Raw genomic sequence first — 57,671 nt, forward strand, 5'->3', positions numbered from 1 at the left:
CCAGGCCGGTGCCCTGGTAGCCGCCGTCGGCGATCGTCATTGTGGTGCCGACGGCAGCCTTGGCCCCGGACTCCTCCCAGCCATGGGAGTCGTGGCGGCTTCCCGGCAAGGGCCGGCTGACCACCACGACCAGTCGGGCGTCAGCGTCGATGACGACCTGGTGGGCAGTGGAGTAGCGGTAGCTCTTCGACTGCTTGGCCACCGAGTGATCGCGGGTGGCACTAGGTCCCGTCGACAATGAGCACGGTGTCCTTGCGGAACTGGTTCCGCTGCCGGAGCGCCAGCAACGGCCCAATATGGTCGATGATCCGGTCCGCGGCCGACTTGGAGATCCCGAACAACGGAGCAAGCTGGCGCATCGTTAAGGTCGTGCGCCAGTACGCCGCCACCAGCAGGACACGGTCCTCTAGCGACAGGCTCCAGGGCCGGCCGCGCTGCTGATCCACGCCTTGCTCGCGTCGTACCGAGGCAACCAACTCTTGCCGAACAGCACGAGCTCAGCCCAGTGAAGGGCTCTAGCCAGGACGGCACCGACGCCGATATCGCACCAGCCACGACGTGATCGTTTCACTCGGTGAGAAGCAATCATCGTCCCGTACCCTCTCGGCCTGAGCAGGTTCAGAATGTCGCCATGGCGGACGAAGAGCACAACGAGGCAGCTGCACGCTCATTCCTGTCATGCGCCACCGAGGTGGCGCGGCTGATGGATCTCGGGAACGCGGCCGACGTACCGGAAGCACGCCGCGCACGGCACCTGGCCCATGCGGTGCGCAAGCCACTGCTCCAACGTGCCAACCTGCCCGAAGAGTTCTTCGCCCCGTTGATGGCTGCAGCCGTCTATGACCCGGACCCCAGCTTCTGCCTCTGGTTCGTCGAACCAGCGGTCTATGCCTTCGGGCGCCACCGGGTCATGACCGCCCTGCTCGACTATCGACAGACCGGCACGGACGCCGAGCAGGCAGGCGCTGAGCGGGCCTGGTATTGCGCCCACATACCGCTCCGCGCAGACCGGTCCCCGGCCTATGCACCCGGCGGAAGGCGCGATCCCGCTATGGATGAATCCCGCGAAGTGAGAGACGAATGGAGGGAGACCCTTCGGCGATCAGCCACATGACCGGGCCAGCGCCCAGCTCTCCGGTTGCTGGGGCGAGGCAGCGGGGATGGTTGCCAGCGCCGAGCCGGGGAGCGCGTAGCTTCCCAGCACCCCGATTGTTCCGTGAGCGGCCAGGTGAACGCACCGACCCTGTGGCCGGGGCGACTGGCGATCACGTGCTCACGGCGCGAACCTGGCTACGAGGGCATGAGTGCCTCCAGGGTTCGACAACGATCGAGGAGCAGCCCATGGCAGGCGACCGGATTGCCGGTATCGACCCGACCGCACGACCCAGCGGCACCGGATGTGTCGAGTGCCTGGCGGGTGATGGGCCAGGGTGGTGGATGCACTTGCGACGGTGCGCCGAGTGCGGGCACATAGGCTGCTGCGACTCGTCCCCCTCACGGCATGGGACACGCCACGCGATGGAATCGGGCCACCCATTCCTCACCAGTTTTGAGCCGGGCGAGAGCTGGTTCTGGAACGTGCAGACCGAGCAGTACTACAAGGATGGCCCCGAACTTTCCGAACCCACCGCCCGCCCGCTTGCACAGCCCGCGCCCGGACCTGCTGGGCCTGTACCGGCCGACTGGCAGCAGCAACTGCACTGACACAGCGCTCATGGCAGCCAAGGCTCCGACCGCCAAGTCCGGACCTGCAAAGCAGGCGGCTGCGATGGCGTGTTGGATGCCCTCTGCCCGAGGACGACGGAACGTGCGAACCGGCCTGGTGTCTGCTGCGAAGCAAAGATGGCGGCTTCCTGCCGCTCCTCCAGCTCGACTACGACGTGCCGGATGACGCGCAGAACGCGGTGGGCCGGGATAGTACGCGCGGTGCCGGACTGAGTCCGCACAGGACGATATGGCCGCCCGTGACGTCTCTCAAGATGGAAGCGTTGTGCGACGACGTTCGACCTGGAGCCCAGCCCGGCGCACCACTGAGCCTCCGTCGCGCTGCGGGTCGCCGTGACCGACGCACTCGGCAACAGCGTCCACCGCACAGTGACCGCCCCGTCTCCACCGCGGCACCGCATGAGCCCCGACATCGGTTCCGCGAACTGAACCACCGAGCACAAGGGGTCCGGGGGCGTGGAGCTGCCAGTCTCCCTCTGTGCCCTGCCGTGCCGAGCTTGATGACCCTCCGCGGTGCCGCCGACGGCGGCGCGGAAGGATCCGTTGCACTCGATCTAGCAGCTTCCAGCGAACACAAGGCCTTCCACCAGGCACGTTGGCAAAAGATGGTCGGTCGTCTATTCTCGTGAGAGAGGTACTGGTCAGCATTGGGATGTCACTCGGTGTGATGGGCTGATCGGGCATCCCTTCATTCCGTGCCGGGCGCTGGAAGCCCGCCGCCCCCGCATAGAGGAGATTCCAGATGATGCGTGTCGACATGTGGACCGATGTCGCTTGCCCGTGGTGCTACATAGGTCGGGAGCACTTCAGTAGAGGGCTCGCCGCCTTCGCGCACCGTGACCAGGTCGAGGTCGTGCACCGATCCTTCGAGCTCAATCCCCAGGCCGAGAACGGCACGGTTCCGATCATCGACGCGGTCGCGGCACAGTACGGTCGCACCCGCGAGCAGCAGGTCGCGCGGGAGGAGCAGGCCGCGGCCATGGCGAACGCCGTTGGCCTTGAGTTCCGCGTCGGCGGACGTGTCTTCGGGAACACCTTTGACGTGTACCGTCTCTCGCACTTCGCCGGCACCCGCGGCTTGCAGGGCAAGCTCCTGGACCTCGCCTTCCGGGTCAACTTCGCGGAGGAAGCCTCGATCTACGACCGGGAGACCCTGGTGGGCGTAGGCGTGGAGGCGGGGCTGGGCGAGGCGGAGGTGCGAGAGGTGCTCGACAATCCGGACGCGTTCGCCGAAGAAGTGCGGTCCGACGAGCGACTTGCCGCGGAACTCGGCACGGGCGGCGTGCCTTTCTTCGTGCTGGACCGGAGCTACGGGGTGAGTGGTGTCCAGTCACCCGAGGCGTTTACCCAGGCACTGGAACAGGCTTGGGCGGATCGGCCGGCTGCGTAACGGCTCCGACGACGCCAGTCGGTTGGCGCGGGCCGCCGGGGCACCCTTCCTGCCGAGCTGCGCGTGGTGCGGGAAGGCGGGGCGGACGGCCTCGCGCACGTCATGGTCGATGACGACCGCGGCGAGTGCCTTGTGCCGGTGAACGCTCAGCGCTGGAGGCCTGACGATCCCACCACGGCGGAACGGTTCCGGAAGGCTAACGCCGTGTCCGACGGCACCGCTTCAGTGTTCGGAAAAGCCCCGCTCGCCGCGGAGCTCCAGGCGCGGTCGATTGGATCGTCGACACCTTCCGAAAGGACGGTCTGGGGTGGCGATCACGGCCGTCGATGAGGGCTCCTACCGGTTGCCGGCCACCGGGCAACGAGCCCGCACCGGACATCGAGCAACTCAAGCGGATTGCCCTCGGCATGAGGGGCAGGACAGCCCCTGACCCTGCGACTTGGGCAGCCGGACGAAGGCGGTCCTTCGGCCACAGATCGTCCACTCAGCTGAACCAGCGACGACGCGCACGATCGTGCGCGTCGTCGCTGGTTGGTTGTTCGGCCGGTTCAGAATGCGTGTGGGCCGAAGCGGCCCCAGGCAACGAAGGCGGCCAAGACGAGCAGGATCACGTTTATGACGACGGCCTGGTTCTCCTTGCGGCGGCCGTGCACGGTCATGGCGCCGATCATCATCAGGATCAGCCCGGTGGCGGCCAGGGGGACGAGGAGGGGGGCGACGTTCAGCAGCGCGGGGAGGATCAGGCCGATCGCGGCGAGGACCTCGGCGAGGCCGATCAGCTTGATCATGGCGGGGGAGAACGGCTCGGCCCAGGCCATGTTGGGGCTGGCGGCCAGCTTTTCCTTGGGCTGGAGCAGCTTGGCCGCGCCGCCGCCGAGGAAGAGGACGGCCAGCAAGCTGGCGCTGATCCACAGGACGACGTTCATTTTTCTTTTCCTGACTGTAAGCGCAATGGCGCGTTGGTAGGGGTGGGCGTGGTGGGGGTCAGTGATGGGCGTTGCGGGGTGGTGTGGCGCGGGCCTGGGCGAGCATGCGGCCGGAGTCAGAGGCCGGGAAACGGTCCAGCATCGCCCGCAGGTCCGCGGCGTCGGTGTTGGCGCCGAACAGCTCGGTGCCGGGCTGCATGCGCACACCTTCGGCCAGTGCCCCGGCCACGACCGGGTCGAAGCCGAGGGCGTCGACCAGGGCCGCGGTCACGGTGAGGTCGTCCGGGTCGTCTCCGGCGATCGCGATCGCCTTGCGATCGGGGACGCCGGGCGGGCGGGCGCCTTCCTCGAGATCGTGGTAGCCCATGTGGTTGAAGGCTTTGACGATCCGTGACTGCGGGAGGAAGGCCTGCACGATCTCGCTGGAGGAGGTGCGCGGGTCGGTGAGGTCGTCCCGGACGCCGTCGACCTCCCACCAGTAGTTCATGGCGTCGATCACGAGCTTGCCGGCCAACGCGTCAGCAGGCAGGGCGCGGTGCTTGCCCAGAGGCAGGGCAGACACGACGATGTCGGCGCGCTGGGCGGCCTGGTCCGTGGTCACCGGGAGGGCACCGGGCGTGAGGACGTCCACGATGAGGGCGATCCTGGCCGGGTCGCCGGAGCCGGCGATCAGAACGTCGTAGCCTGCGGCGACGGCGAGCCGGGCCAGGACGGTGCCGACCTTGCCGGCGCCCAGGACGCCGAGGGTGGTCATGGCTCAACCCGCCAGGATGTCGCGGACCATGGGCGCCACCTTCGCACCGAACAGCTCGACCGTGCGCATGCGTGCCGAGGCCGGCTGGTCCCCGGCGCTGTAGATCATGTCGAAGCGGCCCACGCCCAGCGCCGTGATCGTGCGGGCGATCTTGCGGGCGACGGTCTCGGGCGCGCCGATGTACATCGAGCCGTGCTCGACCTCTGCGTCGAATTCGGCGCGGCGCACCGGCGGCCAGCCGCGCAGCGCGCCGATCCGGTCCCGTATCACCTTGTAGGACGGGTAGTACAGCTCCTTGGCCTCTTCGTCGGTGTCGGCCACGAATCCGGGCGAGTGCATACCCACGGGGTGGGGGTGCGTGCCGAACTGTTCGGCGGCCCGCCGGTACAGGTCGATGTGGGGCTCGAAGCGCTCAGGGGAGCCGCCGATGATCGCGAGCATGAGTGGCAGGCCGTGCCGTGCGGTGCGAACCAGAGACTGGGGGGAGCCGCCGACGCCGACCCAGGTGTCCAGGCGGCCGGACTCGGTCTTGGGGAACACCTCGGCGTTGTCCAGGGCGGCGCGGGTGGTGCCGCTCCAGGTGACCGGCTCCTCGTCCAGCAGTTTCACGAACAGTTCGAGCTTCTCCTCGAACAGCAGGTCGTAGTCGCTCAGGTCGTAGCCGAACAGCGGGAAGGACTCGGTGAACGAGCCGCGGCCCAAGATTGTCTGGGCGCGGCCGCGGGAGATCGCGTCCACGGTGGCGAAACGCTGGAAGACGCGCACCGGGTCATCGGAGCTCAGCACGGTCACGCCGGAGGCGAGCTTGATGCGCGAGGTGCGGGAGGCGATGCCGGCCAGGACGGTCTCCGGGGTGGAGATCGAGTACTCCGGGCGGTGGTGCTCACCGACGGCGATGACGTCGACGCCGAGTTCGTCGGCGAGTACGGCCTCTTCCACGACCTGCCGGATGGCAGCGGCGTGGGAGACCGGCATACCGGAGTCGTCCGCCGGGATGTCGCCGAAGGTGTCCAGGCCCAGCACAAGGTCTTCCATGGTGTTCACTTCCGCGATGATTGACATGTCAATGTTGACGCTTCAACTATGACGTCATATGCTTGACGCGTCAAGTAAGAGGGAATGTGACCATGCCGGAACGGAAACTGCCCACCCGCGAGGAACTGCGCACCTGGCGGGACTTCATCGAGACCACCGAAGCGCTGCGAACAATCCTTGCCGCCCGCCTGCAGGACGACACCGATCTGTCCCCAGGCGACTACGCCGTCCTGCTCGCGCTGAGCGAGGCCGAGCACGGCCGACTCCGGTCCTCCGAACTGGCCGTGGTGATCGGCTGGGAACGCAGCCGCCTGTCCCATCACCTGGGCCGCATGGAACGACGCGGGCTGATCCGTCGCGAGAAGTGCTCCACCGACAGCCGCGGCGCGGACATCGCCATGGCGCCCACCGGCGCCAAGGCATTCGAGACGGCCACCTTCCCGCACCTGCGCGCCGTCCGCGAGCTGTTCATCGACGCCCTGTCGCCCGACCAGCTCGCCGCCGCGGGCGAGATCGCTGCTGCCCTGCACACCCACCTCGACCTGCGCCGCCCGAACACGCACACCCCCAAGCGAAACCCGGGCACCGAAGCCAACCGCTGACCCGGATGACCGCCGACCATCCGGAGGGGGCTATCCCACCCGCGGCCACGCCGTCATCGACCGAACCCGGTACCTCCCCAAGGAGCGGACGCCGGTGAGGAGCGCCACGAAACGGTTGGTGTGCCCGAGGCGTTGACGATCGCGACCAAGACCGTCCAGACCCAGGCCATGCCCATCAAGGCCCGCGCCGCCAGGGCCCGCGAGCTTCTTCACCGGGGACGACGCCCCAACTCACAGTTGGCCCGTCGACAGCTCGGCCATCGACGCTGCCGCGCATCAGGCGGCACGCGGCTCCGCTCGGGTGCGCCCCTCCAGGGCTTGAAACCCGCTCCCACACACCCCGCCCGCGTGTCCGCCCCTGCATGGCACGAATGAGTCATGGCGCAAGATCGCCAGAGCCGCCTCTTGAGTGGGAGGACAGCCATCACGATGATTTACGAGTCTTCGACGACTCGTCACGTCTGTCTGTCAGTTCACGCCTACGGGAATTCCGGCCGACAGTCCCTTAACCATGGCCGTATTTAGCAACTAACTCCTGGACGCGGTCATCCGTTGGCATCTGCTACACGCTTGTGCCGCGCTGTCCGCCGCAACCTGATCCAGCCATGCGATCCATGGGTGGACACAAGGTGAACGAGCGAGAGGAAGCCGTGAAACCCACGTCCCCGAAACATGCCCTGGGCGCAATGGTGGGCATCAGTATGCTGTTGGTCGCCCTGACCCCCTCGGTATCCCTGGCACTCGCAGATCCACCCGGCTCGGTCCTGGTGCCGACGCCGACGTCGGCGTTCGGGCCCAGCTCCGCAGTCAAGGGCACCCCAACCGAAACAGCTCAACGGTGGATCCCCCTGATCACAGGTGACCGGATCGGGGTGAACGCAAAGGGCGAAATCCGTTCCGTGCGCCCCGCCAAGGGGCGAGAGCACATACCCATCCGGACAGAGACCATCGGCAAGCACACCTATGCCATGCCGGATGACGCACGGAGCCTGGTACGCAGCGGCTGGCTGGACCGGCGCCTCTTCGACATCACCACATTGAGTACTCCCGCTTACGCACAGCGTCCGGGCCTGGGCCTCATCGTGATGTACGACGAGACACGTCCCAAGTCCAGGAAAGCCATTCGCTCCATCACAGGTGCCGAGGTCGAGCACACCTTGGCGAGCGTCAACGCCGACGCGGTCACCGCCCCTGCGAACGGCTCTACACAACTCTGGTCCACGCTCACGGACGGACCTGCCACCGCGACGAGCCGAACCGCTACACCGGGCGTCGCCTCGGTGTGGCTCGACGGGGTGGTCCAAGCAACTCTCGACCAGAGCGTGCCGCAAATCGGCGCCCCCGAAGCGTGGGCGGCCGGCTTCGACGGCACGGGCACACGCATCGCCATCCTGGACAGCGGCGTTGATGCCACCCACCCCGATCTCGCGGGGCAGGTCATTGCTGAGCGCAACTTCTCCACCTCACTGAACACGCAGGACCTGTACGGCCACGGCACGCACGTAGCGTCCATCGCGGCCGGCACCGGGGCCAAGTCAGAAGGCACATACAAAGGAGTAGCGCCCGGCGCCCGCATCCTGAACGGCAAAGTGCTCAACGACGAGGGCACCGGCAGCCTCTCCGGCGTAATCGTCGGCATGGAATGGGCGGCAGCGCAGAAGGCGGATGTCGCCAACGTCAGCCTGGGCACCTACGACACTCCAGGGATCGACCCGGTGGAGGCGGCCGTCAACAAGCTGTCGGCCGAGAGCGGAACCCTCTTCGTCATCGCGGCCGGAAACAACGGCCAGGAAGGCTCCGGTACGGTCGGCACACCCGGCAGTGCGGAAGCCGCTCTCACCGTCGGAGCTGTGGACAAGCAAGACCGTCTCGCTCCGTTCTCCAGCACAGGCCCCCGCATCGGCGACTCTGGGATCAAACCCGACCTCACGGCACCCGGAGTGGCCATTGCAGCCGCAGCTGCGAAAGGCAGCCTGCTTGCTGACAGGGGTGATCAAGTAGCCGAAGGGTACGTGGGCCTCAGCGGTACCTCCATGGCCACCCCGCACGTCGCCGGTGCCGCTGCGCTTCTCGCCCAGCAGCATCCCGACTGGACTGGCGATGACATCAAGAAGGCGCTGCTCACCTCAACAACGCCGGGCGCGTACACACCGTTTGAGCAGGGCTCGGGCCGGGTCGACCTGCGCAAGGCGATCAAGCAGACGGTGACCACCCGGGAGGCGTCCCTCTCCTTCGGTATTGCACTGTGGCCGCACACCGATGATCAGCCGGTCAGTAAGAACCTCACCTACCGCAACATGGGCAGTGCCGCCATAACCCTCAAGCTGACCATGGATGCCACCGGCCCTGACGGCAGCCCCGTGCCCAACGGAATGTTCACCTTCGACGACCAGGTCACCATCGCGCCGCACGGCGAGGCGACCGTGAAGGTCACCGCCGATACCCGACTCGGCGGCGACACAGTGGGTGCCTTTACCGGGCGGATCACAGCTGAAGGAGACGGGCAGACAGTCGGCACCGCACTCGCAGTGGACCGTGAGGCGGAGAGATTCACTCTCACCGTGAAGCCCCTGGACCGCAAGGGCAAGCCCGCTGCCGCCCCCTCCTGGGATGCATACATGGTGGGCATGGCCGGTCCCGCCGCGGGCGCATCCGTCCTCCTTTTTGGAGACACATACTCGGTGCGGGTCCCCAGGGGGCAGTACTTCCTCAACAGCATGCTCAGAGTCGACCCTGCCGGGTCGACCGCCCAGGGCATTGACTGGATCAACCAGCCCATGCTTGAGATCACCAAGGACACCACGGTCACGTTGGATGCCCGCACCGCCCGGGAGATCGACGTTACGGTCCCAGGCCGCACTGTCAGCCAAATCTTTGGCCACATCAGTGCACACGCCGATCCGGTTGACGGAGTTGGCAGCGGGTTCGGTGTCTTCGTCGCATCCTTCAAAGAATTTCATTCCGCCCACCTGGGCCCGAAGGTGAACCCTGATCTCCGGCTGAGCCAACAGCTCAGTCTCTCGTTCTCCACCGGAGCCAAGGGTCACGATGAATACCATCTGGTGTACGAGCCGAAGGGCGACAAACTACTGACCGGCTTCACGCACCACGTCAGGGACCGCGAACTTTCGAAGGTCAGGGTGAGTCTCGGAGCACCGGCGAGAGGCAAAATCGGGTTCGTCACCCCTGTTACGGAGAACGGTGCTGGTCTCGGCACCGAGCGGCCTCTCCCCGACACAACGACACTCCACTTGTTGTCGGAAAATCCCTCGTGGCTGCTGCTGTTCGACCAGGTGGATACACACAACAACTTCGAGAGCAACTACACCTCACCCGTACGGACGTTCACGCCGGGCCGCTCCTACCGGCACGAATTCAACATGGGCGTCTTCGGCCCCGACCTCCCGGAGGGCGCCGGCTTCGTGCGGGCCGACGAGGCGCTCTTGGGAACCCTGCCGATTCTGTCGGACGGCAGCGGTAACGAAAGCAACAACAACTCGGCGTATGAAAGTGCTCAAACGACCCTATACGGCAACGGAGAGATGCTCCGCACGAGCATCTACCCGATGGACTTCTTCTACATCGCGGCCAACGAGCGAACCGACTACCGACTGACTGCCTCGATCGCCCGCGGCGCAGTCACCGACGTCTCCACGAACGTCACCGCGAGCTGGACATTCTCCTCTGAATACGCACCGGGAATCACCGTACTTCCCGTATCCGTCGTGCGCTTCACCCCCAAGCTGTCCCTGGACAACACCGCCAAGGCAAGGGCGAAGATGGCCGTACCAGTGACTGTGAAGGGCTCTGCAGCGGGACGAAACCTCAAGTCCCTGCGAGTCCAAGTCTCCTACGACCACGGAGCCCACTGGCACGAGCAGCCCGTGCGTAACGGACGGGTCCAAATCACCAACCCCGAAGCCGGCGGCAGCGTCTCCTTCAAGGCCCAAGCAGTCGACAAGCAAGGCAACGCCGTCAACGAAACCATCTACGACGCGTACCTGACCAAGTAGAACCGCCATCGACCGAAACGCAGGCCCCCGCCAGCAGCGGGGGCCTGCGTCATGGACCTTCGAGAGACCTGCAAGTGCCGCAGTGAACCTCCCCAGTCACCCTGCGAGCTGCAACTACTGGTCCCAGCGGCGAAGCACTGGTGGCCGTAGAAACCGCTACGAAGCGGCGATCGACATGCACAGCGCCCGACGGCGGGGCCAGCAGGCGCCGAGCCGGTCATCAGCGTCGATGTTCAATGGTCCGCCGATCCCGCGCCTCGGAGCAGGCGCTCCTGTTCCTGAGCGGCCGTGCGCAGGCGACGGCCTTCCCTTTTGAGTCCTTCGTCATTTAGCGCGTGTCCGTAGGACTCCTCGATCAGGCCGCGGGCTTTGAGCGCCTTCGCTCGCACGAGCCTGCGCAGGTCGTGCATGGTGCCTCCTGTGAATTCGGCGATCAGGTTCGCTTCCCGGTCTGGTTAACGGACCGGCCGAATCACGCCGACGCTTCTCTTACCAGGGTGCCATGCCACCTCCCGTGGCGCTCGATTCCGGCACTGATGAGAATCGGAACGGGGCGGTCTCGCTGGACTGCGATCGTGTGTGCGGATCAGCACGCGTCCCGGGGGCGCAAAAGTGTCCTGTACGGCGAATCGCACGACAAAACCGCCTCTCACTGAAGCAATGAGCAGCCCGGCGTCGGCCGCCAAGGCAGTATTTGTTGGCGCGCGATATCGATCCGGCCGGAGCCACCCAGACCGACCACGTCCTGCCGGCCGCTGGTGGACACTGGACGAGTTGCGCTCCACTGCCGCGACGGTTTATTCCCTTGGGCTCGGAGAGTTGATTTCCCATGTCTTCACCGAAGTCTCGGAGCATCCTGTGGTCCGGGCTGAGTTGTCCCTCTTAAGGCGGCGTCCTGCACGGGGCTCGCTCGTTGAGTTAAGTGGGGAACGGTGTGCGCGTTCGAGTCGTCAAGATCGATTGCGGAGGACAGTGGACCCGCCGATTCCGACGTCGCGGACGGGGCGACAATCCGGGTCGAAATAATGGTGAACGATTAGAGTGGGTGACAGGCCGTGACGACGAACTGGCCGCCCCACCTCCCCTTCGGCCTATTCGGCAAGGGGAATCCGACACCAGTTACCCGGACGCCGATGTATGGGAGCGGGAAAGCGATGACAGCCCTTAAGCAGAATGTCCCGGTGATCGGCGCACCATGCTGGGTGAACTTGATGAGCCATGACCTCGAGGCCGCACATGCGTTCTACCGAGCGGTGCTGAGCTGGGAGTTCAGGAACAGTGGCCTCGGTGATGAGTTCTCGGTCGCCCTGGCCAGTGGTGGCAGCCCTGTCGCTGGGGTCGGCTCCCGCTCGAACTCAATCTGCCTTCCTGCAGTCTGGACGCCATACTTTGCAGTGACGGACGCGGACCAAGCCGGAGCCCGGATCAGAGAACGGGGAGGCATTGTCGCTATCGGCCCGATTGCCATGGGCGGCGGCCGCGCAGGCCTGGCCGCGGATCCAGATGGAGCGGTCTTCGGATTCTGGGAAGGCCCCACTCTGGCCTGGTCGGTTGGAGACGGAGCTGCTCCGGCCCGGCTCGCTCTGCAGACCCGCGACGCACGCAATGCCGCCAGCTTCTACACCCAGGTCTTCAAATGGGCCGAGCCCGACTTCCATCTTGACCACGACCACAACCAGATCGGCGTCCAAGCTGGTGGACAGACCGTCGCTGTGCTGCGTGAAGGAGGCAACGAAGCCGACTTCGGTCTCCAGATCTGGCCTCGGTGGATCGTCGACTTTCACGTGGAGGACCCCCCCGGCACAGCGGCTGCCGCAGTGGATGCCGGAGGCATGTCCTCCCGGGTGGCCGGGGCAGGGGAAGCACACGTGATCCGTGACTCCGAAGGCGGCATCTTCGCCATCTCCAAGGTCTGAAGCGATGTCGCCGGACCTGGACGATAACTAGTCCGCAGGGACGACGGGTTGGCGAATTGGGCACCCCTTGGCCGTGCCGTGTGTTCTTCCCACGGCCTGTCCTGCAGTGCACCTGCGCTCGGCCTGCCGATTGGCGATCTTCGACGGAAATAGAGGGTTCGCGAAGCCAGAAACAGTTCCGATCACGGCTACCGGACCACACCTCCACGCAGCGGGCCGGAGCATGGTGCCCGCTCCGGCCCGCTGTCGCAGAGCTACTTCAGGCCGAAGGCCCTGGTGATGGTCTGGTTCACCGCATTGCCCTGGTCGTCACTGGCCGTCGCGCGGATGGTGACGTACGAGGCCCGCTTCGGGGCGTCCAGGGTGGTGCGCCAGCTGCCGCCGATGTGGGTCAGCGGGGCCTTGTGCCACGTGGCGCCGTCGTCGTAGGAGAGCTCCAGGCTGACCTTGCCGATGGCCGAGGTGGGCGGGAGGTGCTGTCCGGGGTCGGGCGACGTCAGGTGCGAAGCAGTGACACTGACGCGCGCGTCACGGTGGGTTCTGCCCTTGACGTCGGTATCGACGTCGTAGTCGAGCTGGATCAGCGGCAGGGCGACGCCCCGGTTCGGCGCGCCGGGGGCGGAGATGAAGTCCCATGCCGTCTTGGTGGAGGTGGAGTACGGATTGGCCCCGTTGCCGCGGGCAGTGGTGAGGACGTACCGGTACGGCAGCGGCACCGGCTTCAGGCCGTCGGTGTAGGCGTAAGTGCCGTCGAAGGTTTTCAACAGGGTGCTGCCCTGATAGAGCGACGCCGTGGCCTTGGCGTCCGCGGAGCGCGCGTATCCCTCACGGCGGGTGCCGGCGTCGCCCCAGCCTGGGACGTCGACGAACATCATGTCGTCCTGCCGCCAGGTGACTGAGCCGGGGGTCGCGAAGTTGAGGCGGGGCCGGGCGATCGGGGCGAACCATTGATCGCGGGTGGTTCTGTTGGGCGCGTAGGAGCGCTGCGGCGCCACAACCCTGACCTCTTCGAGAACGGTGGCGGCCTGTGCCCACTGAACGCCGGAGCCGGTTGAGACCCAGTCGGTACGGGTGCCCTGCGCGGGGCGCGGGAGTTCCCTGCCCAGCCCCAGCAGTGAGAATCCGGGCCAGATGTCGTACCGGTACTCCTGGGCGTCGGCCGCACGGTAGTTGTTGAACGCCATCTCGACCTTGGCAAGTTCCTTGACGCCAGGACGGTAGGTCATGTCAGCCGGCAGAGCGCCGTCCCAGACATGTGTCAGGTCGTACAAGTACTCGGTGGCCGGGTGGGAGAACACCTGCACGGTGGGGTTGCCAGACGTGGTGAGGCGGCGGATCAAACGCTCACCCTGGTCGACGCCGACGGATACGACCGTAAGCGGCGGGGTGACCTGCGTGCGCGGGTCCAGCCGCCAGTTGACGCCGTTATCGACCACGATCAGCATGGTGGCCCCGGCCGCGGCGGCGGCCGCCGTCTGGTCGGGCAGTGGCACGGTGTCATTGCGCCGCACAACAGCGGCCTTCCCGCGTACCTTGCGGCCGGCGTAGTCGGCGGGTGCACCCTGTCCGAGGTAGACAGCGTCAGGCCGGCTGTTCCCCTTGGGGAGCGGCTTGGCCCCACGGCGAACGAGGATGTCGTCGACGGGACTCTTCTCCGAGGTGAGCTTCAGCGCCGGCTGTTCGTTGCGCCAACGGGCCCGTACGGTGAAGTCACCGTCACTGACCTTCTTACCGGTGGCCGATGCGTAGAAGCTGTCGTAGTCGGGCCAGAAGCCGAAGTTCCACTCGAAGGAGCCGGAGGCCTCGCGCGTACGGCTGTAGTCGACGCGCATCGCGGTGGTGACGGACTCCTTCGGAGTGGCCGCATTCATACGGCGTGCCTTGGAGGCGTCCATGGTGAGAGTGGCGTCGCGGTTCAGAACGAAGTCCGGTTCGGCGACAAGGGCCATGCCACGCGAGCGCGGGCCGTTGGCGCCCTGCACAGGGATGGTTGTGGCGACAGTCCATGAGCCCTTGTCGACCATGAAGGCGACCGGGCCGTTGATGGTGGCCCATCCAGCGAGGCCGGGGTACTGGCCTTGCTGCAAGAACAGCAGCGTGTCCTCCGTGACGATCTGCCCGGAACGATCCTTGGGGATGATCGTCATCTTGAACTGTTCGCTCTGGGTACTGATGCCCACCGCGGTGGCCACCTTCACCGAACCGCCGGCTGCAGCCTCGATGCGGGCGTCATACACCCTGCCCGAGGAAGCCGCGTCCATGTGTGCGGTCACGGTCACGATGCTGGTGCCGTGCGCAGGCACGGTCACCGACGGAGCCGACAGGGTGAACAGACCGGAAGGAGTGCCCGCGGAACCCGTGACCTTCAAAGCAAGGGTGACGGGAGTGCCGGAGGTGTTGGCGTAGGTCACCTCCCGCTCAACAGTCGTGCCCGGGGCGGCAGGCCAGGACTGCAAGCCTGCAGAGACGACACCCGTGGCGGTCACGGTTGCCGACGTGACTGCTGCGGCGTCCACCCGCCCGTTGCCGGCCTGGTAGGCCGTGAACTTCGGGGTGGCCTTGGCGGTGCTGACCAACGCGTCCTTGATCTGGCGGCCGGTCCACCCGGGGTGCGCAGCTGCCACCAGCGCGGCCACGCCTGCCACGTGGGGCGTGGCCATGGACGTGCCGCTCAGCGGCATGTAGGAGCCGGAACCCGGTGAGAACTGCGAGCGGGCGGCCAGGATGTCGACACCGGGCGCGGTGATCTCCGGCTTGACGGCGGCATCAACGACGCGGGGCCCACGGGAGGAGAAATCAGCGAGGGTGTCGGAGGAGTCCACAGCGCCGACGGTCAGCGCCTCGTTCGCGGCCCCAGGGGCACCGATGGCCCCCTTGGGACCGCTGTTACCTGCGGCAACGGCGAACAGTGCCCCCGTCTCGGCGCTGAGGGCGTCGACGGCCAAGCTCATCGGGTCCGAGCCGTCACTGGGATCGTGGCTGCCCAGACTCATGCTGATGACCTTGGCGTGCTCTTGGCGCGCCGCCCACTCCATGCCGGCCAGAATCCAGGAGGTCTGGCCCCCGCCTGTGTCGTCCAGAACCTTGCCGACGTGCAGCCGGGCACCGGGGGCGACCCCCTTCTCCTTGCCGCTGGAAGCCGCGCCGGTACCGGCGATGGTCGATGCCACGTGAGTGCCGTGTCCGTTGCGGTCCACAGCCGTCTCATCGGGAACAAAGCTGTCCGCCGCGGCGATCCGGCTGACCAGGTCGGGATGTCCGGCATCAACACCGGTGTCCAGCACCGCGACATCGACGCCCTGCCCCGTGTTACCGCCCTGCCACACCTGCGGCGCGCCGATCTGGGCGACCGACTCGGCCAGATCAGCCTTCACCTTGCCGTCCAGCCACACGCGCTCGATACCACCGGCCAGCACCGGTGCGGCAGCCTTCGCACCACCCACAGCACGGGCAGCGCCGCCGAGGGCGCCGCCCAGGGTGTTGCGAGTCAGATCGGCGGGCTTCACACCCTTGGTGAGGGAGGACCAGAACTTCGCAGCATCATCGTGCTTCTGCGCCAGAGCTGCACCCCGGATGCTGCTCAGCGAGCGCACGCTCGCGGCGCCGGCGGGTACCGCCCTGGCGCGCGCATGGGCGACGTCGGAATAGCGCACGATCAGCGGCACACCGTCAGTACTGGCATCGTCGTAACCGTAGGCAAGCAGCCGGGTGATGTTGAAGAGGTTCTTGTCCAGGACGCCCGACGAGACGTACGGCATCACCTTGTGCGGATACACGTAGGTCTCGTCATCGATCCGAGTGGTATGAGCCGATACCGGACTGCCGTCGGCGCCTTCCACGGTCGTGACCATGGACGCACCGTTCCCGGTAACGGTCACCTTGTCGCCGCTGAGCAACGTCACGGTACGAGGGGCGGTGCCGGCACTGTGCACTGCTGCCTTCGCTGCGAGTGCCCCGTTGGCCGCGGAACCAACATGTGGTGGGGATGCAGACGCCGAGACAGCGCCGAGGGAAGGGAGTAGCGCCAGGGCGATGCCGAGCGCTACCCCCCGCCGACCAGAAGAAGGCGATGGAGGCATGGGAATTTCCTAGATAGACAAACAAGCATGTCGGACACGTATCCCGACGCATCATCCAGGGGGAATCCGGCTAGGCCAACGCGTGAAGATGTCGCATTGGTGTCACGTCCCAAAGGCGACACGAGAAGGCCCTCGGCGGCGACGAACTGCATCACGGGCGTGGTCTGTGACGCTCCGAGGCGCAGGGGAGGGCGGCGAAGTACCGCCTGGCGGCACGGAACCAGGATGGCTAAGCAGAGTTTCTCTGCCGCCAACGTCGTCCGGGCTTCCACAAGCAGGGCCCCCGGTGCCGCCAGAATTCTGCCTTCCGTGCTTGACACTTCAGGGCATGGTGTCTCCCGGCCCAGAGACACCATGGAACGGGGCTTGAGTACCGTCACTGCCCAAGAGAAGACAGGGGGAACCGACCAGAGGCGCCAGATTTTTTGCGGGATCACGCGGAAGAGCGGGTATTTAGCCTGGCCGACCAGCCGGGTTTCCGCTCTGGCGGAACGAGTCAGCCCCCTCAGCGCGCTGGGAGGTCCGCATTCCTACCGAGGCTGCGCTGACTCAAACCAGGGACACAGCCCACCCAGAAGGGCTGTGCCCTCGCGGGCATTGCTGTCACATCAAGAGCGTCGCACTCCCCATAGCCCAAGGCTTACGAAGGTCAGGCCTGCTGAAATGCTCCTGGGAGCCTCGTGGCTGCTTGGACGCCCCGCGGCAACGGTGGCCGCGTGGACAAAGTAACCGTCAGCCACGCGCCGGGTGTTCGCGCAAGCCGACCACTTGAGCCCCCTGTCTCCCAGTTGCAGAGGGCGAGTTCCCCTCAGTACCCGCACTTACGGTAAGCGAGAGGGACTTGCCGGTCTGTTGGCAAATGTTCCTGGCAGGGCGTCAGGGAAGTCGCCAGACGTTGTCGAACGCTTCATTCTCGATCGTCCGCTTCTGGCGTTCAGCTTCAAGCTCCATCACTGCATTGTGGACGGCGTCCAGCACGGTCGTCACGGCCTCGTTCTCAAGGATTGATCCGTCCACGGACCGCGACCTGTCGATCCCGGCAGCCGCTGCCAGGGCGACGAGAACGGGCTCATCACTGTTCCAGCGGCTCGTGGCTCCGCGGCGATCGGGCGTATCGACCAGTTCCAGGCGTGCGGCCCTCAAGGAAAATCGGCTGTGCCGTGCTTGTTTCAGCTGACCAATTTCCTCAAGGGCACCTTGGTACGCGGCGGAGAGGTCACGTCCTCGCCGCCAAAGCCAGTCCTCGACGTGCTCCGCCTGACCTGTGAGAGCCGATGATGCCTCGCGCAAAAAGTGATCATCGAGTGGGTGCTGCGAGTTCGAAGCGATGAGATTGTCATCCAAGGTGACGGCTTCTGCTTCGATGAGGTCGATCAGCTCTGCTCCAGCGAGCGCGAGCGAAAGGTCGCCTTGCCTCACGGAGGGATTGGGCCCAAGGTCTATGGCGATCATGAACAGGTCTTTCGCTGTAGTCATGAACGACTCCCTCGGTTCGGTGACAGCGAAATACCGCCACTGGCCAGTCCGAAGCCCGAGGTGCGACGGAGGGCAACACCCCCGTGCCCCCGGGGCCGGGAAGCGGTCACCCGCGCCAAGGACACACGGATCTCCGGTACTTTCAGTATCACTGATCACTGTGTCCATAGGTTCTGCGGCTGCGGAACCTATGGGTGTCGGGTTTACCTGCTGTCGCAGCAGTCAGCGGCGATTCCCGCGGACGTAATCGGGGTTAGCTCGTGCGACTGCGAATTACGATTTCTGCCGCAGTGCCAGCGGTCGCTTAATTCCCTGAGGTGGTGTAGAGCATAAGAGATCAGGACTAACCGTATTGGGCAGGGGAAGGTGCAGCCACTCAGAGCCAGCCTGGCAGTTCTCACACCAAGCCTCCTCTTGACGGATTAGCACGCACCCGGCGGAATTACCGGAATGCCCACGACTCGTCGTTGGCGCGGCTTGGATGTGAACTCATGACTACACCCCAGAACCTACTGATGATCACCATGGATGAGACATCCACCCGCCGGGTAGATCCAGCTGACCTATCGGTCGCGCTTGCGGGTGCCGAGCTGATCGACTTGTTGGAGGCCAAGGCAATCGGCTTGGACAACGGATACCTCGTGCCTGGCCGGCAGGCTGTGCCTGATGACCACTGCCTGCAGCAGGCTATGGAGTCGCTGCACCTGACGGAGCCATACCAGCTGGTCAGCGACTGGCTAGGGAACAGGGAAGACATGCTCGTGGAGCGCTATACAGCCGCTCTTGAGACGGAAGACTTGGCCACTCGGAGACGTCCTCGTGGGCACCCCCTCCGAAGCCGTGAGGTCGTTCTTGTTGACTCTCCCGCCCACCGCCAGGCATTGGAGCGCTGGGCTTCAGCCGAGCCCGTCCTTGTGGCCCTGGCAGCCTCTGTCGGGATCCGCACGGAGCAGCCTCATCGCTCCGCCGCCGAAACAGATGAAGCCGTGGCGGCCGTGCTGTCAGCTGTTGAGGAGGCGCTGGCGGGACTGGCAGCCGAGAGGGAGGAAAGCATCATCACGCAGGCCAAGCTGGATGGTCTATGGGATAGCTATGTCGGCTAACAACCCATGACATCACGGTGCCTGAGGCATCGTCAGTTTGGTCGGCGAGGCGACAGCGGCACTGTGGGCCTACTGGACATGGATTAGCGGCAGTGCGCTCACATGTCGAGCCCTCAAGGGGGCTCACTTCGAACCTACGCCTCGGCCGCGCGAACCCGTCAGGGGCGCCACCTGCTTGTAGACCGGCCCGACCCGCTGACCAGCGGGGATCCATGACAACGTCACGCGACTGATGCCCTTGCTGGACGCGATACCCGGATCCGCAGTATGCGCGGGAGACTGAGGAACCGGCCCGGCTCGCTGTTCGCCGACCGAGGTACCGGTATGCACCGCCACCTTCTGTGAGCCCGCGTTCATTACACCGCGATCGCCAGCGAAGACACCACAACCCACCGCTCCGGCGGGAGCGACCCAACGGGACGCCGAACGGACCTTCCGATGTTCCGCGACTGCAGCGACTGGGGAACTGCTACGAGATACGAAACAACCTCTTCCTTGCCGTGTCCGCAACTCCCGCTCTTGATCGTGCTTCTGCCGTTTGTCCCCCTGCCCCCGGGGGGCAGGGGGAGTGGTCACCCTAGTTCTCGTGGCGGGGTGTTGGGGTGGTGACCGTTAGCCGATGGTGATGAGGGTTCCGGCTCCTTGGGGGTAGCTGATGTATCCGGTGGCCGGGCGGTCGGTGGGGATGTTGTTCCAGGTCGCTGTCAGGTTGAAGGGCGTTCCGGGCTGGGTGTGGGTGGGTGGGGTGGTGACCCGGAAAGTATGCGGTGGTGCCGGCGAGGTGTGCGGGCCGACGAAGTTGGCCTGGAAGGTGAAGGGAATGTCCTTGTCGGACAGGGACACGACGTAGGCGGTATAGGTTCCGGGCTGCAGATTCGTCACGCTGACGACAGGGCGGTGTTCGGGCAGCCAGGCGGTGTTGCCAACGATCTCGGCTGGTTCGCCGTTTTCACGCTCTCTGACGACGAGGAGCGCCACCTCGTCATCGGGGTTGCTGCAGGTGGCGAAGAACTGGACGGCTTCGTCCTTCTCGGTGACGGTGAACCGGAACCCCTGGTCGGTCTTTTGCGATGTGAGTGTGTCCTTGAGGGGAGTGCCGGTGACGGGTCCGAGGGCGGTCGCAGTAATGGGACCGGCGCCTGGGGTGACCTGGAAGGAGGTACTGCCCGTGCCTGCCGGTCCTGCTGCGACGGGCGCGGCGAGGACGCTCCACGGTGTGATGACGATGGTGCTTTGCACGGCAGCCCGGTGGCTGCTCCAGGTCAGGGCGCCGGTCACGGTGCGGCCTGTCTTCGCCTTCGTCTGGCGGAAGGTGACGGTGAAGGTGGCCTTCTGGCCGGCCTTGGAGAAGTGCAGCACAGCGGGCTTGACCGTGGCGGTGATGCCGGGCAGGTCGGTGGAGGCCCGGTAGGTGCCCGGGGTGGTCGCGGTGACGGTGCGGGTGATGGTCTGTGTGCCGACCATTTTCCCGATCGCGATCGTGGGGTAGTTCAGGTCACTGGCGGCGATGGGCGGTGTATCGGTGCCGGTGTCGGTGCCCAGGCCTTCGAGGTAGCCCAGCCAGTCGTGTTCCGCGGAGTCGTAGATGAGGCCGGGAGTGAGCATCCGGGTGGGCCGCACGTGACCGGCGCCCTGTGCGAAGGCGTCGGTGCTGGGTGTGCCGGCGGCGGTCTTGGTGGGGGTGGTCGTGGTCATCATGGCTGACTTCACAGCCATCGGGGACCAGCGGGGATGCCGGGCGAGGTGCAGGGCTGCCAGCCCGGCGATGTGCGGGGCTGCCATGGAGGTGCCGGACAGGAAGTCGAACTTCATGCTGTGGTTGGACCCGGGTGCGACAGCGGCGAGGATACCCACGCCCGGGGCAGCGATGTCGGGCTTGAGGAGGTCACCGTGGTTGCGTGCCGAGGGGCCTCTCGACGAAAAGGAAGCGACCTGGGGATAAGGTCGGTTCGATGATCCTCCCGGCAGCAGGGTGACTGTCGCGTTCAAGGTCCGGGCGTAGGTGCGGATGGCAGCGGCTGCGGCGTGCTCGACGTGGACGGTGGGGACCGGATGCAGGTCCCAGTCGGTGGAATCCTGGGAGAAGTTCGCCAGGATCATCCCGGCGCCGCCCGCACGCAGGACTTCCTGGGACTTGTCCATGCGGCCGTTGACACCCCTGTCGCAGACGACGACCAATCCCTTGGCCTTCGAAGGATCCAGAGTGCCGGCGATGCAAGCCGATGCTTGGCCCTGGGAAGCGTCGGCACGTTTCACGTCCTCGGCCAGGACGAGAGGCTTCGGCCCTAGGGGTGCGTTGACCGAGACGCTGCCCCCGACGTGGATGCGTCCGTTGCCGAGCCGCAGCGAGGACTCATAGGGTGCCGCGCTGCTCGCGGCCACGGTGGTCAGCCACGGCGTGGAGTTGTCGATCGAGGATGACGCCGGTCCCTGGTTGCCGGCCGATGCGGCAATGAAGATCCCCGAAGCGGCGGCGTTACGGAACGCCTGCTGGACCACGTTGTCGGGGTGGCTCTCCGCGAAGGTGCCCACCGAGTAGTTGAGGACGTCGACCCCATCGGCCACGGCCTGGTCGATCGCCGCGACGATGTCGGAGGACATCCCCACACCTCCCCACAGTGCCTTGTAGGAGGCGACGGCGGCGCCGGGCGCCACTCCCGAGATCTCACCGAAGTTGCGTCCCTGAAGGCGGACGTCGACGCCGCTTCGGCCCGCTGCGGTGGAAGCGGTGTGCGTGCCGTGCCCGACGAGGTCGCGCGGGGAGAGGTACTCCGCCTCCCGCTCCTGATCCGTCGCCGCCATGAGCCAGCTGTCGCCGAAGGAGCGGGCGCTGACCAGCTTGGTGTTGCAGAGATCGGCGGTGAATTCTTCACCGCTCTGGCAGGTACCGGTGAAGGTGCCGCCGTCCGCCTTCCGCATCACGATGCTTTCGCCCTTGCGGTAGGGCCGGAAGGGGTCCTTGACCGGGGGTGGCGTCGCACCGAGGCGGGTTCCGGTGAACGAGCGGCTCTCAGGCCAGATCCCGGTGTCGATCACCCCGACGACGACACCTTTGCCGGCAGCGCGCGTGCCGCCCAGTTCGGACCACACCCCACCGCGCCCCGACAGGCCGAGGAAGTCCACGGAGTTACGGTCATCCGTCGTGCGGTGCTCGGCGTCCGGCTCGACCGAAAGGACACGCCGGTCCTGGTGCAGCCGGGCCACCTGTGTGATGGACAGATCGGCGACGAACCCGTTGGTCGCAGCCGTGTACTGCTGCTCGATCTCCGCCCCTACCGAAGCGGCCGTGGCCCGGTGCGCGGCCACGAGGTGCTTGCGGTATCGGGCGGTGCTCTCGTTGGTGAGGTCCAGCGCACCGCCCCCGCCCGAGGCCCGGGCAGGTATGCCTGCGACCTCGCCCCGGTAGACGGATATTGCAGGGTCGGCGAGGGTGACGATATAGCGGCCGGGCCCCGGTGAGCCGTTCACCGCGACCGGTGTGGGCGCAGTGTCCGGACCAGGGGCGGCGTGGACGGGGGAGAGGGGTACCAAGGCGAGAGCGGCCACTACCGCAACCGCGCCTGCGGCGGCTGATCTTCTGCGTGACATCAAGGCCACGTTCGTCCTCCAGAAGGAGATGAGGTGCAACAGGGCAGCACAACGTGCGAGACCGAACACCGGGTGGCCGAGGGGCGGTGCCCAACTGCTTTTCCCGTCATGATCTTCACGACTCGAAAGTGAAGGCCTTGGCGCCGACTAGGTCCAGATGCAGATGTGACGCCTTTGGCCATGGCCCAAACACGACAACTCGCCACGGCTGCCCGCCCCAACCGGTATCCCACCAAGTCCGGACACGCGTGCACCCCGGAGCAACCGGCCGCCGGCCGCGCCGCGAGGACTGACGTCGCTTCCGCACACGTCAGAGGGGGGAACACCAGCGAACCCCGGCGGCCAGACCATGCGGAGTACTCCGCAACGAACTGTCACCGGTGACGTGGTCGCGGTAGTGCCCAATGTGGGCCACTGCCGACTGGGTCAGGCTTGCCGGACATCACCGCGAAGGAAGCGTCGCGCACCTTGCTCTCGATCATCCCGATCCGGTCTCCGCAGGTGGTATCGATCGACCACGTGCCCCGACCGAGCACCTGTCTCGCCTCACAGTCGAGTTCGCCAGGCAGCCATGGCACAGGTCCTACTCCGCCCGGACCTTCCGGACTTCGAACTCCATCGCATCCCCTGGGCTGGGTGTTGCGACGACCACTAGAACGGAAGCTGTCCGGTACCGCGAGCAGTGACACAGGCAGCATCAACCGCCCCCCTGGTACCTACTGGCCTCGGCCCCTCTACCGCTCCCAAGCCCTGTATCTCTTTATCCCGTCCCCCAGCCCGCACCGTCCCCCCAGGAGGAACTGTGGGCTCTGTCAGAGATCACGTAGTTGCTCAAGGGTGGGGTAGGACAGTTGTGTTCCACGTCGGGTGACGGCGTAGGCGGCGACGCGGACAGCGAAGCGTGCGGCTGTGGCCAGGCTGTCGTTCTGGGCGAGCCGCCATGAGAGCGCTCCGGTGAACGCGTCTCCGGCGCCGGTGGTGTCCACTGCTTGGACGGGCAGACCCGGTACCCGGACGGTGCCCTTGGCATCGGCCACCAGGGCGCCGGCGGAGCCGAGGGTGATGACGACGGAGCGCGGTCCCATGGCGAGCAGTTGGGCTGCCCATTGTTCGGGACCGCTGTCGCCTCGGCCGATGTCGCCCAGCAGGTGGACCGCCTCGTGTTCATTGACGACCAGGGGGTCGCACAGAGCGAGTGTGCTAGGCGGAAGAGGTTGGGGTGGTGAGGGGTTCATTACGATCCGAGCCCCGGACGCCGACGCGGCTGCTGCGGTGGCGATCACTGTTTCCACGGGGATTTCCAACTGCAGCGAGACGACCCGGGCCCGGCCCGACAGGGCCAGGATCCGTGTTGCGTCGGCTGGCCCGAACCGGCCGTTGGCCCCGGGGGAGACCACGATGCTGTTGTCGCCGGTCGGGTCTGTGGTGATCAGGGCAACGCCGGTGGGGGCGCTGTCGGTCCGGATTGCGGGAGTGACGACACCGGCAGTGGCCAGGGAGTCGATGAGTAGACGTCCGTGTGCGTCGTTGCCTACGCGGGCGAGGAGAGCTGTGCGGGCGCCGAGGCGGGCGGCGGCGACGGCCTGGTTGGCCCCCTTGCCACCGGGGAGGGTAACCAGATCGGAGCCGAGGACGGTCTCGCCGGCGGCTGGCCGGCGGTCGACGCTGATCATCAGGTCGGCGTTCGCCGAGCCGATGACCAGCACGTCGTAGCGATACACCGTGGTGCTCCCTTCCAGGGGCAGTGAGGGTGGTCAGGAGGTGAAAGCGGCGACGTTCTGCTTCGTGACGACCTTCACGGGCACCTTGACGGTGTTGTCGAGCTTGTCGCCCGCAGCGGCTTTGACTGCGTTGCGGACGGCGAGTTTGCCCAGTTCCTTGGGCTGCTGGGCGATGGAGGCGTGCAGGGTGCCGGCCTTGACGGCGGTGAGGCCGTCGGGCGTGCCGTCGAAGCCGACAACCTTCACCTGGGCACCGGCCTTGCTGCTCAGGGCCTTGACCGCGCCGAGTGCCATTTCGTCGTTCTGAGCGAAGACACCGTTCACGTTCCTGTGTGCCTGGAGCAGGTTGGTGGTGACATCGAGCGCTTTGGCACGGTCGAAGTCGGCGCTCTGCTGGGCGACGACATCAATGCCGGGGTAGGCCTTGATGCCTTCGGCGAAGCCCTGGCCGCGTTCTCGTGCGGCGGAGGTGCCGGCGGTGCCCTGGAGGACCAGGACGGTGCCCTTGCCGCCCAGCGAGTCGGCCAGTGTCTTCGCGGCGAGCCTGCCGCCTCCGACGTTGTCGGAGGCGACGGTGGTGGCCAGTTCGGCCTTGTTCACGCCGCGGTCGGCAGCGACGACCGGGATATCTGCCCGGTTGGCGGCCTTGACCGAGGGGCCCGAGGCGTCGGAGTCCACCGGGTTGACGATGATCGACTCGTTGTTCTGGCTGACGAAGTTCTGCAGCTGGTTGGCCTGCTGGGAAGCGTCGTTCTGGGCGTCCGTCACGGTCAGCTTGATGCTCTGGGTCTTCGCTTCGGCCTGGGCGCCTTCCTTCAGCTGGACGAAGAAGGGGTTGTTGAGGGTGGAGATCGACAGGCCCACGTTCACGTCGGAGGAGGAAGAGGAGGAGCCGGGGCCACAGGCGGTGACGACGAGCCCTGCCACCGCGACCGAGACGACCACAGCACTGACGGTTTTGATGCGCATGAGAGTTCCTTGCAGGTTCGGAAAAAGGGTGGGCCGATTAGGGATGGGGGAGCCGGAGCAGACGGTTCGCTCCGGCCGGAACGAACCGATGGCAGGCGCCGGGCGGAGCGTGTCCGCGGGGATATCAGGTCCGGCGGCGCAGAGTGTCGAGCAGGACGGCGAGGGCGATGACGACGCCGATGACGACTTGCTGCCAGAACGCGGAGACGGACAGGAGATTGAGACCGTTGCGTAGGACCGCGAGGATCAGCGCGCCGATGAGGGTGCCGGTGGCTTTGCCGACGCCTCCGGCCAGGCTGGCGCCGCCGATGACGACTGCCGCGATGGCGTCGAGTTCGTAGCCGATGGCTCCCTGCGGCTGGGCGGAGGAGAGCCGTGAGGCCAGGACGATTCCCGCGACAGCGGCGAACAGTCCCGACAGCGCGTAGATGATGATCTTCTTGCGCTGGACGCGGATCCCGGAGAGGCGGGCTGCTTCCTCGTTCCCTCCAATCGCGTACATGGAGCGGCCGATGTAAGTGCGCCTGAGAACCACGGCCGTGATGACGACGGCTGCGATCATCACGAGGACGGGTACCGGCAGCCAACCTCCGATGGTGTCACCGAGGTGGGAGAGGGAGTCGGGGAAGGCGATGGGACTGCCCTGGGAAATGACCAGGGTCAGACCCCGGGCGATGGAGAGCATCGCAAGGGTGGCGATGAAGGGCGGCAATTTTCCGTAGGCGATCAGCATGCCGCTGATCAGGCCGCTGGCTATGCCTGTGGCTACGGCGATGAGGAGTGCGAGCCAGATGGGCAGGCCCGCGGACGTCGCGGTCCAGGCCAGGACGGTTGCGGACAGGGCGGCGACCGAGCCGACGGACAGGTCGATGCCGGCGGAGACGATGACGAAGGTGACACCGAGGGCCAGGATCGCGACGACGGCAGCCTGGACGCCCACGTTGAGGAGGTTCGTCGTGGTCAAAAAGTCCCCGGACAGCAGGGACAGGGCCACGGTCAGGCCGATCAGCGCGGTCAGGGCACCGTTGTTGAGGAGCAGTTGACGCACTGTGGCCGCGCCGCGGCCGGCCTTCCTGCTGGGTTTGAGGGTGTCAGTGGCCACGGGAGTGCTCCGTATCGGTAAAGGGCCTGGTGCCGACGGCGAGTGCCATGACGGCGTCCTGAGTGGCTTCGTGGGCGGGCAGTTCACCGGCGATGCGGCCCTGGGCCATGACCAGGACGCGGTCGCTCATGCCCAGGACCTCGGGCAGGTCGCTGGAGATCATCAGCACGGCGTGCCCGGAGGCCGTCAGTTCGTTGATGAGCTGATAGATCTCGACTTTCGCGCCAACGTCGATGCCGCGGGTCGGCTCGTCGAGGATCAGGACCTTGGTGTCGGCAAGCAGCCATTTGCCGATGACGACCTTTTGCTGGTTGCCGCCGGAGAGGGTGCCCACGTGCTGGTGCAGGCCGGCCATCCGGACCTTGAGCTGTTCGGCGATCTGCTGGGCGGCCCCGTGCTGGCCTGCCCGGTCGATGAACCCGAACCGGGTGGAGCGGTGCAAGGTGACGAGTCCGAGGTTCTCCTGGACGCTGGCCTCCAGGAGAAGGCCCTGTCCTTTGCGGTCCTCGGGGACCAGGCCGAGGCCGGCGTCCATGGCTGCATTGATGTCGTGGCCCGGCAGGCGCTTGCCCTGGACCTCGACAAGTCCGAAGTCGTAGGGGTCGGCTCCGAAGACGGCCCGGACGAGCTCGGTGCGCCCGGCCCCCACGAGGCCGGCCAGCCCGACGACCTCACCGGCCCGCACGTCGAAGTCGATCTCCTGAAAGATGCCGCTGCGGGAAAGCCCGCGCACGCGCAGCAGCGGCGGGCCGGCCTCGCTGCGGGCGCGCGGGTACTGCTGCTCGATGCTGCGTCCCACCATCAGCCGGACCAGTTCGTCCTCGGGTGTGTCTGCCGGGACCCGGTCCACACTCGCCCCATCGCGCAGAATCGTCACGCGGTCGCCGACCGCTGCGATTTCCTCGAGGTGGTGGGTGATGAAGATGATGCCGACACCGTCCGCCCGCAGGCTGCGCACGATGCGGAAAAGCTTGGCGACCTCGTCGCTGGTGAGCACCGCGGTCGGCTCGTCCATGATCAGGATGCGGGCGTCCAGGCTCAGGGCCTTGGCTATCTCCACCATCTGCATGCGGGCGATGCCCAGCTCACCGACGGGCGTGCGGGGATCGACGTCCACCCCCACGCGCGCCAGCAGCAGAGCTGCGTCGGCGTTCATCTTCTTGCGGTCGAGCAGCCCGAAGCGGCGGGGCTGACGGCCCAGGAAGATGTTCTCCGCGACGCTCAGTGCGGGGACGAGGTTGAACTCCTGGTAGATCGTGGCGATCTTGAGCTTCTCGGCATCCTGCGCACCGTGGATGCGGACCTCCCGGTCCTCGAGCAGGACACGCCCGGCGTCAGGGCGGTAGGCGCCGGAAAGCATCTTGATCAAGGTGCTCTTGCCCGCGCCGTTCTCGCCCAGCAGGACGTGGACCTCGCCACGGCGGAGCTCGAAGTCGACCTTGTCCAGTGCCACAACGCCAGGGAAGACCTTGCGTACACCCTCCATGCGCAGGAGCACGGGGCTACTGCTGTTCACCGGGGGCCCCCTTCGCTTCCGCAGAGGCGCCCGCCCACGGAGTACGGACGTAAAGGGAAAGGGCCTGCACCGGCCGGCCCCGGAGCCCGAAGGCGGGCACGCGGACCCGCTGCCCGGCAGGCGTGATGCTGTCGGTGAACCGGCGCCCGCTGCCGGCACGGAAGCCGGCCGGACCGGTGCACATGCCCGGCCGCGCATGGTTCGCATACGCGAGTGCACCACGGAGTGTTCCGGCCTGCCCGCTGCCGGGTGCGGCTGCGGGCGGACTGAGCACCGTCAGTCGGCTCTCCATGATTCACCTCCTATGGAATCGATTACATGAAGGGGTCGAAAGGGCTCCGGCCAAGAAGTGAGATCCCAACGCCGCACTGGTGCGGTGCCTCTAACGGCCGGTCATGCAGTGCAGCCCGTTGCCGTCCGGAGTCGATAACCTGTTAAGGAGGTAACGGCTATTTCCGTCAAACCAATCCATCGGGGACAGTGAGCTGCATCTCACGACCTCCGCAGCCAAAGACACTGGGTCCCGCCGGGCCACCTTGGTGACCGAGGCTGGTCCGGCAGGCGCCGACCCAGTCGTGCGGGCGACGCGCACCCGGGCGCCGGGGGCCAGCGAGCGGGACGGCAGTCGACCGCGACGTGCCGAAGATCAGCTCGGGCGCGCATTGCTCGACGTGCAGCGGCCGGGTACCGGCTCACCGGGCGTCCAATACCTCGACGCACACCGGCCTGCATTCGGCCGCTGCGGTTGCCGACGGTGCCCCAGTCCCGGCCGTTTCGCGTTTCGGCCCGGCCGTACTCACCCTGTATGCGGCCCTCCGGGGCCGGACTCCCCACGCCATTCCGCCCGGGCCCACGGTCCTGCGGTACCCGGACTCGGGAAAGCCGGAGCAGCTGGTCGAATCCGGACCCGCAAGCGACGTCTCCTGCTCGCCTCCGCAGCAAGTGACGCCCCGGCAGAGCGACTGTCCGCCCCGCTGCCTGACGCATCACGGCGCGAACGGCCTAAACCCTCAAACAGCTCTCCCGGACCGACTGCCGTGTGACAAGCGCGGTGGCGGCGCCGACAGCCTGGTATCGCCGAGTCGTGAGAGGGCTGGGGGCGTGGCACGCTCGCACCGGGAGTCTGTTGTGTTGCCGGGCCGGGCACGGGACGCCTCCTGGAGGACTCGGCGATCGTGCTCTTACGGTGAAGCGCTTCTGCACCGATGATTCAGCATCTTTCGAGACAATCGCCTCTGCATTGCTGAAGCAGGAGCGAAGGAGGCGCTTTGTTCACCGTGTTCGTCAAGGCCTTCACGACCCCTGACCTGCGTAAGAAGATACTTTTCACGCTCGGCATGATCATCATTTTCCGTTTCGGGGCACATGTCCCGATCCCCGGTGTCAGCTACCCGAATGTGCAGACCTGTATCGACGCAGTGGAGGCCGACAACAGCAAGCTCCTGGGCCTCCTGAATCTGTTCAGTGGAGGCGCACTGCTGCAGATCACCATCTTTGCGCTGGGAATTTTGCCGTATATCACGGCAAGTATCATTATTCAGCTGCTCACCGCTGTAATTCCGCGGCTGGAAGCACTGAAAAAAGAGGGTCAGGCCGGGCAGGCCAAGACAACGCAGTACACCCGCTACCTCACGATCGGGCTCGCGCTTCTCCAGGGCGCAGGACTCGTGACCACAGCACGCAGTGGAGCCCTGTTCACTGGCTGCCCCGTTGCAGCGGACATCGTGCCGAACAAATCAGTTTTCACTACGGCCATGATGGTGCTCGCCATTACTGCCGGCACGGCATGCGTCATGTGGATCGGCGAGCTGATCACCGACCGTGGTGTCGGCAACGGTATGTCGATCCTCGTGTTCATCTCCACCGCCGCCACGCTGCCGGGCGCTCTGTGGGCCATCAAGCAGAACGGGAAGATCGCCGATGGCTGGGTGAACTTCGCCAGCGTGCTGGCCATCGGCTTCGTCCTGGTAGGTCTGGTGGTGTTCGTCGAGCAGGCCCAGCGCCGTATCCCGGTGCAATACACCAAGAGAGTAATCGGGCGAAAATCCTACAGCCACTCGTCCACCTACATTCCCCTGAAAGTCAATCAGGCGGGCGTGATCCCCGTCATCTTCGCGTCCTCGCTGCTCTACATTCCCGCCCTCCTTGCGCAGTTCTCCAGTTCCGACTCCGGATGGAAGGCGTGGATCGAATCCAATTTCGTCACGGGCAGCGATCCCTACTATGTCATCACCTTTTTCCTCCTCACCGTCTTCTTCGCATTCTTCTACGTCTCCATCACATTCAATCCGGATGAGATCGCGGAGAATATGCAAAAACATGGCGGCTTCATCCCGGGCTACCGGGCCGGTAAGTCGACTGCGCGATACCTGGGGTATGTAATCAACAGGATGACGTGGCCAGGTGCGCTCTACCTTGGAATTATTTCCCTCCTTCCGACAGTGGCGTTCGCGAGTTACGGCGGAGCCAGCCAGCTCAGCGGCATCAGCATTCTGATCATCGTGGGTGTCGGTCTGGAGACCGTCAAACAGATCACCAGCCAGCTCCAGCAGCACGACTACTCCGGCTTTCTCCGCTGACCGGGAGTTCACCCGGATCGGGCAACGTACCCGAGGAAGAATGCGACCTGTGGCGAACGCGCACAGCCCTGCTGGGCGGGGAGGCCACAGGCGTCGGCCAACGGGGTGACCGCTCGCGGTCGAACTGCCCCATCACCGCAGGCGAGCATTGGCAGTACCCCGAACCGTTCAGGGTCCATCGTTCATCGGTCGCCGGCATTCGAGGGGGCTGTGAATATGCGTGTATGGATGAGGAAATGAAGCAGCGTCGGGTCTACCGTGCTGACCCCGACGACTCCCGCGCCGCCCCGCACACCGGTCGTGCGTACCGGGAGCTGGTCGGTGGCCCGCTCGACGGACTGCTCATCGACATCACCGCCCTCTCCGCAGCGGAAATCGCCAACGGGCTCGATCTGGCCACCGACGACGGAACCTACGGACCAGGCGGTTGCTCCGAGTACGGGCCTCGCGCCACTGATCCGCAGTGGTGGGACTGGCGTGGGGACAGGCGCTGACGCCGTCAAAGGCGGCGCCCGGCCCTTGCGCGGCAGCGGCAACCCGTTCAGCCCAGCCCGGTTCCCCGTATGACACCTGACCAGGCGTCCGCGAAGTGGCGCACTGCCTGGGAAACGACCCGAGCCGCTCCCTTTCAGCGGATCAGCGGCCGGCTGCGCACCTCGCCTGGTGAACGAGTCGGAGAGCCGCAGCCTGCTTGGCCGACCCGCCGACACATCCCGCTGACTTCCTGCCCTGCTGAGCGAGCGGCACGGATCGCCGCAGAGGTGTGTACCCGTAACCCCGGCCCCACGGGGACACGAGAGGGGCGACCGCATCGGCCGCACCAACCGCAGGCCAGGCCGGCCGGGGCCGTGCGAAGGCAGTCAGCAGACGGGCCGGGCCCTGGCCGCCGGCTCCGGCACAAAAGAAGCAGGCCCCACGTCCGGGCGCCGGGAGCTGCTGCTCTGATCACCCGTGGGACCGGTCAGCCCTCTCGGGTACGTGCCGCCCGCTGGCGTGCTCGTTCAGCCCGGGATGAGGCCGTCGTCGTTCAGCATCCCCTTGACGCTGTCCATCGAGGCGTCGAGGCACGGAAGAATCAGCTCGCTGGGCTCCAGGAAGTCGTCGGGGAGCGGAACCCCCAGCCGACGCACCGCATCGAGCAGGGCCACGAGGGTGCGCCGGAAGCCGTCCTCGTTACCGCTCTCCAGCTCGGCCAGCAACTCGTCGTCCAGCTTGTTGAGCTCGGGGAAATGGGCGTCTGCCAGCCTCCACTGCCCTTCCCCCATGATCCTCGTGATCATTCTGCCTCCCTGGTGCGCTGCCGACCCCTGGACGCTCACAGTCCCAGAAACGCCAAGCGCCCGCATGCCGCGGCACTCCTTTCATGCCCACTCCTCGACGGGGGGAATTAGAACTACGCCTCCGGCGTCTATCGTTCATTGCCCTAAATTACACGAATGAAATCAGGGGTGGCAGTATCCGGCGAATATTTTGGGCAGTTCCCCTATTCCGGCGAGTGTTGTGCGCCAGGTTGTGGGCGTATCCTGACAGACTGCGGCACATCGTCCGGTGAGGTTGAGCGGCATGAAATCCAGCGGAGAAAACAGTGAACAATCCGGTGCCACCGGGCATCTGAGCCCGTCCATGTCCGAGGCTCTGCAAAACGGTTCTCCCCAGACCGGTCTGGATACACAAGAGAATGCGCGAGACAGGGCCCTGGGATCCCGGGCTCCCTCCTTCATCAAGCGCTCCGGCGTGCTGCACACAAGCTGGAAGATCGGAGTCTTCATCGCCGGTCTCGCCGTGGTCGGTGCCGGGATCGTGCTGCTGCCCCTGCCCGGCCCCGGCTGGGTGGTCATCTTCCTTGGTGTGGGTATCTGGGGAACCGAGTTCGTCTGGGCCCAGCTCTTGCTGCGGTGGGTCAAACGTAAGGTCACCGATGCCGCCCAAAAGGCCTGGGATCCCGCAGTCCGGCGCAGGAACCTGATCATCCTGACGGTGGCGCTGGTGCTCATTGCTGCCGCCGTCTATCTCTCCGTATGGGAATACGGATTCGTGATGCTGCGGTGAGCGATGAGGTCCGCGCGCACTCCTTTTAGATTCAGTGAGGCTGGACAACAAACGCGTAGTGCGCTCGCAGGACCGTTTAATATCAAAGCCGGTTGGTGCCGCCGGATCGGTCTCTCTGTATCTCCTTCTGGTGCTGGACGCGTCCGGTGGGGACGGTTTTCCCTAAGGGGGTTGGGCAGGTGCACAAGATATTTGATTTCCTGCGAAATGCCAGGGACGCCTACCTGCGAAGCCGCGACGTGTGGGGCTATCTGGCCGAACCCTATTCGTTTGCCTGGTGCGGTATGGCCCTCGCTCCGCCTCTCGCTCCAAACCCTGATCGCCCGGTTCAGTCCCGCCCGAGCAGTGACTGCCTGGAGCGCCACGGGGTTGTGCTTCCCCAGCCACGGCGACCCGGCGCCTGACTCCCCGGGAATCATGTGCGGCCCATCGTCCTGGATCCGCCACCGCAATTCCTTCGCGCGCCCGGAGCAGGCGCTTCACAGGAGCGCCGCCAACTCAGCGGCCCGGAGCTCCCGCCGACTCAAGAGCCGACTGGAGCCGGCCCTGTTCACTTCGGATCGACCCGCTGGAGCAGTGTCCGGACCAACCACAGATACGCGCCCAGCCGGCGCAGTGCGGCGGTCACGGTTGGCAGGGAGCCCAGATGGACCGGGGCCGGCGAACAGTGCCCGCCCCACACGGGCGGGTGCAAACTGCGCGCATCGGACGCCGGACGCAGTCGTGTCCGGTCGGCAGAGTCCGTCTCGCGCGCCGCCTCATGCCCGGAAGATGGCCGGCTAGGTGGTCTCCGGGCCCCCGCTGGCTGCTGCGAGGGCTTTGTTGCGCCGCACCGAGGACCAGAAGGACCAGCCGATCAGCACGACGCCGACGAGACCGGTGATGATCTCGTTGATCTCGTACTGGATGGTGACGAGCAGGATGATGGACAGCGCGCCGATCGCGTAGTGCGCGCCGTGCTCCAGGTAGACGTAGTCGTCCAGCGTGCCCTGGCGGACCAGGTACACGGTGAGCGAACGGACGTACATGGCACCGATACCGAGGCCGAGGGCCATCAGCACGATCTCGTTGGTGATGGCGAAGGCGCCGATGACACCGTCGAACGAGAAGGACGCGTCGAGCACCTCGAGGTAGAGGAACATGAAGAACGCGGCTTTGCCCACGACAACCGTCACGGAGGCAGAGCCCCCGGCCCTTTTTGCTTCTTGCTCTTCCTCCTCCTCGAGCTTGCTCTCGAAGAACCCGGAGAGGCCACCGACCACGAGATACGTGATCAGACCTGCGATACCGGCCAGAAGGACGGTCTCACCCTTGTCCGCGTGCCCGCCACCGTGCTGATGCGCATGGGTAGCCACGGTGATCGAGGCGATCAGAAGCACGATCAGCGCGACGCAGATCGACAGCATGTCGACCTTGCCGAGCTTCGCGAGCGGACGCTCGATCCAGTGCAGCCACTGGATGTCCCGGTCCTCGAAAATGAAGTCGAGGAAGATCATCAACAGGAACATGCCACCGAAGGCGGCGATGGACGGATGCGCGTCCGTCACCAGTTCCTTGTACCGGTCAGGGTCGTTGAACGAAAGATCAATTGCCTCGATCGGCCCCAACTGAGCACTGATGGCCACGATCACGACGGGGAAGACCAGCCGCATACCGAAGACCGCGATGAGCACACCGACGGTGAGGAAGATCTTCTGCCAGAAGGCACTCATCTTCTTCAGGATTCCGGCGTTGATCACCGCATTGTCGAAGGACAGCGAGATCTCGAGGACCGACAGGATCGCGACGATCCCGAATGCCATCCACCCACCGTAGAACACCGCCGCAACCAAGCCAGCCGCGGTAATCGCGAACGACCAGCCGAAGGTTTTCAGAAGCACTGGCTACCTCTTCGTGTGTGTAACGGATTCTTCGCAGCTGAGCGGTATCCCGCGCCTGACGCAGCTTCATGATGCGAACTTCGGGCGGATTTCGGCAGTTTAGATGCTTGCCCTCTGTACTTTCGTTTTTGCGTCGGTGCGACCGTCAGTGGCGGCATGCGCATGGTGGGAATTCACTCTTCCTGACCCCGCTCAGCCACCCCGCGAACCCGTGCTTGCAATCGAACGCCGCGCCGGATGTGCTTCCCGTGGCCCATCCAGCCCCGCAACGATGCTGAAGGCGATGCAACGTCGCCGCTCGAGACGGCCGAAGCTTCACGGGGCTTCGGCAGCATGAACCGATCCCACGCATACCCTCGGCCTGTGACCCCAGTGCCCCAAGGGCGTGACAGTGTGGCGCCCACTTGAGGAACTGGTGCAAGTGCAGTCGGGCGTAGCGGGCATTGCCGGTCAGGGCCCTGACCGGGCAGCACTTCGGCCAGATCACAGATTTGGAAGGCGGAGAGGCTCAGCGCATCCCGGCGCAACACCATGGCAGCACCGTCAGCGAGTCTCGGACGGACCGGCATTACGGGCACGCATGCGGTGACTCGAAGCGAGTTGCCCCTGCCCTTCAGCCAGCGGTGAGCCCCCGGACCTCTTGCGGCGGCAATCTGTCCAGACCGTCCTGCTCAGGTCCAGTCGTCACCTTGGATCAAACTCAGCAACTGCAGGATCTCAAGGTAGATCCAGACCAGGGACAAAGTGAGGCCGAAAGCGGAGAGCCAGGACTGCTCCCGTGGTGCGCCCTCGTTGATGCCGTCCTCGACCTGCCGGAAGTCCAGCGCCAAAAACGCTGCCCCGAGGAGCACTCCGACGACACCGAACAGCAGGCCGAGCCAGCCACTGCGGAAACCGAGCCCGTCGCCGCGGCTGAACGCGGAGAACAGCAGGTTGGCGAGCATCAGGATCAAAAATCCCACTGCCGCTGCCATGACGAATCCGTAGAAGCGCCTGGTGACGCGGATCCAACGAAGCTTGTAGGCGATGAGTACGCCGGCGAAGACAGCCATCGTGCCCAGCACCGTCTGCACGACGACGCCAGGGCTGATGTAGGTGGACACGGCGCTGGAGATCACTCCGAGGAAGACACCTTCGAACGCCGCATAGGAGAGGATCAGCGCAGGCACCGGCTTGGGCGTGAACACCTGGATGAGGGCGAGGATGAAAGCCACCAGGGCGGCACCCACCGCGATGCCGTACGACGTATTCAGGTTCTCCTCGTCGACCGGCAGGAGCACCCATGACAAGACCGCCCCGAGCACGACCATACCGAGTGTCATTGTCGTACGGACCACGACGTCGTCCATGGTCATCGCTACGCCGGCGGTGCCGGACGGGGCGGTGTCGTTGCCCCATGCGCCCTTGGTCAGGCTGACAGTTTTGGCGTACGGATTGGACCGTCCTGGCGCACCGTTCGTCCCGGAGGCCCGCTCTTGAAGGTCCAACGAGCCGCTGCGGCGATTTGCCGCTTGTGGCTTCAGGAGGGGATTCCAGCTCTTCATCTCACTCAGCTCTTTCGAGGGGGTGCCTTGGGCCGGGCAACCCACACAAGGCGGGTGGTGCCGGCTTCTGGGGAGAACCCTCTCCACTACGAAGACTGTCCGGGACTTCGCCTCGTATTTCTTTGCAGACGGTGAAGCTTCGTTACCGGCGCACCCTCTCGGAAGCCCGGTGAGCACATCCGTGAGCCGCTACGAAGAGACGCTGTCTCCAGACCGCATCTTTCGGGGTTACCCGCCCAGTCTCTACTCTTTCGCGCAGTCCCGCAGAGGCGGATTCCCGGGTGGTGGGTGCAGCCGGACTGCTCTGTCCGCCGAGGCAGACCACGTCGGCCTCACCCTGCTCAAGAGGTACATGGTGAGCCCTTTTTCCGGCACGACGCCTGCGCCCTAGGGAGCGAGGCGATCACCCTCCTGCTGCACACCGGGGCCAGGACTGTTTCGGCGCTTGCACATCGGCCTGGGCGAACCTTTCTGCAGCGGCCGGTGCCGAACACCGCAGAAAAGGGCCAACCGCGCCCAGGCCAGAGCCACCCCGAGCACCATGGGGCCACTGCTCTCTGCGGGTGTCCGCCCGATCGGGTGCGCCGGCTCTTGAGCGGCGACGACGAGGCGACGATGGGAGACTGGGCGCAACGGACGAAAGTGCCTCCGTGCCGTGAGTGCGCGCCCGGAACGACCGAACCGCCCACCAGGGAGGGTCTGCAGGACGAGGTCCCGGACGCCTGCAGCCCTCATGGGCCGGGCCCATGTGCGCAACCCGAAGAGTAGAGATGCGCCCTCACTGCACCTACGGAGGCGTTTTTGAACTCCCACCGCAGCAGTGCCGGCTCTGCCGGGAGCGCCGGGTCCGACGCGCCCGCCACGGCGGAAAGAAGCCGGGTACCGACAAAAGCGTGGTTGCAGCCGGCGCTGATCGGCCTGGCCATTCTGGCTGGCTTCATCGGCGCCTACATCGGCCTCCAAAGAAATCCACAGCCCCACGAGCTTCCGATAGCGGTGACAGGGGAGCAATTGGCCCATGAGGTAGGTGACGCGCTGGGCACCAGCGCGCACATTGTCCACACAGCTACCCCCGCCGCGGCACGGCAGGCGCTCGAGAGCCGCGACGTGGTGGCGTCCTTGACCCAGAACCCCGGTGCCGGTGCGCTGCACCTCGAAGTCGCCGGAGCAAATGGGCAGTCCACCACCGGCATCGTCACGGGCCTCGTGCGCACGTACGCACAGGAGACCGACCAGCGACTGACGGTCGACGATGTCATCCCCCTGGTCAAATACGACGCCCGGGGATTGGCGGGGTTCTACCTCTCCTTCGGTGTCACACTCGCAGGATTTGTTCTCGCGCAGAGCGTGCTGGGGCTCAGAGCGGTGCTGCCCCAGCGCTACCGCTTCGTGCTCATCACCGCCTTCTCCGCTGCTGCAGGCATCCTTGCTGCGGTTCTGGCGGGCCCCGCCCTCGGCGCAGTGCCAGCACCCGTGATTCCTCTGGCCATCACCCTGGCACTGCTGGCAGCTGCTGCGGCCTTCACCACCCAACTGTTCGGTATCTACATGGGCCCCATTGGTGTCCCCGTCGCCACACTCCTCCTGCTGACCTTGGGCAATGCCACCAGCGGTGCGGTCATAGGGGCCAATTTGCTGCCCGGTCCCGCCCACTTCATCTCGCCCCTGCTGCCCCCAGGGGCAGCCGTCCGCGCGATCGGCAACCTCAGCTACTTCCAGAACACCTCGATGCTCATGCCCATGATCACGTTGGCCATCTGGGCTGTCGGGGCTGCCCTGCTCGTCGCGGCCCGGCCGAAGCTCTCGAGAACGAAGGCCACAGGCCGGCCATGACCGGAGGCGGCCCGTGGGCGCAGAGCAGCAACGCGGCCTGCAGCTGCCGCGGCAGGTCGCCACATGCCCCGGGCCGGTCCGGTGATGTGGCAATGCGGGGATCAAATAGAAGGGGAATCCGCACAGTACCGAAGAAGATATGCCACCAACGCCGCATAGCAGCGGCGAGGGAAGTCGCTCCCGGGCTTACCCGTCGTGTAGACCGAGAGCATCAATAACGAGCGGCTGGAGTGGGCATGAGTGACAGTTCTCGGACTTACGATGTCGTTGTTCTCGGTGCCGGTCCTGCAGGAGAAAACCTGGCTGAACGAACGAGCGCTGCTGGCCTCACCTCAGTGATCGTGGAAAACGAACTGCTCGGCGGCGAGTGTTCCTTTTGGGCATGCGAACCCAGCAAAGCGCTGCTACGTCCGGTAGTTGCACGTGCCGACGCACGTCGCATCCCAGGCCTCAGGCGCGCCGTCGAGGGACCTTTGGACATTCCCGCAGTCTTTGCCTACCGCGACAAAATGTCCGCCAACTGGCAGGACGAGAACCAGGTCGACTGGCTGAATTCAGTGTCCGTGGACCTGGTGCGGGGCCATGGGCGTCTGGACGGCCCCCGGCAGGTCGTAGTCCAGACCCCCGACGGCGACACGGTCCGCCTCACCGCACGGCACGTCGTCGGGGTGTGCACGGGCACCGTCACCGCGTTCCCGAACCTTCCGGGACTCGAATCGGTCCGCCCCTGGACGAACCGTGAAGCGACCGCCGCCCGCAGTGTGCCCGACCGACTGGCCGTAGTAGGCGGCGGAGTGGTCGCGGTCGAGATGGCAACGGCGTGGCAGGCGCTCGGCTCCCAAGTCACTCTGCTGGTGCGGGGGAGCGGGCTGCTCCACCGTATGGAACCCTTCGCCGGAGAAATGGTGGCTGCTTCCCTGGAGGAGGCTGGAGTCGACCTGCGCTTCGGGGTCACGGTGAGCGAGGTGGCACGCCAGAACGGCCCGGACAGCCCAGTACAGATCACTCTGTCAACCGGCGACTCGCTGACCGCAGACGAAATCCTGATCGCAACCGGCCGCTCTCCCCATACCGCGGACATCGGCCTGGAGACGGTCGGCCTCACACCGGGGGACTGGCTGGTGGTGGACGACACCTATCGCGTGAGCGCGATCACCGAAGGCTGGCTCTATTCGGTCGGCGACGTCAACCACCGGGCACTGATGACCCATCAGGGCAAGTACCAGGCACGGATCGCAGGCGCGATTATCGGGGCACGCGCCCAGGGTAAGCCGCTTGACATCGGAAAGTGGGGCGCGCATGCCTCGACGGCCGACATCAAGGCCGTCCCCCAGGTGATCTTCACCGACCCGGATGTCGTGAGTGTGGGCCTGACGACTCCGGAAGCCGAGCACACCGGGCGACCAGTTGACGTGGTGGACTACGACCTTGCCCATCTTGCGGGATCCGCCCAGTACGCCGAGGGCTACCGTGGAAAGGCACGCATGTTGATCGACGCCGACCACGGCACGGTTCTCGGCGTCACCTTCGTCGGTCCGGGAGTCCAGGAACTGCTGTACTCGGCGACTGTCGCGGTCACCACCGAGGCAACCGTGGAACAACTGTGGCACGCAGTCCCCGCCTTCCCGACGATCAGTGAGGTCTGGCTCCGCCTCCTGGAGACCTACCGCGACCGCGCCAAGTGAGGCGACCGGGATGACATGAAAACCCTCACCAGGGTGAGGTGGTGCGCGAGGCCGTCCGGCAGGCCCATGTCCACGGAATCCAGGCGACGGCTCGCCTGCACCAGGGCCGGATCGGGCACCCGCCGCGCTCGAAACCGTTGCTACAACCAGCCACGTCGGGCAGCCTGCCAGGCCAGTTGCATACGGGTGGTGGCGCCCGCGAGAGTCATCATCTGGTGGATGTGGCGCTGAACCGTGCGCCGGCTCAATCCCATATGACTGGCAATGGCCTTGTCCGTCACGCCTGCGACCAGGAGCGAGAGCAGCCGGCGGTCGGTCTCGCGCAGGGTGCCCGTGCCGTGGGCCTCCTTGGTGACGTCAACCGCACCGACGCCGCTGACGTGCAGCGGCACAGCGTCCTCCCAGTAGCGTTCGAACAGCGCCGTCAGCGCCTCCAGGAGACTGCTGTCGCGAAGCAGCGCCGCGGTGGGTTCGATGGGGCTCCCGGAAGGCCCGCCCGGTACCAGCGGGCAGATGGCGATGGACCGGTCGGCGACGGCGAGCCGCAGGGGGAGGTGGGGAACCGACCGCGCGACTTCGCCGGCGCCGACAGCCTCAACAACGTTGTCAACCGCGCCGTCGTCATCGAAGAATGCCCGCTCGTACAGGACGCGGTAGCGGACCCCGCGATCCAGAGCTTCGTACTCGGAACGATTGCTGCCGGAAGGCATGGCGACATACTCGGCCTTGCAGAACCACAACATCTCGTGACGTGCGTTCTCCTGCAACTGCCGCAAGTTCTGACGCAGAGCCTCGGCGCCGGTAATGACCTCGATGAGCTGGTCGGCGTCCCCGCGGCGCCTGGTGCCGCGGTAGCTCTCCAGCAGGTCGGTGACTGCGGCCCGGGCCTGATCGAGAGCGTCCGCGTTGCGTTGCAGACGCGGCAGCAACGCAACATCGGGAGGGGACGCGGTGAAGTGGCTCGGCTGCCGGTCGGTGGGACTCGCGAGCCCCATAGTGGCGAGCGCCGCCAAGACACCCTCGGCCTGCCCGGACGTGAGACCGGTCTGCGAGGCGACTTCGTCGGCCGACGCCGTTGAATTCGTGATCAGAAGCCGGTAGACAGCCTCTTCGACTGCCGTGAGGCCCGCTGCCTCAAGCATGCCGCCTCCCTGGTGGCGCGGGCGAGTGCCGGCAGGTGTACCTGCCGAACATGTCGTTGAATATTGGACTATACCTGATGGTGGGTGTGTCTCCGCCGAGTCGATGTGCCTGTGCGACGCCACCACCCATCGACACGAGAAGGTGTGTCGTGCCGATGTCATGGATCCGGCGGGACGCAACGCGCTGCAGCACAGGATCCGCCGATGCCACATGACATGTCATCGGAATCGCGGTGTCACAGATATGACATGTCCCAACCGCGCCATGAGTGAGGGTACGCATAACCGGGCCACACGGCCGCCGACCGGCTCCGCTGCTTAGACACATCCCCCCTTGCCCACCGGGTCACGACGCCGGTGAACCGGGCAGAGCGCGCGGAAGACGGAGGGGGCGGTGGGACCGGCCGCCGCCAAAGCTCCTGGCCCCGGCAGCGCCTGTTGCAGCACCGGGCAACACGCAACGAAATACTGGGTGATGCCGTGCGGTGAATTCCGCGAATTCTCCACACGGGTAAAGGAAACCGCGAGAGGGAGAGTGCGGTCGGCATGCGTTCCGACCGCACCCCCTCCTTTCGGGCGGCCCTTGCGATCCCACCCCCCACGGGGGGATCGCGCCCACACGCCACCCGGAGCCGTCGACTGCCGCACCTTTGAATGCGGACCAGCTCGTCGCCCGCTCGGGAACACAATGGCGGCACCGGAAGCGGATAGTCACCCTCATACCTTGTCCAGAAAGCGCCAAGTCGCCTTTGCGCCATGCTCCGACTCCGGCCGCACATGGTCCTGCCCAGCCCGGCAGTGGCACCGATGCAGCAGCACAGAGGCCACGCACGGCACCTGACGAAGTGCCGGGACCCGGTTGACGCCAACGCCGAGGGACCCCACGATGGCGAACGGCGCATCACGGAAACGAACAACATCCCCACGACAGCCATCGCGGCACACCGGAAGAGCCGTCGTAGGCATTCCCGCACCGCATGCAAAGCCCCCATCACCTCCCTTCCCCCTCGACTTAGATCCTGCTCAACCGCGACTGACAAAACAGCCACCGGATTACTCCTTGAACGAAGCTGACGATGTGTGATCACATTCCGCCCGTCAGCAATTCAGGGAGGAAAATGTGCAGCAAAACGCTGCTCGCAAAATAGGTGCAATAGCGCTCGGCGCTGCGATCACAATGCTGGGCGGCGCCGTTTCGCCCATGGCCCAGGCGACGCCCGCAGCCCATCAGCCGACCGCCGCGCCCCCGGCGCCGAGTCAGGCCGCCCGGACCGTCACCCTCATCACCGGCGACAAGGTGACTCTCACTCCCAGGCCCAAGGGCGGGCCCACACTCAGCGTGCAACGCCCTGCGGATGCCACAGGATCACTGCGCACCGTCACCGACGCCACCGGCACCTACGTGTACCCCGGCGATGCCGACACATATGTTGCCGAAGGGCTGCTCGACAAGCGGCTCTTCAACGTCACCGGCCTCATTGCCCAGGGATACGACGACACGCACACCACCGGTCTGCCCCTCATCATCACCCGCGATGCAGCAGCAGCACGGATGACTGGCGCACACCTGCCAGGAGTCGTAGTCAAGGGCCAACTGGCGTCCGCCCGCGCCGTGGCGGCAACCGCGGACCGGGCCAGGGCAGGGCTCCTGTGGAAGTCACTTCTTCCCGCGACGCAGCGCACCCCCGCCCCGAAATCCTCCACTGGGCGATCCCTGCCCGGCGTCATCGACAGGATCTGGCTGGACGGCAAAGTCAGGGCAACTCTCGCCGAATCAACGGCCCAGATCGGTGCACCCCAGGTCTGGGAACAAGGAGCCATCGGGACCGGAGTCAAAGTCGCCGTCCTGGACACAGGAGTTGACGCCGCTCACCAGGACCTGCACGACAGGATCGTCAGCACCCGAAGCTTCGTGCCCGGTGAGGACGTCACCGACCGCCGCGGGCACGGCACCCACGTGGCCTCGATCATTGCTGGCACCGGCGCCGCCTCAGCAGGCAAGGAGAGAGGAGTCGCCCCAGGAGCAGACCTGGCCATCGGCAAGGTCCTCTCCGACAGCGGCAGCGGAACCGAATCCGGGATCATCGCCGGCATGGAGTGGGCGGCCAGGACCGAACACGCCAAGATCATCAGCATGAGCCTGGGCAATTCCTCCACCCACACTCAGGCCGACCCCATGAGCCAGAGCGTCAACGCGCTCAGTCAGGAGACGGGGGCGCTCTTCGTCATTGCAGCAGGCAATTCCGGGCCAGGCGAATACACCGTCAACGCACCCGGCACGGCAGAGACCGCGCTCACCGTGGGAGCCGTGGACGTCACCGACCAGATGGCCGGCTTCTCCAGCAGCGGACCAAGAGAAGGGGACCAAGGCCTCAAGCCCGACCTCACCGCACCCGGCGTCAACATACTGGCAGCCCGCTCACAGCACCTGCCCGGAGAGGGCGCCTACACCTCCAAGAGCGGCACCTCGATGGCCACACCACATGTCGCCGGCACTGCCGCGCTCCTCCTGGAAAAGCACCCCGACTGGACAGGGCAGCAACTCAAGAACGCCCTGATGAGCACCAGCAAGGTCACCTCCGGCATATCCGCCTACCGTGGCGGCTCCGGACGCGCCGACATCTCCGCAGCCTTCCGCACCCAGGTCGTCGCCTCCGGCGCAGTCGACACCGGACTGATCAAATGGGCACGCGACCCAAAACCGATAGAACGCCGCATCACCTACACGAACAGCGGCAGCACCCCGATCGAGCTGCGGCTCTCGCTGGAGCGGGGAACAAGCCCACCCTCCCTGTTCGCGATGGGCACCGACCAAGTCACCGTCCCGGCACACGGAAGCACCTCCGTCCCCCTCGTCATCGACCCGCGTGAGGTGGCAGCCGGCGCCCACACCGGCCAGGTGATCGCACACGACCATGCCGGAACGGCCCTCGTCCACACCATGCTGAGCGCCAGAACGGAAACTGAGCGCCACGACCTGGTGCTCCAGGCGAAAGACCGCCAGGGCCGGCCCACCACCGGCACCGCCCAGCTCGTATCCGCCCAGGACCCGCTGCGGCCGCAGTTCCTCCAAATCCCCGAGTCCGGGCTGACCCTGCACCTACCCCGCGGCTCCTACGCCGCCACGATGTTCAAGGACGTGCAAGGGGCACACGGCGCACACTCCAAAGGCCTGGCACTGCTGGGCGACCCCGAGATCGAACTGACCGAGCAGCGGACCGTCATCTTCGACGCCTCCCGCGCACACCAGATCCGGGCCCTGACCCCCAAGCCGAACATGCCCGCCCACACCAGACTCGAATACTGGCGCTCGTTCACCACCACGCACCCGCAGTACGGGACACCCGGGGACGTGCTCGACAACAGAACGGTCGGCCCGGAGTACGACAGCGTCTGGGCCCAGCCCTCCACCGGCAAGGTGAAGCACGGCGGATTCATACTCACCACCAGATGGCGAGCCCCGCAGACCCCGCTCACCGTCTCCTACGACGGACACGACATAGACGTCCTGACCCAGAACGGCTCCAAGCCGCTGCCCGAGGGCACCACCACGATGGCGGACGCCGTCTTCGCGGGCACCGGGACCCCGGCCGACTACGCCCGCCTGTCCGCCGCGGGCAAGGCCGCCGTCGTGCGTCGCAGCACCACCGTCACCCCCTACGAGCAGTCCCAGGCCGCCCACGCCGCAGGAGTGAAGATGCTTCTTGTGGTCAATGACGCCGTAGGACGGCTCAACACCTGGTACGGCCTTGACGACTACGAGTCCGCCGGACCGGTGGCTGTCGCCTCGGTGACAGGAGACGACGGTGAGGCACTGATCGCCGACATAGCGGAATCACATGGCGCCAAGGTGCGCCTGCGGGCCACCGCGCACCCCGACCCCTCCTACCTGTACGACCTGGTCAGCCAACACACGGCAGGCATCCCGGAGGACCTCGACTACCGGGCCGCACCGCAGAACCTGGCGCGGATCGACCTCACCTTCGGACAGGATGCGAAGACCCGGGCGACGGAGACCAGGATGGACTTCCCGCCCTATGTCTTCGGCGGCGGCTCGAGCTTCCCGTCCTCGCCCGTGGCACGCGGACCACGCACCGACTGGGTCTCCACAGGAAACGACATCAGGTGGCAGCAGAAGGTGAGCGCCAGGGAGGTGCTCGACCAGTCAACCGACGTGGTCTCCTACCGCCCGGCGCACACCTACCAGGACCGATGGCTCACACCGATCATGCGACCACGCATGATCAGTGAACACCTCCCCGTACGGCAGTACGGCGCAAAACTCGTCTTCACGACGCCGGCATGGGGGGACAACGGAACGGCGCACGCCGGCCAGGGGTACAACAGCGGCGGTCTGTCCCAGCGCACCTTGCTCTACCGGGGCGAGGAACTGCTCGCCGAGTCCGACTACGACAGCGGATACGCCTGGGACCTACCCCCCGAAGCGGCGCGGTACAGGCTCGTGGTCGAGGGCGTCAACGCCAACCCCGCCTTCAGCCCCTACTCGACCTCGACCCGCACCGAGTGGTCGTTCGTCTCGGGTGAAGCGGAACAGCAGATTCTTCCACTCGTCCAGCTCGACTACGAAGTGAATCTGGATGCCGAGGGCAGGGCCCGCCGGAATGCGGCTCTGGAAGTCACACCCTCAGTGCTCGGAGACCCGGGCACCAACGTCTCGTCCCTGGGACTGGAGGTCTCCTACGACGACGGGGCCACGTGGCACCGGCCCAGAACCACGCACCACAAGGGCACCTGGAAGACATCGCTCGCGGCTCCGAAAGCAGCATCATTCGTGACCCTGCGGGCCACGGCGAGAGACGAGAAGGGAGGATCAATCACCCAGACCCTCACCCGAGCCTACGGCTTGAAGTAAGCAACGCACGGGGAGCGGTGCAGCCGCTCGAACCGCTCCCCTTCGCCCCGGTGCGTGCCCACCCCACCGGGACCTGCGCCGAGGTCCCTGCCGCCGGGTGCTGCACATGACAGTGCCGCCCAGACCGGGGGAGTCTGGACGGCACTGTGGCAGAGAGGTCCAGTCTCTGCCCAAGCTCCTGAGGCGCCGAGCAGATCAGAGGGGTACTGATTCTGCGCGCGTCCTGCAGGAGCGGATCGGGGGCCCGACTCAGCGTGATCTGCGTCGGCCTTCTGCTCTCCAGCCCGGTCTGCAATGTGTCATTGCAGGCCGGGAGCCGGGGCGCACACGCCGAGCGGTCAGGCGGCGGCCTTGAGCTTGCCAGCGATCTTCACCACGCGCTCCGCCTGGTGGCGGGCCGCGGCACGGGTGGTGTCACCCACCGGGTTGTTGCCCTGCGCGTCCACGTGCGAGGTGCCGTAAGGGTTGCCGTCCTCGAACTTGACCGGGTCGGTGAAGCCGGGAGCCACCAAAATGCCGCCGAAGTGGTGGACGGAGGTGTAGAGCGCCTGCAGCGTGGTCTCCTGGCCGGCGTGAGCGGTGGCCGAGGATGTGAAGCCGCTGTAGACCTTGTCGGTCAGTTTGCCCTGGGCCCACAGGCCACCGAGGGTGTCCATGAACTGCTTCAGCTGGGCGGAGACGTTGCCGAATCGAGTCGGCGTCCCGAACAGGACCGCGTCGGCCCACGCGATGTCCTCCACCGTCGCCTCGGGTATGTCCGTCGTGGCGATGTGATTGGCGGCCCAGGCCGGGTTCGACTCGATGGCCTCCCAAGGAGCCAGCTCCGGTGCCTTCACCAGACGAACTTCCGCTCCCGCCTTGACCGCTGCGTCGCGCAGTTCCTTGGCGATCTCGGTAATGGTGCCGGTGGAGGAGTAGTACACGACAGCGACGTTCACAGCGGTGGTCATGGGGGTCATCTCATTTCTGGATTCGACTTCACCGGCTATATGACCGGTCGTCTATAAAGTAGGCGGGTTGGCGATCCCTGTCAAAGGAATGCCGAGTGACTTAAGAGACACAGGTTGGCGCCTCGTCCGGGAATTCGCCGGCGCACACCGCAGTGCCTCGATCGCCTCTACCTAGCGGCGCTCGGCCTGGCTGCCGGTTTCGACACCTGCCCAGGCGCCTTTGACGCTGATGCGAAAGCTCGCCGAATCCCACGGGGAGGCGCCATGGGCTGTGGTCGGCGCCGGCAGTCCGCCCGTCGATCAGGCTCTGGGTCTGTCGGCAGCGGCCTGCCCGGTGCTGGATGCCCCCGCGGACCGTTACCGGCCCGCGGGGGCATCCAGCCCTCGAAGGGATGCTCGGAGTTTCTCAGCTCTGAGTGGCCACCCGGGAAACGTGGTACTGGCGGATCCTCCAGCGGTCGTCCCCGTGCTGCAAGACCAGTGACATGTGCACCTTGGCCTCCCAGCCGGACGGGTCGCTGAATGTGACGTCTGCGAAACCTCCGGCAATGTCCTTGCCGAGCGAGTAGGTGTGGAGCACCGTCACGTCTGCGCTTCGGTCCGCTGCGACCGCCTCGTAGTAGTCGCGTACCGCGCTTCTGCCGGAGAGCACCACCGGCCCGAAGCCCTGGAAGAGGGTGTCCGGAGTGAACAAGTCGGCCATGACGTCCGGCTGGTGGCCGTCGAACGCGGCCTTCCACTGGTTCAGTACGGCATTCATCGGGTGGCTCATCGCGTCAACTCTCATTCCGGTGTGCGGGACACCATCGGGACCGCGTCCAGGGGCGCCATCTTGGCAGTGGCATAGTAGACCGGTCGTATAAAAATTGCCCACACAGTCCTGGTGCGCAGAAGAGCGTGGGTGGCTGGAGGGGGAGCTGCAGGCGCTCGCCGCGGGAAGCCTTGGTTCCCGGTGGCCGGCCGAGCTGTCGCGGAGGCAGTTGGCTTGGGGCACGGTAGAACAAATCCACCGACAGGAGCGGCTCATGTCGAACCACACCTACCGCGTCACCGAGATTGTCGGCACCTCCACGGAGAGCGTCGACCAAGCCGTGCGCAACGGCATCCAGCGTGCGGCGCAGACGCTGCGGGGGCTGGACTGGTTCGAGGTGACACAGGTCCGTGGTCACATCGTCGACGGGGCGATCGGGCATTTCCAGGTTGGCATGAAGGTCGGCTTCAGGCTCGAGGGCGGCGCCTGAGGCCCCGCCCGTCCGGACCTGTCCCGTGACGATGCCTGAGACCGCGAACGTGCCATTTGCCCGGTTGGGCGAGCCGAGCCAGGTCTGCGTCTGCCGCGGCGCCTGATGCCGCCTGCGGTGCTGCCCGTCCCTGGCCCGCCGACAATCCGGCGTCCGGCAGGGCGGGTCAGTGTCCTGCGTTCTGGCCACCGTCAACGTGCAGGATCGAGCCGGTGACGAACGGCGCGTTCTCGAGGTAGAGCACCGCGTCGACAATGTCGCGCACATCGCCCATACGGCCGACCGGGTGCATGGCGGCGAGTGTGTCGTGGTGCTGCTCGTCGTGCATGGGGGTTTTGATCGTTCCCAGGGAGACAGCGTTGGAGCGGATCCCGTTGGCGGCGTACTCGATGGCCAGGGCCTTGGTGGCGGACTGCAAGCCTCCCTTGGTCAGGGAAGCGAGGATCGAGGGAACCTTCGAGCTGGGCTGGTCGACAAGACTGGTCGTGATCTGCACGATGTGGCCGCCGCCCTGTTCGAGCATCCTGGCGACTGCGAGCTGGCTGATGCGGAAGAAGCCCGCCACGTTGACCCCGAGCGCCGTGTCGTAGTCCTCCTGGGTGAACTCGGTGAACGGCTTGGAGATGAAGACTCCTGCGTTGTTGACCAGAGTGTCGATGCGGCCGAAGCGCTCGATGCCCGCGGCGATGACGCGTTCCGCGGTGGCCGGGTCTGAGATGTCACCCCGGACGGTGACGACGTCAGGGTCCTGCGACGCGGTGATGCTGCGTGACGTGGCCACGACGCCGTAGCCGAGCTCACGGTAGGCCGCGACGATGCCGGCGCCGATGCCCTGGGATGCGCCTGTGATGACCGCTACCTTCTGTCCCTGCGTGCTCATGATGACCTCCTGGATGAGAGAAATAGTCGACTGGTCGTCTATAAGGTAACCGACCGGCTCGACGGAGTCAAAGAGGCTGGTGTTGACCGTCCGGCGCCTCGGTCGCCTGCGCCCTGGGGGTGCGGCTCGCACCTTGGAACCTCCATGGCTCAGGGTAATAGACGACCGATCTACTACTTGTAGTCGGATGGTCGTATACTTGCGCTATGGGACGCACCAGTGACGCCAGGAACAAGATCCTCACCGCCGCGCAATCGCTCATCGAGCTGCGCGGGTACTCGGCCCTGGGCGTGGCGGAGATCTGCAAGAAGGCCGAGGTTCCAAAGGGGAGCTTCTACTACTTCTTCGACTCCAAAGAGGCCCTGGCCCTGGCAGTAATCGATGAGCACTGGGCTCTCCAGCAGCAGGGGTGGGCCCGGGCCCTGGGCGGCAACGAAGAGCCTCTGAAGCGGCTCCGGCAGTTGTTTGAGGAGACGCAAGCCGCTCAAAGTGCAGGTCAAGCCACGTGCGGCTCCGTCGCCGGATGCATGTTCGGCAATCTCTCCCTGGAGCTGAGCAACCAGACCGAAGCCATCCGGGAACGCTTGCAGCAAATCTTCGACGCACAGGTGGGCATGGTCGAAGAAGTGATCGCCGCAGCATTGGAGCGAGAAGACATCACTGTCGCCGACACCCGCCAGGCCGCCCGTTCGGTTGTCGCGCAACTGGAGGGCCAGGTGCTGTTCGCGAAGCTCTACAACAACACCGACCAGCTCGACACGCTGTGGGCGAACTGCCTGGCGTTGTTGCGCGCGAGTGCACCTGCGGAAACCGCAGCGACGGTGTGACAGGCGTAGTCAGACGCAGGCAACGGCTGCTGTTGTGCCACCGGTATCTTTCCTGGGTTTTTCAGGAAACAGCACCAAACGGAGGTAGTGATGAAGGAGTTCCTCGTCGAGCTCATTACGACTGTTCCCGAGGGCACCGACTCGGCTGAAGTCGAACGGATCCGTGCCGCAGAAGGCCTGCGCGCGAAGACACTTGCGGCCGACGGGCACCTCGTGCGGCTGTGGCGCCCTGTTGGAGAACTGCGCAGTATCGGCGTGTGGTGTGCCGATGACGAAAATGAGTTGCGAGAAAAGGTCCTGGGTAGCTTGCCTCTGTGGCCGTGGATGACAGCAACGATCACGGCACTGCAATCTCATCCCAACGACCCGGGCAAAGCCAGCTCCGCCACCTGACCCCGACAGGCCACTTGTTTCCCCGGCATCCGCTGCCCCGTGCCATGGCCCTCGGATGCTGCCCCGAAGACCCAGACACCAGCTCGAAACGGCTGGTGAGTACGATCCAGACATGCGGGAACCACGGGAGGCAAGCACTGGAGACCTGGCCGCCGCGTACTTCTGCTCGGGAGTCGTCATCGTCGCCTCTGTGACCGTGGGGATGCTGGTGGACCCACTCGTAGCTGCCCTCGTGGCCGGACCCTTTGCCGCTCTGTTTTTCATTGGCCTCGTGGTCACGCACTTTCACCACAAGCGAGGTATGGACGCGGTACGCCAGGCCTACGTAGCCACCTTCGTGTGGACCAAGTGGTTCTAGGGCGAGCACGTGCTTCATCAGGACGTGTTCAGCCTGCGCACGCGGAGACTCGGATGACGAAAGCTGCCGCGGTAGCTGTACCGAGGGAGTGGTAGTCGTGCCGCCGCAGTGTCGAGGGCTGTTGCGAAAGCGCTGCGGTGCCCGCCACTGATCCTCAAGGCCGACTGGCCTTGCCATGCGGGCCCGTGCGTCGGCGGCAGCCGAGTTCGGGTGGCGTGACTCATCGGTCAACAGCGCGTTGAGTTTGGCAACACGTGCAGGTGTCACGCCGCCCCACGGCCGTGACACCTGCACGTGTTGCCGGCCTCCGGTTCAAACCCATGCCACACCCTCAGATCACTTCTGTTGTCCGTCGCTGTAGCGTCGAAAGTCTCGCGGGGAGACGGAACGGCTCAAGCGGCGCTGGAGCCACACCAGAAGTACCCGCATCGGGCGTTGCTCTGTGATGGGAAGAGATTCACCATGTAGCGTCACCGCCAGATGTCGTGGTCCGCACTACCCGCCCGCGCTCCGGTGCGGGCGTTTCGCTGCAAAGAGCGGGCCACAAGCCCCGGAGCCGCATGATGCGGAACCGGATGTCAACGTGAAAGGCACCAGCATGGCCAGCGGATCCGTTAAGTGGTTCAACGCCGAAAAGGGTTTTGGTTTCATCCAGCAGGACGGCGGCGGGCCGGACGTCTTCGCGCACTACTCTGCCATCAACGCCACCGGTTTCCGGGAGCTCCGGGAAGGCCAGGCCGTCACCTTCGACATCACCCAGGGTCAGAAGGGCCCTCAGGCGGAGAACATCACCCTCGCCTGACGAGCAGGTGAGCTCACCCAGGCCCACGAGCCCGCTCCCGGGGGCCTGGTTCCCCGCACACCGCCCTCCTCGCGCGCTTGGAGACGGGGGAGGCGCGGACGAGGAAGATCCCGGCACACACGGCCAGGATCCACGCAGGAAGCACGCCCGCCTTGGCGCCGATCTCCGGCCCGCACCCCCGTGAGAACCCGTAGTGTTTTTTCCGAACTCGCCTCGACGGGCTGACTCGCGGGCCACGAGCACGGCTAAGCCTGCCGGTGTGTCCGATGGCGGAGGCCGGAGTTCGCTGAACTCAGTGGCTCCTGCCGTCGCGGCCCAGCATCACCTACGGAGTCCAATGCCTGCACGCACGAACGAGTGGGGTCAGTCCATCGGGGACCCGGTTCCGGAATGGAGCCCCCGCCCGTTGCCGGTCCGCCGTACGCTGAGCGGCCGACACTGCCGGCTGGAGGCCCTGGACCCCGAACGTCACGCCAAGGACGTGTTCAGCGCGCTTCGGTCGGCGCCGGACGATCGTGACTGGACTTACATGGCTGTCGGTCCCTTCTCCGACGCAGAGGAGTACCGCCTCTGGGCAGCCGACGCCGCGGCCGGCACGGACCCCCTGCACTATGCGGTGGTCGACAACAGGTCCGAAAGGGCAGTGGGCACCCTCTCGCTCATGCGCCAGGACCCGGCCGGCGGGGTGATCGAGGTGGGCAACGTCATGTTCTCGCCACTGCTGAAGCGCACCGTCATCTCGACGGAGGCACAGTTCCTCCTGATGACCTATGTCTTCGACGACCTCGGCTACCGGCGTTACGAGTGGAAGTGCGACAGTCTCAACGCCCCCTCACGCAGGGCCGCAGAGCGACTCGGCTTCAGCTACGAAGGCACCTTCCGCCAAGCAGTCGTCTACAAGGGGCGCAACCGCGACACAGCCTGGTTCTCGATCGTCAGCAGCGAGTGGCCGGCGCTCCGCGATGCGTTCGGTGCCTGGTTGGCGCCCGCCAACTTCGACACCGACGGCATCCAGCGCCGAACACTCGCGCAGACTCGTGCCTGCACCGCCGCCGAGTGACTCTGCCAAGCCTCTTGCATCAGAACGCGTTCGACACCGTGCTGCTACCGCCGATGTCATGACACCCCACCGGCACGGGCGGGCTCGCTACGCCCGGGAGGAGGTGACCTCCTTCAGGTCGTCGACGACCTGCCGGGCGGTGATGGCCGAGGTGAACAGGATGGTGCCGGGCTCGATCTTGCCCGAGTCACCGCCGTGAGGACGGACTTGTATGGTGCGCTCGCCGAGGTAGGTGTAGGTCTCGGCGTTGAAGATCATCTCGGTGCGGGCGCCGCTGGTTTCGTCGAGCCGCGCGACAGCCACGCCGTGGCGGCCGGCCGCGTCCACAGCGTCCTGGACCTGGACTACTCCAGGGACCTTGGCGGCTGCCTTGAAAAGTGCGGTGTTGAGGTCGGCGGGAGCTAGGGATTCGTTGAGCAGGTCTCCGATGGTGGTGAACGCCTGCTGGTCAGGGTTGTTGCCCATCCCCTTGGTTTCCTTGTAGATCTTCGCCAGCAGGGTGTCGGCGTCGGTGGGCAGGGTGGCGAGGTAGTCATGAGTGGGGGCGTTGAGACGTCCGGGCTCGGACGCACCCTTCTCGTTGATCCGGTCGATGCTCTCACCGTCAGCCGGGGTGTTGGTGGGGTCGATGAGCCAGCCCTTCGTGCCGTCCCCGGAGAGCCAGATCTGTCGGCGGTTGATGCCGTCACTGGCCACGGTGGTTTTGTCGTCGACCGTGCGCTCGTAGGTTCCGCCGAACTTGCTCTCGATGTAGATGTACTGACCCTCGCCGACGGAGGCGACCGGCTTCTTCGTTGCCGCCAGCGCGATCCGGTTCAGCAGCTGCGGCACACCCTGACTGGTGCTCGTGCCGACCTGCGCGATAAGCGCCGGCTGTGCGGTGGGGGAGTTGCTGCTGGAGCCAGTGAGAGTGACGAGGCCGGCGGCGACAACGGCCAGCGAACAGGCGGCGGCCGGAAGGACGAACATGGGCCGCAGGAACCTGCGCCGCTTGTCGGGAGTGGGTGTGTTCGCCGCGGCGTCCGACTGGTGGATGAAAGTCATCAGGGCTTCCTTGTGGAAGGTGTGGCGGCCCGCGGGGAGGTCGGCTTCCTCGAGGCTGACCAGACGAGCGGTCTCCTGCCACTCATCAGGCATAAGACGATGCTGGCTCATGAAATCCGGGTTCCTTCCTGGACGGGCCGGACCGCAGTGGTGCGGTCGCTCTTTACCTGTCGATTCGCCGACTGGGGTTCCCGGATTTCTTCCGACAGTTCCGCATCCGCAAGCTTGCGCAGCTTCGAGCGGGCGCGGGAGAGACGGGAGCGAACCGTCCCGACGGGAATCTGCAGGAGCTGGGCTGTGGTGGCGTAGTCCAAGTTCTGCCAGAGGCACAGACTCAGCACCTCGCGCTCGCTGCGGCGTAGCTTGGCGAGTACGGCAGCGGTTGCAGTGAGCCGCCGACGGTCGTCGACCCGGCCGGCGACCTCGTCAGCGTGGTCGGCCACCGAGGTGTCTGTCCGTGCCGCAGCGAGTGCTGCCGCACGGAAGCGGCGGTTGCTGCGCGCTTGGGCGCGCACGAGATTGGTGGCGATACCCAGAAGCCAGGGACGCAGGGAGCCTCCGGTGGCATCGAGACGCTGGTGGCACCGCCAGGCTTCCATGAACGTCGCGGACACCACGTCCTCGGCTGCGGCCCAGTCCGAGGTCAGTCGGAAAGCATGGTTGTAGAGAGTCCGGGCGTACTCGTCGAAAAGGTCTGCGAAAGCCTGCGGATCCCCCGCACGTATGCGCGCACGCAAATTTGTTGTCACATCAATCAGCTGTCGATTCAGAGGCCAGAGTTCCTGTGATGTGAACCACACCCGATGGGTGGGCAGGCTCTGGCAGTTCGGCGCGCAGTGCCACCCTGGGAGCTTCTTCCGTGATGCGCCGTCCGAGCACGTGGCGAGCCTTTCCCGCCACCCTCTGCCGCTGGTGCTGTCTACCGTCCAGTAGTCGTCGGGACCGTGCGGCCAGTTGGGCGGCAGAGGGCAGAAGCGTCCCCGTGGTTGATGGGCCGGCGCCCGGCCGTCCGCCCCTTCCGCGAAAACTCCATGCCTGGCGGGCCGGGCGGGGGGCCGGCGCCCGAGTGTTCTGGCTCGACGGCCAAGGCGAACCGGCGCCCGGCACCGCGGGCTTCGGGGGCAGAAGCCCTGCAGAGTCTTGCGTGGCCGGAGTGAAGGCTCGTCGCGTTGTCTTTGGCATCGAACCGGCATATCATGTTGATGCGTCAAGCAGTTTGTGGTCTGCTTGCGTAGACAAGCGTATGGTTGGAGCCTCGCCCAGGCCAGGGAAGAAGCATCTGGGCAATTGATTGTTCAGCCTGTGGCATCCATTTAAGGGAAGCCCTATATTCCGTTCCGATTCGGTGAAGTGTCGGCGGCCCGTCCGCGAGCACACTCGCTTTCCGCCGAGACGGATGTGGAGGAGGGGCAGGCACAGCCCGCCTCACGCACCGATGATGAACAGGTGGGCCCACGTACTGTTGCGCAGGTTGTGACCGCTGTCGACCAGCGCACTCACCTCTGCACCGGCCCGTGCCAGGCGAGCACTGACGGCGCCGAGCGGAGTGCATCACCCCACAACCGACTTGCGTACTTCCAACTCTGGCTAAGCCTTTTCGGTCTGGTCGGTAGGCTCAGCCGAAGCCACGGGCTGCGACACACCGGGAGGGGTGTAGTAGACCGAGGAGCCCTGCTTGGTGCGCTGCGCCCGATGCTTGGCAACGAGCCCTTCGAGTGTGTTGCGCACCACTGTGGTCTGGACGAGGCGTTCGGGGTGGGCCTGGGTCAGTGCGGCGGAGACCTCGGCGGCGGAGCGCGGTTCGCTCTGCTCGAGGAGGTGACGGCGTACGAGTTCCACCAGCGTGGGTGTGGTGCCCTTCGCCGCTGCGGCCTTGGCTGCCTGTGCGGCAGCGGCTTTCTTGACGGGCGTGTTCTTGCCGCCTGCGGCCTGGGCTGCCGTGTTCGTGCGGGCTACAGGCACGGTGGCCTCGGCGGTCGGCACGACACCGCCCAACGCCTGCTGGATGCTGACCAGCACACTCTGATCATGCTGCAGGGCGGTGAGCTGCTCCTGGAGGGCGGCGACCTGACTGCTGAGGCTCTCTTGTTCCTTGGCGTTGCGCTCGAGGTCGTCGTTCACCTGGGCCGAGTACTGCGCAGCTACTTTGGTAGTGGAGGTCAAGCTTTCGGACATGATGGTGCTTCTCCTTGGCTGGCTGCTGGAGGGCGGGCGCAGGGGTGAGTAGCTATCGGCCAGGGATTGCGCTGCCACCGCTGTGCATGCCCGGGAGCAGAGATAGTACGGATACGGGGGTGACGATGTCTCCTCCCGCATTCCATCCCTGGCTGGTCACCGGGACGGGGGCGGTGTAAGTGAAGGCTGGGGTGCTGCACGAGACGCGCCGGCGCTGTCCTGGAAGGGGGCGCTGTTCAGCGCCGTCATTCCGCCGAAGGCTCTCTACTGCCGTCGGTGCCTGCGAGCCTGCAACGTAGTGCGACCGCGCGTGGAGCGCTGGCTCACATGGGCGGTAACTGCACTGGATGCTACGTGCTTCATGCGGCTGGATGGAATGCGACCGGCCGCTGCGGTCGTGGCGTCAGCGCAAGACACATCCCCTACCGCCCGCTCGTCCTCGTGCCTGAATGGCGGCAACCTGCACCTGAAGAAGGGCCCGGACGGTCGCCCTGACCACGGCTGCAACCGTGCCGAGTGCTGCACCCTGTGCGGCTTCGGTATCTCCTCGGCGAACTTCGGCTGAGGGGCGAAGCCCTAGATGATCCGTCCCAGACCTTCCCGCGCGAGCGGCTTGAGGGTGGAAGCGAGCGTCGTCCGGCCCATGGTGACTGTTGGCGACAAGGGAGACCAGCGTCTTGTCGTAGGCCGCCCCGGGGTACCGGGCGGCTTTTGCGCAGAGCGAGGCTGTTGCATGGATGTCCTGAAGATTCACGTCGAAGGGGCGGTACGTGCCGAAAGGCTCCATGCCCGGCACCTGCAGCCTCTTGGGGCGCCCGGCAGCAGAGTCTCGGGCAGCCGTCGAGGGCCAGCCTGCACCGATGTCCCCGAAAGACCGGCCTCACTTCCCAGTTGGCGCCTCGCTGTGCCCACCGGCCTGACCGGTAGGCGCGCGTGCGGCCATCATCCGGGGGAGTGTCGAGTGCGGTGGTACGAGGCCGCCAATCCTGGCCCCAACGGAGCCACGACGGCGACTGCGGCGGTCGGCGGAGCGCCAACGGGTTTGCGCCGAGCGTTATTCTCCTGATCTACTTACTTGACCGAGCAACAACTTTCGGGACTCTTGCTGTATTTGCCTGCAATCCGGTAGACGCGGCATGGGAAGGAGTGAGTGCCTGCTTGCGTGCCAGGTAGCTGGGCTTCCTTAAGAACGATCTGCCAAGGCGGCACAGTCTTAGCAAGTCCCAAGGACCGATGCCCGCGTGACTTTCCGTCGCCCGGTCCTTGTTCACTGCAGGAGACAGGATCCACCTGGAATCCACTGCATCCTGGCTGTCGACCCTGCACTTCGCCCCCGCTGCATCCTTGAGGCCACACCGGCCAGGTCTAGAGTGCAGCGGCCCCTCCCTCAGGAGCCTCGCAGCACGTCGTGTTCCGACTTGACGCGAAGGCACCGACAGTTGACGAGCTCGTAATCCTGGGAACTTCGCAGCGCTGTGAAGTCCCAATCTGTACGTCAGAGAACCTCCCCCCTCAGAACCAGGATTTTCATGACCGACAGTCAACATGCCCGTCCACGCAAGTCCCGTCTGATCCTGTTGGCTGCGATCGGTGCACTCGCCGTCGGCGGCTCGGTGGTTGTGCCGCTGGCGGCCCAGGCCACCGATGAGAATGCTTCCGACGCCACCGTCAGGCAGCAGGAGTTCGTCGCCGCAGCTGCCGAGCACCACGTGCCGCAGGAAGTACTGCTGGCCGTGGCCTACCAGGAGTCGACCTGGAACGCTCATTCCGGGCACAGCGCGAGCGGCGGCTATGGGCCCATGCACTTGACGGACGTCACCCCCACCATGCTGGCCGCAGGCCCCGCAGGAGCCGCCGGACGAGGCGATCTTCAGGAGCTGGCAGCCGACCCGGCACTGCACACTCTCAAGGCAGCGGCCAAACTGACCGGGCTGTCCGTCGAAAAGCTCCGCAAGGACCCCGCAGCGAACATTCGCGGCGGCGCGGCACTACTCGCCTCGCACCAGAAGTCCCTGACCGGAACGACCTCGGCCGACATAGCCGACTGGTACGGAGCTGTCGCCCGCTACAGCCAGGCAACGCAGCAGGAGAGTGCCAAGGCATTCGCCGACCGGGTATTCGCCACGGTCAAGCGCGGTGCCAAGCGGACGACATCCGACGGACAGCGAGTGGAACTGACCGCCGCGTCGCAGGTCCGGCCTGCGACAGGACAGTTGGCCAAGCTAGGCCTGGCCTCCCGGGCGGACGCGACCACGACCGAGTGCCCAGCCACGGTGGACTGCACCTTCGTTCCCGCAGCGCCTTCCAACGGCCAAGTCTCCAACCGCCCGGGCAACGGCGTCAGGATCGATTCCATCGTCATCCACGACACCGAATCCTCCTACGAGTCCGCCATCGCCACCTTCCAGAAGCCGGGCGGAGGCGCAGCCCACTACGTAATG

General features: G+C 65.9%; 39 protein-coding genes and 2 pseudogenes (2 of these 41 only partly in view). 20 read left to right on the top strand and 21 right to left on the bottom strand.

Annotated elements, in window-relative coordinates; all coding sequences use genetic code 11:
- Positions 1-555, bottom strand: a pseudogene (locus tag OG844_RS44330) (transposase) (it extends 320 nt beyond the left edge of the window).
- Positions 556-631: 76 nt separating this feature from the next.
- Here OG844_RS44330 and OG844_RS44335 point away from each other — a divergent pair.
- The 3 genes from OG844_RS44335 to OG844_RS44345 all read left to right on the top strand — a co-directional run bounded on the left by OG844_RS44335 (position 632) and on the right by OG844_RS44345 (position 3,115).
- The gene (locus OG844_RS44335; RefSeq protein WP_406387510.1) at positions 632-1,114 is read left to right on the top strand and encodes a hypothetical protein; all 483 of its coding nucleotides are present in this window, start codon (positions 632-634) and stop codon (positions 1,112-1,114) included.
- Between the two features lie 227 nt (positions 1,115-1,341).
- On the top strand, positions 1,342-1,704 hold the full coding sequence (locus OG844_RS44340) for a UBP-type zinc finger domain-containing protein (RefSeq protein ID WP_406387508.1): 363 nt from the start codon (positions 1,342-1,344) through the stop codon (positions 1,702-1,704).
- Between the two features lie 763 nt (positions 1,705-2,467).
- Entirely contained in the window at positions 2,468-3,115 is a 648-nt protein-coding gene (locus OG844_RS44345) for a DsbA family oxidoreductase (RefSeq protein WP_406387507.1), read from the top strand.
- Between the two features lie 548 nt (positions 3,116-3,663).
- On the opposite strand, the gene OG844_RS44350 is transcribed toward OG844_RS44345, so the two are convergent.
- The 3 genes from OG844_RS44350 to OG844_RS44360 are packed head-to-tail and all read right to left on the bottom strand — an operon-like array spanning position 3,664 to position 5,830.
- Entirely contained in the window at positions 3,664-4,041 is a 378-nt protein-coding gene (locus OG844_RS44350) for a DoxX family protein (protein WP_406387506.1), read from the bottom strand.
- A gap of 58 nt (positions 4,042-4,099) precedes the next feature.
- The gene (locus tag OG844_RS44355) at positions 4,100-4,795 is read right to left on the bottom strand and encodes an NADPH-dependent F420 reductase (protein ID WP_406387505.1); all 696 of its coding nucleotides are present in this window, start codon (positions 4,793-4,795) and stop codon (positions 4,100-4,102) included.
- Positions 4,796-4,798: 3 nt separating this feature from the next.
- On the bottom strand, positions 4,799-5,830 hold the full coding sequence (locus tag OG844_RS44360) for an LLM class flavin-dependent oxidoreductase (RefSeq protein ID WP_406395956.1): 1,032 nt from the start codon (positions 5,828-5,830) through the stop codon (positions 4,799-4,801).
- Positions 5,831-5,922: 92 nt separating this feature from the next.
- Between OG844_RS44360 and OG844_RS44365 the strand changes: the two genes are divergently transcribed.
- Positions 5,923-6,432: a MarR family winged helix-turn-helix transcriptional regulator gene (locus OG844_RS44365; RefSeq protein ID WP_406387504.1), complete on the top strand. Its 510-nt coding sequence runs from the start codon at positions 5,923-5,925 to the stop codon at positions 6,430-6,432.
- A 686-nt stretch (positions 6,433-7,118) separates the two neighbouring features.
- A complete protein-coding gene (locus OG844_RS44370) occupies positions 7,119-10,445 on the top strand; it encodes a S8 family peptidase (protein ID WP_406387503.1) in 3,327 nt (1,108 codons plus the stop codon).
- Positions 10,446-10,678: 233 nt separating this feature from the next.
- Here the strand turns inward: OG844_RS44370 and OG844_RS44375 are convergent, their stop codons facing one another.
- Positions 10,679-10,855, bottom strand: coding sequence for a hypothetical protein (locus tag OG844_RS44375; protein WP_406387502.1), 177 nt, complete (start codon positions 10,853-10,855; stop codon positions 10,679-10,681).
- 744 nt (positions 10,856-11,599) lie between these two features.
- On the opposite strand from OG844_RS44375, the gene OG844_RS44380 reads away from it, so the two are divergent.
- Positions 11,600-12,361, top strand: coding sequence for a VOC family protein (locus tag OG844_RS44380; protein ID WP_406387500.1), 762 nt, complete (start codon positions 11,600-11,602; stop codon positions 12,359-12,361).
- 254 nt (positions 12,362-12,615) lie between these two features.
- Here the strand turns inward: OG844_RS44380 and OG844_RS44385 are convergent, their stop codons facing one another.
- Both OG844_RS44385 and OG844_RS44390 read right to left on the bottom strand, forming a co-directional pair.
- Positions 12,616-16,263 (bottom strand): S8 family serine peptidase, encoded by a 3,648-nt coding sequence (locus tag OG844_RS44385; RefSeq protein WP_406387498.1) that lies wholly within the window; start codon positions 16,261-16,263, stop codon positions 12,616-12,618.
- 1,053 nt (positions 16,264-17,316) lie between these two features.
- Complete coding sequence (locus tag OG844_RS44390) at positions 17,317-17,916, bottom strand: GPP34 family phosphoprotein (RefSeq protein ID WP_406387496.1); 600 nt, start codon at positions 17,914-17,916, stop codon at positions 17,317-17,319.
- Positions 17,917-18,407: 491 nt separating this feature from the next.
- Between OG844_RS44390 and OG844_RS44395 the strand changes: the two genes are divergently transcribed.
- A complete protein-coding gene (locus OG844_RS44395) occupies positions 18,408-19,019 on the top strand; it encodes a GPP34 family phosphoprotein (RefSeq protein ID WP_406387495.1) in 612 nt (203 codons plus the stop codon).
- Between the two features lie 612 nt (positions 19,020-19,631).
- Here OG844_RS44395 and OG844_RS44400 read toward each other — a convergent pair.
- The 4 genes and pseudogenes from OG844_RS44400 to OG844_RS44415 all read right to left on the bottom strand — a co-directional run bounded on the left by OG844_RS44400 (position 19,632) and on the right by OG844_RS44415 (position 27,885).
- Positions 19,632-22,487 (bottom strand): S8 family serine peptidase, encoded by a 2,856-nt coding sequence (locus OG844_RS44400; protein ID WP_406387494.1) that lies wholly within the window; start codon positions 22,485-22,487, stop codon positions 19,632-19,634.
- A gap of 932 nt (positions 22,488-23,419) precedes the next feature.
- Positions 23,420-24,328 carry a ribokinase gene (locus tag OG844_RS44405; protein ID WP_406387493.1) on the bottom strand — a complete coding sequence of 303 codons (909 nt, stop codon included), beginning with the start codon at positions 24,326-24,328 and terminating at the stop codon, positions 23,420-23,422.
- A 33-nt stretch (positions 24,329-24,361) separates the two neighbouring features.
- Positions 24,362-26,399 (bottom strand): annotated as a pseudogene (locus OG844_RS44410) (substrate-binding domain-containing protein).
- On the bottom strand, positions 26,389-27,885 hold the full coding sequence (locus OG844_RS44415; RefSeq protein ID WP_406395955.1) for a sugar ABC transporter ATP-binding protein: 1,497 nt from the start codon (positions 27,883-27,885) through the stop codon (positions 26,389-26,391). Before OG844_RS44415 ends, OG844_RS44410 begins: the two are co-directional and overlap by 11 nt.
- Positions 27,886-29,183: 1,298 nt before the next feature.
- Between OG844_RS44415 and secY the strand changes: the two genes are divergently transcribed.
- Together secY and OG844_RS44425 are read left to right on the top strand one after the other, a co-directional pair.
- A complete protein-coding gene (secY, locus tag OG844_RS44420; RefSeq protein ID WP_406387492.1) occupies positions 29,184-30,494 on the top strand; it encodes a preprotein translocase subunit SecY in 1,311 nt (436 codons plus the stop codon).
- Positions 30,495-30,718: 224 nt separating this feature from the next.
- Entirely contained in the window at positions 30,719-30,988 is a 270-nt protein-coding gene (locus tag OG844_RS44425) for a hypothetical protein (RefSeq protein ID WP_406387490.1), read from the top strand.
- 507 nt (positions 30,989-31,495) lie between these two features.
- Here the strand turns inward: OG844_RS44425 and pspAA are convergent.
- Complete coding sequence (pspAA, locus tag OG844_RS44430) at positions 31,496-31,774, bottom strand: PspA-associated protein PspAA (protein ID WP_406387489.1); 279 nt, start codon at positions 31,772-31,774, stop codon at positions 31,496-31,498.
- Between the two features lie 343 nt (positions 31,775-32,117).
- Here pspAA and OG844_RS44435 point away from each other — a divergent pair, with 343 nt between their 5' ends.
- Positions 32,118-32,543: a TIGR02611 family protein gene (locus OG844_RS44435; protein WP_406395954.1), complete on the top strand. Its 426-nt coding sequence runs from the start codon at positions 32,118-32,120 to the stop codon at positions 32,541-32,543.
- Positions 32,544-33,322: 779 nt separating this feature from the next.
- Here the strand turns inward: OG844_RS44435 and OG844_RS44440 are convergent.
- Positions 33,323-34,423 (bottom strand): DUF475 domain-containing protein, encoded by a 1,101-nt coding sequence (locus OG844_RS44440; protein WP_406387487.1) that lies wholly within the window; start codon positions 34,421-34,423, stop codon positions 33,323-33,325.
- Positions 34,424-35,094: 671 nt separating this feature from the next.
- Positions 35,095-35,967, bottom strand: a complete 873-nt coding sequence (locus OG844_RS44445) for a Bax inhibitor-1/YccA family protein (RefSeq protein WP_406387486.1) — start codon at positions 35,965-35,967, stop codon at positions 35,095-35,097.
- Between the two features lie 801 nt (positions 35,968-36,768).
- Here OG844_RS44445 and OG844_RS44450 point away from each other — a divergent pair.
- Both OG844_RS44450 and OG844_RS44455 read left to right on the top strand, forming a co-directional pair.
- Entirely contained in the window at positions 36,769-37,800 is a 1,032-nt protein-coding gene (locus OG844_RS44450; protein WP_406387485.1) for a hypothetical protein, read from the top strand.
- 236 nt (positions 37,801-38,036) lie between these two features.
- Positions 38,037-39,485: a dihydrolipoyl dehydrogenase family protein gene (locus OG844_RS44455; protein WP_406395953.1), complete on the top strand. Its 1,449-nt coding sequence runs from the start codon at positions 38,037-38,039 to the stop codon at positions 39,483-39,485.
- 140 nt (positions 39,486-39,625) lie between these two features.
- Here the strand turns inward: OG844_RS44455 and OG844_RS44460 are convergent, their stop codons facing one another.
- On the bottom strand, positions 39,626-40,627 hold the full coding sequence (locus OG844_RS44460) for a helix-turn-helix domain-containing protein (protein WP_406387484.1): 1,002 nt from the start codon (positions 40,625-40,627) through the stop codon (positions 39,626-39,628).
- A 1,201-nt stretch (positions 40,628-41,828) separates the two neighbouring features.
- Between OG844_RS44460 and OG844_RS44465 the strand changes: the two genes are divergently transcribed.
- Positions 41,829-45,500 carry a S8 family serine peptidase gene (locus OG844_RS44465; protein ID WP_406387483.1) on the top strand — a complete coding sequence of 1,224 codons (3,672 nt, stop codon included), beginning with the start codon at positions 41,829-41,831 and terminating at the stop codon, positions 45,498-45,500.
- A gap of 338 nt (positions 45,501-45,838) precedes the next feature.
- Here the strand turns inward: OG844_RS44465 and wrbA are convergent, their stop codons facing one another.
- Together wrbA and OG844_RS44475 are read right to left on the bottom strand one after the other, a co-directional pair.
- Positions 45,839-46,450: an NAD(P)H:quinone oxidoreductase gene (gene wrbA, locus OG844_RS44470; RefSeq protein WP_406387482.1), complete on the bottom strand. Its 612-nt coding sequence runs from the start codon at positions 46,448-46,450 to the stop codon at positions 45,839-45,841.
- Between the two features lie 406 nt (positions 46,451-46,856).
- Positions 46,857-47,222 carry an SgcJ/EcaC family oxidoreductase gene (locus tag OG844_RS44475; protein WP_406387481.1) on the bottom strand — a complete coding sequence of 122 codons (366 nt, stop codon included), beginning with the start codon at positions 47,220-47,222 and terminating at the stop codon, positions 46,857-46,859.
- A 253-nt stretch (positions 47,223-47,475) separates the two neighbouring features.
- Between OG844_RS44475 and OG844_RS44480 the strand changes: the two genes are divergently transcribed.
- Positions 47,476-47,691, top strand: coding sequence for a dodecin (locus OG844_RS44480; RefSeq protein WP_406387480.1), 216 nt, complete (start codon positions 47,476-47,478; stop codon positions 47,689-47,691).
- 166 nt (positions 47,692-47,857) lie between these two features.
- Here the strand turns inward: OG844_RS44480 and OG844_RS44485 are convergent, their stop codons facing one another.
- Positions 47,858-48,571 (bottom strand): SDR family NAD(P)-dependent oxidoreductase, encoded by a 714-nt coding sequence (locus tag OG844_RS44485; protein ID WP_406387479.1) that lies wholly within the window; start codon positions 48,569-48,571, stop codon positions 47,858-47,860.
- A gap of 206 nt (positions 48,572-48,777) precedes the next feature.
- Here OG844_RS44485 and OG844_RS44490 point away from each other — a divergent pair, with 206 nt between their 5' ends.
- The 5 genes from OG844_RS44490 to OG844_RS44510 all read left to right on the top strand — a co-directional run bounded on the left by OG844_RS44490 (position 48,778) and on the right by OG844_RS44510 (position 52,011).
- Positions 48,778-49,398, top strand: coding sequence for a TetR/AcrR family transcriptional regulator (locus OG844_RS44490; protein WP_406387478.1), 621 nt, complete (start codon positions 48,778-48,780; stop codon positions 49,396-49,398).
- Between the two features lie 90 nt (positions 49,399-49,488).
- Entirely contained in the window at positions 49,489-49,791 is a 303-nt protein-coding gene (locus OG844_RS44495; protein WP_406387477.1) for a muconolactone Delta-isomerase family protein, read from the top strand.
- Between the two features lie 112 nt (positions 49,792-49,903).
- The gene (locus tag OG844_RS44500) at positions 49,904-50,149 is read left to right on the top strand and encodes a hypothetical protein (RefSeq protein ID WP_406387476.1); all 246 of its coding nucleotides are present in this window, start codon (positions 49,904-49,906) and stop codon (positions 50,147-50,149) included.
- 598 nt (positions 50,150-50,747) lie between these two features.
- The gene (locus tag OG844_RS44505) at positions 50,748-50,951 is read left to right on the top strand and encodes a cold-shock protein (protein WP_406387475.1); all 204 of its coding nucleotides are present in this window, start codon (positions 50,748-50,750) and stop codon (positions 50,949-50,951) included.
- A gap of 337 nt (positions 50,952-51,288) precedes the next feature.
- The gene (locus tag OG844_RS44510) at positions 51,289-52,011 is read left to right on the top strand and encodes a GNAT family N-acetyltransferase (RefSeq protein WP_406387474.1); all 723 of its coding nucleotides are present in this window, start codon (positions 51,289-51,291) and stop codon (positions 52,009-52,011) included.
- A gap of 87 nt (positions 52,012-52,098) precedes the next feature.
- Here OG844_RS44510 and OG844_RS44515 read toward each other — a convergent pair whose 3' ends face one another.
- The 3 genes from OG844_RS44515 to OG844_RS44525 all read right to left on the bottom strand — a co-directional run bounded on the left by OG844_RS44515 (position 52,099) and on the right by OG844_RS44525 (position 55,230).
- A complete protein-coding gene (locus OG844_RS44515) occupies positions 52,099-53,148 on the bottom strand; it encodes a CU044_5270 family protein (protein WP_406387473.1) in 1,050 nt (349 codons plus the stop codon).
- A 14-nt stretch (positions 53,149-53,162) separates the two neighbouring features.
- Positions 53,163-53,804, bottom strand: a complete 642-nt coding sequence (locus tag OG844_RS44520) for an RNA polymerase sigma factor (RefSeq protein ID WP_406395951.1) — start codon at positions 53,802-53,804, stop codon at positions 53,163-53,165.
- Between the two features lie 838 nt (positions 53,805-54,642).
- Complete coding sequence (locus OG844_RS44525; protein ID WP_406387472.1) at positions 54,643-55,230, bottom strand: hypothetical protein; 588 nt, start codon at positions 55,228-55,230, stop codon at positions 54,643-54,645.
- Positions 55,231-56,759: 1,529 nt separating this feature from the next.
- Between OG844_RS44525 and OG844_RS44530 the strand changes: the two genes are divergently transcribed.
- On the top strand, positions 56,760-57,671 hold the 5' portion of the coding sequence (locus OG844_RS44530; RefSeq protein ID WP_406387470.1) for an N-acetylmuramoyl-L-alanine amidase. The gene runs 1,020 nt beyond the window's last position; the window shows 912 of its 1,932 coding nt (coding positions 1-912); its start codon is at positions 56,760-56,762; the stop codon falls past the right edge of the window.

Source organism: Streptomyces sp. NBC_00887, assembly GCF_045207585.1.

Excerpts from the sequence above, each read along its gene's own strand:
- OG844_RS44335 (WP_406387510.1), top strand. The coding sequence starts at position 632 with ATGGCGGACGAAGAGCACAACGAGGCAGCTGCACGCTCATTCCTGTCA.
- OG844_RS44340 (WP_406387508.1), top strand. The coding sequence starts at position 1,342 with ATGGCAGGCGACCGGATTGCCGGTATCGACCCGACCGCACGACCCAGC.
- OG844_RS44345 (WP_406387507.1), top strand. The coding sequence starts at position 2,468 with ATGATGCGTGTCGACATGTGGACCGATGTCGCTTGCCCGTGGTGCTAC.
- OG844_RS44350 (WP_406387506.1), bottom strand. The coding sequence starts at position 4,041 with ATGAACGTCGTCCTGTGGATCAGCGCCAGCTTGCTGGCCGTCCTCTTC.
- OG844_RS44355 (WP_406387505.1), bottom strand. The coding sequence starts at position 4,795 with ATGACCACCCTCGGCGTCCTGGGCGCCGGCAAGGTCGGCACCGTCCTG.
- OG844_RS44360 (WP_406395956.1), bottom strand. The coding sequence starts at position 5,830 with ATGGAAGACCTTGTGCTGGGCCTGGACACCTTCGGCGACATCCCGGCG.
- OG844_RS44365 (WP_406387504.1), top strand. The coding sequence starts at position 5,923 with ATGCCGGAACGGAAACTGCCCACCCGCGAGGAACTGCGCACCTGGCGG.
- OG844_RS44370 (WP_406387503.1), top strand. The coding sequence starts at position 7,119 with ATGGTGGGCATCAGTATGCTGTTGGTCGCCCTGACCCCCTCGGTATCC.
- OG844_RS44375 (WP_406387502.1), bottom strand. The coding sequence starts at position 10,855 with ATGCACGACCTGCGCAGGCTCGTGCGAGCGAAGGCGCTCAAAGCCCGC.
- OG844_RS44380 (WP_406387500.1), top strand. The coding sequence starts at position 11,600 with ATGACAGCCCTTAAGCAGAATGTCCCGGTGATCGGCGCACCATGCTGG.
- OG844_RS44390 (WP_406387496.1), bottom strand. The coding sequence starts at position 17,916 with ATGACTACAGCGAAAGACCTGTTCATGATCGCCATAGACCTTGGGCCC.
- OG844_RS44395 (WP_406387495.1), top strand. The coding sequence starts at position 18,408 with ATGACTACACCCCAGAACCTACTGATGATCACCATGGATGAGACATCC.
- OG844_RS44415 (WP_406395955.1), bottom strand. The coding sequence starts at position 27,885 with ATGGAGGGTGTACGCAAGGTCTTCCCTGGCGTTGTGGCACTGGACAAG.
- OG844_RS44425 (WP_406387490.1), top strand. The coding sequence starts at position 30,719 with ATGGATGAGGAAATGAAGCAGCGTCGGGTCTACCGTGCTGACCCCGAC.
- pspAA (WP_406387489.1), bottom strand. The coding sequence starts at position 31,774 with ATGATCACGAGGATCATGGGGGAAGGGCAGTGGAGGCTGGCAGACGCC.
- OG844_RS44435 (WP_406395954.1), top strand. The coding sequence starts at position 32,118 with ATGTCCGAGGCTCTGCAAAACGGTTCTCCCCAGACCGGTCTGGATACA.
- OG844_RS44445 (WP_406387486.1), bottom strand. The coding sequence starts at position 35,967 with ATGAAGAGCTGGAATCCCCTCCTGAAGCCACAAGCGGCAAATCGCCGC.
- OG844_RS44455 (WP_406395953.1), top strand. The coding sequence starts at position 38,037 with ATGAGTGACAGTTCTCGGACTTACGATGTCGTTGTTCTCGGTGCCGGT.
- OG844_RS44460 (WP_406387484.1), bottom strand. The coding sequence starts at position 40,627 with ATGCTTGAGGCAGCGGGCCTCACGGCAGTCGAAGAGGCTGTCTACCGG.
- OG844_RS44465 (WP_406387483.1), top strand. The coding sequence starts at position 41,829 with ATGGCCCAGGCGACGCCCGCAGCCCATCAGCCGACCGCCGCGCCCCCG.
- wrbA (WP_406387482.1), bottom strand. The coding sequence starts at position 46,450 with ATGACCACCGCTGTGAACGTCGCTGTCGTGTACTACTCCTCCACCGGC.
- OG844_RS44475 (WP_406387481.1), bottom strand. The coding sequence starts at position 47,222 with ATGAGCCACCCGATGAATGCCGTACTGAACCAGTGGAAGGCCGCGTTC.
- OG844_RS44480 (WP_406387480.1), top strand. The coding sequence starts at position 47,476 with ATGTCGAACCACACCTACCGCGTCACCGAGATTGTCGGCACCTCCACG.
- OG844_RS44485 (WP_406387479.1), bottom strand. The coding sequence starts at position 48,571 with ATGAGCACGCAGGGACAGAAGGTAGCGGTCATCACAGGCGCATCCCAG.
- OG844_RS44490 (WP_406387478.1), top strand. The coding sequence starts at position 48,778 with ATGGGACGCACCAGTGACGCCAGGAACAAGATCCTCACCGCCGCGCAA.
- OG844_RS44495 (WP_406387477.1), top strand. The coding sequence starts at position 49,489 with ATGAAGGAGTTCCTCGTCGAGCTCATTACGACTGTTCCCGAGGGCACC.
- OG844_RS44500 (WP_406387476.1), top strand. The coding sequence starts at position 49,904 with ATGCGGGAACCACGGGAGGCAAGCACTGGAGACCTGGCCGCCGCGTAC.
- OG844_RS44505 (WP_406387475.1), top strand. The coding sequence starts at position 50,748 with ATGGCCAGCGGATCCGTTAAGTGGTTCAACGCCGAAAAGGGTTTTGGT.
- OG844_RS44510 (WP_406387474.1), top strand. The coding sequence starts at position 51,289 with ATGCCTGCACGCACGAACGAGTGGGGTCAGTCCATCGGGGACCCGGTT.
- OG844_RS44515 (WP_406387473.1), bottom strand. The coding sequence starts at position 53,148 with ATGCCTGATGAGTGGCAGGAGACCGCTCGTCTGGTCAGCCTCGAGGAA.
- OG844_RS44525 (WP_406387472.1), bottom strand. The coding sequence starts at position 55,230 with ATGTCCGAAAGCTTGACCTCCACTACCAAAGTAGCTGCGCAGTACTCG.